The sequence below is a fragment of the Paenibacillus sp. FSL R5-0749 genome, from assembly GCF_038595085.1.
Lineage (GTDB): Bacteria > Bacillota > Bacilli > Paenibacillales > Paenibacillaceae > Paenibacillus.
Genome location: NZ_CP152005.1, coordinates 5533172 through 5590842 on the forward strand (window position 1 = coordinate 5533172; position 57671 = coordinate 5590842).

The 57671-nt window shown below is 46.2% G+C and carries 55 protein-coding genes, 1 riboswitch and 1 other annotated feature (2 of these 57 running past the window's edge); of the genes, 18 read left to right on the plus strand and 37 right to left on the minus strand.

Features of this window, described 5'->3' with window-relative positions; translation table 11 throughout:
- A protein-coding gene (locus MKY85_RS24660) for a carbohydrate binding domain-containing protein (protein WP_342571010.1) crosses the window boundary here: on the minus strand, positions 1-3819 show its 5' portion. Its footprint begins 81 nt before the window's first position; 3819 of the gene's 3900 nt are visible here — the first part of the coding sequence; its start codon is at positions 3817-3819; its stop codon lies beyond the left edge, outside the window.
- 488 nt (positions 3820-4307) lie between these two features.
- The gene (locus MKY85_RS24665; protein ID WP_062837974.1) at positions 4308-4664 is read right to left on the minus strand and encodes an iron-sulfur cluster assembly accessory protein; all 357 of its coding nucleotides are present in this window, start codon (positions 4662-4664) and stop codon (positions 4308-4310) included.
- 445 nt (positions 4665-5109) lie between these two features.
- Between MKY85_RS24665 and mqnE the strand changes: the two genes are divergently transcribed.
- Positions 5110-6216, plus strand: coding sequence for an aminofutalosine synthase MqnE (gene mqnE, locus MKY85_RS24670; protein WP_091020813.1), 1107 nt, complete (start codon positions 5110-5112; stop codon positions 6214-6216).
- 236 nt (positions 6217-6452) lie between these two features.
- On the plus strand, positions 6453-7514 hold the full coding sequence (locus MKY85_RS24675; RefSeq protein ID WP_253440680.1) for an NAD(P)/FAD-dependent oxidoreductase: 1062 nt from the start codon (positions 6453-6455) through the stop codon (positions 7512-7514).
- Here the strand turns inward: MKY85_RS24675 and MKY85_RS24680 are convergent.
- Positions 7511-7765, minus strand: coding sequence for a YuzB family protein (locus MKY85_RS24680; protein ID WP_036605750.1), 255 nt, complete (start codon positions 7763-7765; stop codon positions 7511-7513). The two genes, MKY85_RS24675 and MKY85_RS24680, sit on opposite strands and share 4 nt — an antisense overlap.
- 80 nt (positions 7766-7845) lie before the next feature.
- Between MKY85_RS24680 and MKY85_RS24685 the strand changes: the two genes are divergently transcribed.
- Positions 7846-8091: a NifU family protein gene (locus MKY85_RS24685; RefSeq protein ID WP_062837977.1), complete on the plus strand. Its 246-nt coding sequence runs from the start codon at positions 7846-7848 to the stop codon at positions 8089-8091.
- 144 nt (positions 8092-8235) lie between these two features.
- Here the strand turns inward: MKY85_RS24685 and MKY85_RS24690 are convergent, their stop codons facing one another.
- Positions 8236-9015 (minus strand): SDR family oxidoreductase, encoded by a 780-nt coding sequence (locus MKY85_RS24690; protein ID WP_342571011.1) that lies wholly within the window; start codon positions 9013-9015, stop codon positions 8236-8238.
- A 173-nt stretch (positions 9016-9188) separates the two neighbouring features.
- Between MKY85_RS24690 and MKY85_RS24695 the strand changes: the two genes are divergently transcribed.
- Positions 9189-10187, plus strand: coding sequence for a DUF2167 domain-containing protein (locus tag MKY85_RS24695; protein WP_342571012.1), 999 nt, complete (start codon positions 9189-9191; stop codon positions 10185-10187).
- Between the two features lie 175 nt (positions 10188-10362).
- On the opposite strand, the gene MKY85_RS24700 is transcribed toward MKY85_RS24695, so the two are convergent.
- The 6 genes from MKY85_RS24700 to MKY85_RS24725 all read right to left on the minus strand — a co-directional run bounded on the left by MKY85_RS24700 (position 10363) and on the right by MKY85_RS24725 (position 15951).
- A complete protein-coding gene (locus tag MKY85_RS24700; protein WP_342571013.1) occupies positions 10363-11202 on the minus strand; it encodes a MetQ/NlpA family ABC transporter substrate-binding protein in 840 nt (279 codons plus the stop codon).
- A gap of 74 nt (positions 11203-11276) precedes the next feature.
- Positions 11277-11936: a methionine ABC transporter permease gene (locus MKY85_RS24705; protein ID WP_047841298.1), complete on the minus strand. Its 660-nt coding sequence runs from the start codon at positions 11934-11936 to the stop codon at positions 11277-11279.
- The gene (locus MKY85_RS24710) at positions 11937-12971 is read right to left on the minus strand and encodes a methionine ABC transporter ATP-binding protein (protein ID WP_339237530.1); all 1035 of its coding nucleotides are present in this window, start codon (positions 12969-12971) and stop codon (positions 11937-11939) included.
- A 125-nt stretch (positions 12972-13096) separates the two neighbouring features.
- Positions 13097-13238: riboswitch (SAM riboswitch) on the minus strand.
- Positions 13239-13375: 137 nt separating this feature from the next.
- The gene (locus MKY85_RS24715) at positions 13376-14092 is read right to left on the minus strand and encodes a Cthe_2314 family HEPN domain-containing protein (RefSeq protein WP_342571014.1); all 717 of its coding nucleotides are present in this window, start codon (positions 14090-14092) and stop codon (positions 13376-13378) included.
- A 189-nt stretch (positions 14093-14281) separates the two neighbouring features.
- A complete protein-coding gene (locus MKY85_RS24720; RefSeq protein WP_339237535.1) occupies positions 14282-15220 on the minus strand; it encodes a heme A synthase in 939 nt (312 codons plus the stop codon).
- 386 nt (positions 15221-15606) lie between these two features.
- A complete protein-coding gene (locus MKY85_RS24725; RefSeq protein ID WP_017692403.1) occupies positions 15607-15951 on the minus strand; it encodes a thioredoxin family protein in 345 nt (114 codons plus the stop codon).
- Positions 15952-16093: 142 nt separating this feature from the next.
- Between MKY85_RS24725 and MKY85_RS24730 the strand changes: the two genes are divergently transcribed.
- A complete protein-coding gene (locus tag MKY85_RS24730; protein WP_342571015.1) occupies positions 16094-17380 on the plus strand; it encodes a DUF2515 family protein in 1287 nt (428 codons plus the stop codon).
- 222 nt (positions 17381-17602) lie between these two features.
- Here MKY85_RS24730 and MKY85_RS24735 read toward each other — a convergent pair whose 3' ends face one another.
- The 11 genes from MKY85_RS24735 to MKY85_RS24785 form a co-directional block, all read right to left on the minus strand.
- Positions 17603-19231: a polysaccharide biosynthesis protein gene (locus MKY85_RS24735; protein ID WP_342571016.1), complete on the minus strand. Its 1629-nt coding sequence runs from the start codon at positions 19229-19231 to the stop codon at positions 17603-17605.
- Positions 19232-19292: 61 nt separating this feature from the next.
- Positions 19293-19733 (minus strand): DUF456 domain-containing protein, encoded by a 441-nt coding sequence (locus MKY85_RS24740; protein ID WP_047841365.1) that lies wholly within the window; start codon positions 19731-19733, stop codon positions 19293-19295.
- Between the two features lie 54 nt (positions 19734-19787).
- Positions 19788-20537: a Cof-type HAD-IIB family hydrolase gene (locus MKY85_RS24745; protein WP_339237542.1), complete on the minus strand. Its 750-nt coding sequence runs from the start codon at positions 20535-20537 to the stop codon at positions 19788-19790.
- Between the two features lie 1003 nt (positions 20538-21540).
- Entirely contained in the window at positions 21541-22413 is an 873-nt protein-coding gene (locus tag MKY85_RS24750; protein ID WP_047841304.1) for a metal ABC transporter permease, read from the minus strand.
- On the minus strand, positions 22413-23372 hold the full coding sequence (locus MKY85_RS24755) for a metal ABC transporter permease (RefSeq protein WP_091037906.1): 960 nt from the start codon (positions 23370-23372) through the stop codon (positions 22413-22415). The genes MKY85_RS24750 and MKY85_RS24755 overlap by 1 nt, the downstream gene beginning before the upstream one ends.
- Before the next feature lie 3 nt (positions 23373-23375).
- Complete coding sequence (locus MKY85_RS24760; RefSeq protein WP_342571017.1) at positions 23376-24197, minus strand: metal ABC transporter ATP-binding protein; 822 nt, start codon at positions 24195-24197, stop codon at positions 23376-23378.
- A 31-nt stretch (positions 24198-24228) separates the two neighbouring features.
- The gene (locus MKY85_RS24765; protein WP_339308476.1) at positions 24229-25173 is read right to left on the minus strand and encodes a zinc ABC transporter substrate-binding protein; all 945 of its coding nucleotides are present in this window, start codon (positions 25171-25173) and stop codon (positions 24229-24231) included.
- Positions 25174-25410: 237 nt separating this feature from the next.
- Entirely contained in the window at positions 25411-27363 is a 1953-nt protein-coding gene (locus MKY85_RS24770; protein ID WP_342573477.1) for a penicillin-binding protein 2, read from the minus strand.
- Positions 27364-27759: 396 nt separating this feature from the next.
- Positions 27760-29796, minus strand: coding sequence for a penicillin-binding transpeptidase domain-containing protein (locus MKY85_RS24775; RefSeq protein WP_342571018.1), 2037 nt, complete (start codon positions 29794-29796; stop codon positions 27760-27762).
- A 105-nt stretch (positions 29797-29901) separates the two neighbouring features.
- Entirely contained in the window at positions 29902-31047 is a 1146-nt protein-coding gene (locus tag MKY85_RS24780; protein WP_342571019.1) for a transglutaminase domain-containing protein, read from the minus strand.
- 18 nt (positions 31048-31065) lie between these two features.
- Positions 31066-31548 carry an ATPase gene (locus tag MKY85_RS24785; RefSeq protein WP_342571020.1) on the minus strand — a complete coding sequence of 161 codons (483 nt, stop codon included), beginning with the start codon at positions 31546-31548 and terminating at the stop codon, positions 31066-31068.
- Positions 31549-31736: 188 nt separating this feature from the next.
- Here MKY85_RS24785 and MKY85_RS24790 point away from each other — a divergent pair, with 188 nt between their 5' ends.
- Together MKY85_RS24790 and MKY85_RS24795 are read left to right on the plus strand one after the other, a co-directional pair.
- On the plus strand, positions 31737-32912 hold the full coding sequence (locus MKY85_RS24790; protein WP_342571021.1) for an MFS transporter: 1176 nt from the start codon (positions 31737-31739) through the stop codon (positions 32910-32912).
- Positions 32913-33433: 521 nt separating this feature from the next.
- Positions 33434-33781, plus strand: a complete 348-nt coding sequence (locus MKY85_RS24795) for a toprim domain-containing protein (RefSeq protein ID WP_192135859.1) — start codon at positions 33434-33436, stop codon at positions 33779-33781.
- A 68-nt stretch (positions 33782-33849) separates the two neighbouring features.
- Here MKY85_RS24795 and MKY85_RS24800 read toward each other — a convergent pair whose 3' ends face one another.
- Positions 33850-34461 (minus strand): SCO family protein, encoded by a 612-nt coding sequence (locus tag MKY85_RS24800; RefSeq protein WP_339237563.1) that lies wholly within the window; start codon positions 34459-34461, stop codon positions 33850-33852.
- A 423-nt stretch (positions 34462-34884) separates the two neighbouring features.
- Here MKY85_RS24800 and MKY85_RS24805 point away from each other — a divergent pair, with 423 nt between their 5' ends.
- Entirely contained in the window at positions 34885-35865 is a 981-nt protein-coding gene (locus MKY85_RS24805) for a metal-dependent hydrolase (protein WP_342571022.1), read from the plus strand.
- Between the two features lie 114 nt (positions 35866-35979).
- Here the strand turns inward: MKY85_RS24805 and MKY85_RS24810 are convergent, their stop codons facing one another.
- Positions 35980-36198, minus strand: coding sequence for an alpha/beta-type small acid-soluble spore protein (locus MKY85_RS24810; RefSeq protein WP_024634589.1), 219 nt, complete (start codon positions 36196-36198; stop codon positions 35980-35982).
- A gap of 120 nt (positions 36199-36318) precedes the next feature.
- Here MKY85_RS24810 and MKY85_RS24815 point away from each other — a divergent pair, with 120 nt between their 5' ends.
- On the plus strand, positions 36319-36519 hold the full coding sequence (locus MKY85_RS24815; protein WP_253440716.1) for a hypothetical protein: 201 nt from the start codon (positions 36319-36321) through the stop codon (positions 36517-36519).
- Positions 36520-36634: 115 nt separating this feature from the next.
- On the opposite strand, the gene trpS is transcribed toward MKY85_RS24815, so the two are convergent.
- Positions 36635-37627 carry a tryptophan--tRNA ligase gene (gene trpS, locus MKY85_RS24820; protein WP_342571023.1) on the minus strand — a complete coding sequence of 331 codons (993 nt, stop codon included), beginning with the start codon at positions 37625-37627 and terminating at the stop codon, positions 36635-36637.
- Positions 37628-37701: 74 nt separating this feature from the next.
- Positions 37702-37969, minus strand: a binding site (T-box leader).
- Positions 37970-38213: 244 nt separating this feature from the next.
- Here trpS and MKY85_RS24825 point away from each other — a divergent pair.
- Positions 38214-39188, plus strand: coding sequence for an aldose 1-epimerase (locus MKY85_RS24825; RefSeq protein WP_342571024.1), 975 nt, complete (start codon positions 38214-38216; stop codon positions 39186-39188).
- 202 nt (positions 39189-39390) lie between these two features.
- Entirely contained in the window at positions 39391-39624 is a 234-nt protein-coding gene (locus MKY85_RS24830; RefSeq protein WP_105601328.1) for an alpha/beta-type small acid-soluble spore protein, read from the plus strand.
- Positions 39625-39702: 78 nt separating this feature from the next.
- Here MKY85_RS24830 and MKY85_RS24835 read toward each other — a convergent pair whose 3' ends face one another.
- Entirely contained in the window at positions 39703-40116 is a 414-nt protein-coding gene (locus MKY85_RS24835; RefSeq protein WP_339243206.1) for an O-methyltransferase, read from the minus strand.
- A 284-nt stretch (positions 40117-40400) separates the two neighbouring features.
- Positions 40401-42200, minus strand: coding sequence for a M3 family oligoendopeptidase (locus MKY85_RS24840; RefSeq protein WP_342571025.1), 1800 nt, complete (start codon positions 42198-42200; stop codon positions 40401-40403).
- 118 nt (positions 42201-42318) lie between these two features.
- Here MKY85_RS24840 and MKY85_RS24845 point away from each other — a divergent pair, with 118 nt between their 5' ends.
- Positions 42319-42489, plus strand: coding sequence for a YycC family protein (locus MKY85_RS24845; protein ID WP_017692379.1), 171 nt, complete (start codon positions 42319-42321; stop codon positions 42487-42489).
- A complete protein-coding gene (locus MKY85_RS24850) occupies positions 42486-42719 on the plus strand; it encodes a hypothetical protein (RefSeq protein WP_062324061.1) in 234 nt (77 codons plus the stop codon). The genes MKY85_RS24845 and MKY85_RS24850 overlap by 4 nt, the downstream gene beginning before the upstream one ends.
- 12 nt (positions 42720-42731) lie before the next feature.
- On the opposite strand, the gene MKY85_RS24855 is transcribed toward MKY85_RS24850, so the two are convergent.
- The 3 genes from MKY85_RS24855 to MKY85_RS24865 all read right to left on the minus strand — a co-directional run bounded on the left by MKY85_RS24855 (position 42732) and on the right by MKY85_RS24865 (position 44293).
- Positions 42732-43463, minus strand: coding sequence for a DUF2225 domain-containing protein (locus tag MKY85_RS24855; RefSeq protein WP_339237587.1), 732 nt, complete (start codon positions 43461-43463; stop codon positions 42732-42734).
- Positions 43464-43506: 43 nt separating this feature from the next.
- Positions 43507-43884, minus strand: coding sequence for a globin (locus MKY85_RS24860; protein ID WP_036605723.1), 378 nt, complete (start codon positions 43882-43884; stop codon positions 43507-43509).
- Positions 43885-44128: 244 nt separating this feature from the next.
- Positions 44129-44293: a hypothetical protein gene (locus tag MKY85_RS24865; protein WP_253440723.1), complete on the minus strand. Its 165-nt coding sequence runs from the start codon at positions 44291-44293 to the stop codon at positions 44129-44131.
- Between the two features lie 152 nt (positions 44294-44445).
- On the opposite strand from MKY85_RS24865, the gene ylbJ reads away from it, so the two are divergent.
- Positions 44446-45699 (plus strand): sporulation integral membrane protein YlbJ, encoded by a 1254-nt coding sequence (gene ylbJ, locus MKY85_RS24870; protein WP_339237590.1) that lies wholly within the window; start codon positions 44446-44448, stop codon positions 45697-45699.
- Positions 45700-45803: 104 nt separating this feature from the next.
- A complete protein-coding gene (locus tag MKY85_RS24875) occupies positions 45804-46607 on the plus strand; it encodes an NAD kinase (protein ID WP_036673293.1) in 804 nt (267 codons plus the stop codon).
- A 28-nt stretch (positions 46608-46635) separates the two neighbouring features.
- Here the strand turns inward: MKY85_RS24875 and MKY85_RS24880 are convergent, their stop codons facing one another.
- Together MKY85_RS24880 and lipA are read right to left on the minus strand one after the other, a co-directional pair.
- Complete coding sequence (locus tag MKY85_RS24880) at positions 46636-47055, minus strand: YutD family protein (RefSeq protein ID WP_339257266.1); 420 nt, start codon at positions 47053-47055, stop codon at positions 46636-46638.
- Positions 47056-47069: 14 nt separating this feature from the next.
- Positions 47070-47969: a lipoyl synthase gene (gene lipA, locus MKY85_RS24885; protein WP_253440726.1), complete on the minus strand. Its 900-nt coding sequence runs from the start codon at positions 47967-47969 to the stop codon at positions 47070-47072.
- Positions 47970-48210: 241 nt separating this feature from the next.
- Here lipA and MKY85_RS24890 point away from each other — a divergent pair, with 241 nt between their 5' ends.
- Complete coding sequence (locus MKY85_RS24890) at positions 48211-49281, plus strand: M23 family metallopeptidase (protein WP_342571026.1); 1071 nt, start codon at positions 48211-48213, stop codon at positions 49279-49281.
- Between the two features lie 126 nt (positions 49282-49407).
- Here the strand turns inward: MKY85_RS24890 and yunB are convergent, their stop codons facing one another.
- From yunB to zwf, 4 genes are all read right to left on the minus strand, one after another.
- On the minus strand, positions 49408-50289 hold the full coding sequence (yunB, locus tag MKY85_RS24895; protein ID WP_342571027.1) for a sporulation protein YunB: 882 nt from the start codon (positions 50287-50289) through the stop codon (positions 49408-49410).
- Positions 50290-50558: 269 nt separating this feature from the next.
- Positions 50559-51203: a fructose-6-phosphate aldolase gene (gene fsa, locus MKY85_RS24900; RefSeq protein ID WP_036605718.1), complete on the minus strand. Its 645-nt coding sequence runs from the start codon at positions 51201-51203 to the stop codon at positions 50559-50561.
- 86 nt (positions 51204-51289) lie between these two features.
- A complete protein-coding gene (gene gnd, locus MKY85_RS24905) occupies positions 51290-52183 on the minus strand; it encodes a phosphogluconate dehydrogenase (NAD(+)-dependent, decarboxylating) (RefSeq protein WP_339237600.1) in 894 nt (297 codons plus the stop codon).
- Positions 52184-52740: 557 nt separating this feature from the next.
- On the minus strand, positions 52741-54195 hold the full coding sequence (zwf, locus tag MKY85_RS24910; RefSeq protein WP_342571028.1) for a glucose-6-phosphate dehydrogenase: 1455 nt from the start codon (positions 54193-54195) through the stop codon (positions 52741-52743).
- Between the two features lie 415 nt (positions 54196-54610).
- Here zwf and MKY85_RS24915 point away from each other — a divergent pair, with 415 nt between their 5' ends.
- The gene (locus MKY85_RS24915) at positions 54611-54931 is read left to right on the plus strand and encodes a helix-turn-helix domain-containing protein (RefSeq protein ID WP_036605715.1); all 321 of its coding nucleotides are present in this window, start codon (positions 54611-54613) and stop codon (positions 54929-54931) included.
- 195 nt (positions 54932-55126) lie between these two features.
- On the opposite strand, the gene MKY85_RS24920 is transcribed toward MKY85_RS24915, so the two are convergent.
- Positions 55127-56284, minus strand: coding sequence for a Gfo/Idh/MocA family oxidoreductase (locus tag MKY85_RS24920; RefSeq protein ID WP_342571029.1), 1158 nt, complete (start codon positions 56282-56284; stop codon positions 55127-55129).
- A 107-nt stretch (positions 56285-56391) separates the two neighbouring features.
- On the opposite strand from MKY85_RS24920, the gene MKY85_RS24925 reads away from it, so the two are divergent.
- Entirely contained in the window at positions 56392-57270 is an 879-nt protein-coding gene (locus tag MKY85_RS24925; protein WP_342571030.1) for an AraC family transcriptional regulator, read from the plus strand.
- A gap of 82 nt (positions 57271-57352) precedes the next feature.
- On the opposite strand, the gene MKY85_RS24930 is transcribed toward MKY85_RS24925, so the two are convergent.
- Positions 57353-57671 carry the end of a DUF3600 domain-containing protein gene (locus MKY85_RS24930; RefSeq protein WP_342571031.1) on the minus strand. Its footprint extends 431 nt past the window's final position, so only the last 319 of its 750 coding nucleotides appear in the window; its start codon lies beyond the right edge, outside the window; it ends in the stop codon at positions 57353-57355.

Consider the following 57671-nt stretch of genomic DNA (forward strand, 5'->3'; position numbering starts at 1 on the left):
CGTACTCGTTGCATTTCCAGGTATTCCTGGAGTTATAACACCTGCATTGTATGTGCTTACCCCGAGAGGAAAGAGATAGTTCCTTCCCGCATTGTTATCCCATGTACCGCTACCGTTGTTAAATACCGCTTCTAGTCCCGTAGCAGTTCCTACATCAATGGTAATTTTGTTATATCCGGTGAGCTCGGATGCCGGAATGGCAACGCCTGGCGGTGTCGTCCAATTCCCTCCTGCAGGGCGGTAATGAATATTGGGCTGGGCAAACCCCTGCTTGTAGTAGATGGTTACACTGTTACTTTTCGGAGCATCATCGGTCGTTACGCTTAGCTCAGCACTTGCATCCGATTTGTTCTGTGCTGCATCAAAGGCCCTAACTGTATAAACATAACTCGTTGATGCCTTCAGGCTATTATCCGTATATGCAGTTGTCGTACTCGTGCCGATTTTGACACCATCACGCAACACTTCATACCCGGTTACGCCTACATGATCGGTTGACGGATTCCAAGCCAATGTTACACGATCAGCCGCTTTTGCAGTCACGGTCAGACCGGTTGGTACGCTTGGAGGTGTTATATCCACGTGAGGCGCTCCTTGTGTAATGACTCCGGAATTATAGGTGCTAACCCCTAATGGAAACTGATAATTTTTTCCTCCATTATTATCCCATGTGCCACTACCATTGTTAAACACAGCCTCCAGCCCCGTCGCTGTACCCACATTGACTGTCATCTTGGTGTATCCGGGCATCTCGGCTGCCATCATTTTCACACCCGGAGCAGTCGTCCATGTCCCCCCTGTTGGACGATAGTGAATATACGGGTTCGGATAGCCCAGTTTATAATATATCGTTACCGCATTACCTTCTTTGGTACGTACCGAAAGAGCCACACTAGCAGGTGAAACGTTGCCTGCTGCATCTATCGCTTTAACCGTATATACGTATTCTGTTGCCGGTGCAAGGGACTCATCCGTATAGTTTAGTTTGGTTGATTCCCCTACTTTTGAACCGTCTCGATAGATTTCATATTTTGCTACTCCGTAATTATCCTCGCTGGCTGACCAGTCAATTGTCACAGCGGATGAGGTAGCATTCTGTACAGCTACATTTGCAGGCGCTGTTGGCGGCTCTGTATCTGCTGCCAACGTTTGGATCTGTACAGTTGAACTGGCGGAAGAGACATTATTCGCCTTGTCTCTCGCCTTTATACTGTATGCATATGATTTCTTAGGCTCAAGACCGATATCCGTATATTCCGCTGTCAGCGAACTTCCAACTTTGACCCCATCCCGATAAATATCATAGCCCTCAACACCCACATTATCAGTGGATGCTTCCCATTGCAGTGTAATGCTGCGATCTGTCACACGTTTTGCATTGACTTCTGTTGGCACTGAAGGCGGTGTCCGATCGACCACCAGGAACGGATGTGTGCCCTGGATTGTTCCATTCGCATCTTCCACAATTTTGCCCGATGTGTCTTTTTTATATTTCCCCATACCCACATATACCGTCTGTATCTCACTGCGCGTAACATTGCCGTTCGCATCGACAGCTTCAATATAATAATCGACCAGTTGATCCTGGAAATCGTTGAAATACGTGTAATACATATCCCCGATCTCCTGAGCAGGTACACGCTTAAACATATCTGTGCTGCTTGGCTGCCAGGCCACACCGTTCATATCCGATTTAAGATCACGTTTCGTCATCGGATATTCTTGCCAGCTACTCACTTTCGTCGGATCGATGTTGGATACCCCTTTGGCCTTGAGCCCAGCAGGATCGTACACACGGAAGGTGTTGTCCTTGGCATCTGCCAGCTTATCCTGATGTGTCCGTACCTTCACCTTAATATCATTCACACCGTTAACATCATAAGCATAGGTATAAATGCCGAACGTATTGTCAAAATAATGAAGTGTCCACCCTTCTGCCTTGCTGACATTGGCGCTTCCAGGATTATATGGATAACGCTGCGGCCACCATATCGATGGTCCGGTACGGTCCTTCGCGAGTTGACTACTTACATAAGGCTTGGAAAAGAAGAGCGACTGATTGAAAGATAACGTCGGCTTTACCCCATCATCCACATTTTCATCATAATAACCAAACCCGGAATCCAGTGCAGGCAGGAGGAAATACCAGCTTAACTCTGCCGGGTTCGCACCTCCCTTATAATTATTAGCAGGATCTCCTTTTACCGGGTAAGCCATCATCCAAGGATTAAGCTGATTGCCCTCATAAGTGATCTCACGGTCTAGTGCCGTCGTTGGCTTCCAATGGTTCGGATTGCTGTCCAGCCAAATCTGTTCAGCTGTCTTGGCATAATTCAGTGCAGCTTGCTCAAGCGCAAAATTACGCTCCAGATAATGGTATCCATATTCAAACGATACGGTCATCCCTTCCTGTACACCATCCAAATTTTTCTTCGGCTCCAGATTAAGGCCTGTAGCCTTGTTGAACGCTTCAAACTGCCCTTTCCAGATTCCAAATGGAAGACGCCAATGATACCATGTCGGATCTGATGAGGAGTCCCGCGTATCGATCCACGAACCGTCTTGAACATGCACTACATCGTCGGCTTTTGGTGTGTTAGTCCGCAAGTATTCATTGATACTCTCTCCCTTCACACCCGGCTGAGCATAAGTCACATTTCCCGCATTGCGCCAAGTATCCTCTGATCCTGCACGTCCTGAAGAATTATCCCCATCATGAGCAATCACGAAGAACTGCTTCTGATCAACCATTCCTTCAAAAGGCTTCAGCGCATCTGCCTTGACTGAACCCTGATACCCTTCTTCCCACGACTCTGCCTGGGCCACAGGGATACCAACAATCTTTTTCTCAGCACCAGTTTCAGGATTCACATGACGCACCCAATGAGGCGTAGAAGCAAATGGATATTTGTTATGAACCACCTGTTTCTCATTGAACATGGGAGAAGATACCCACGAACCCACATTGCTCGTATTCTGCAAATCCGCTCGGTTTGGCGGTGACACCATCGTATCTTTGCCCGGATCGTTCAGTAGCGGATAGTCCTGGAGAGTTCGCGAAAAATGATTATTTCCAATTACGGACCACTCAATGCCGAGTTGATCCAAGACCGGGATAATCCGTTCCGAGAAACCCAGCTCGGTGGGGAAAAAACCTTTGGACGATTTAAAGCTGTCTCCCAGAAAAAAAGGTTGTGCCAGCACAGCATTCTGGTAGATCAAATCCTTTAGCAGATATTCGTTGCCAGCCAATGGCCCCATGGAATGGTGTCCGGAGAAGTGAATGAGATCCATCGTCCGTTCTCCATTCGTTGTTTTGAGGTTATTGTAAGCATTCTTCCATGGCGCACCCCAATCTTTATTGTTGTAACCGTTTACATTATTGGTATACATAAAACTGTTCACATTGTTCAATACCGACCCTGACATGGTTACCTGCATCCCTGCAGCAGGGTGATTGTTCCTCAGGTCACCAGCAACTTGCCACGGCCAGTTCAGATAAGCACCTGTCTTTGCATGGTGACTATAATACGCCACGAGATCATCATGTGGCATAGGCGCTCCCCCGGGTAAAAAGTATGGGTATCCTGCCGGTGGGTTATTTTTCAGATCGATGACTTGCCCATCATATGTGTAGCGGATTGGGGACCCCACAGGTGCAGAAGCATACTTGGATGTGTCGTAGTAGGCCCAGAAATTGGGCATATGGTTATGATACACATGAGAAGCCGAAATTTCGGCATAAGCTGCTGTATTTTGGGTAGAAATAATCATCGATAATACCAACAGGAATGCGCCGAGCTTGCGCTTAAGATCCATGTTCTTCCTCCCTTATTTGCTCCCCTATGGGAAACAAGAATTCTCGTTATTTGCCTAAGCTCTCTAACCCATTTAACGTTTTAGCATGTTCTGGAATCAAGACACTTTTTAATTCGTATCTCTACAACTCCTCCTCCTTCCCTCTACCCTGTTGTTTCGTGTTCTTCTGTGCTGTTTAAATTTGGTGACTTTTTGTGCAAACGTTTGTACAAAAGGGGATATCCTAGAGATTTTCTTAGAAGACCCGAACTGTAAAACCGCTTTTTTAGCATGAATACTGTGCCTTTATTATTGCAAACGTTTGCACAAATAATATACTTTCTATTGGAACAAAATGTCAATACTGAAGATACATGATTTTATACCATCTATATCTTGGAATCGGTAAATTAGAGAACGCAGCTCCCCCTGCCATGTCAAAAAAAAACACAATCCCAAGCGAATGTCCTTCGCTGGAACTGTGCCTTATCATTGCAATCAATTTTATATTAACAATCCTTATCCGGCACACCTGCATCTTCCTTCGTACGGAAAGAAGATCCGCAGCCACACGTAGCTACCGCGTTCGGATTATGAATGGTGAACCCGCCCGTCATACCGGATTCTTCAAAATCAATTTCAAGTCCATTCAGATATTTCAGGTTTTCCTTCTCGACTACAACCTTCATGTTCTGAATATCCATATACAGGTCCTCATCGGACTCTTTATCATCAAAGCCCATGGCGTACGAAAATCCGGTGCAACCGCCCGGTGCTACGCCAAGACGCAGGAACATACCAGGTGTCTCTTGCTGTGCAAGCATCTCTTTCAATCTGTCAGCAGCCGTTTCGCTGATGTTAATCATGCCAGGTCACTCTCCTTTTCATTAACTCTTCTTTAAATTATACTCCACCCCGTCAAGGGTCTCAAGTCATGTTTGCCTCTTTCCGCGTTCCCCCTGTACTCCTTTTTCTTCCCAGTGTATTGAACCCCCGGGACACGAGGTTTATAATGAATAGGTGGTCGCACTGAAATGTCGTTATTTTGTCATGACTTATTCAGACGATGGTCATAATTGGAGTTGTAATTTTTTTCACATTTCGAGACTGCAACGCAGTCCCCAATGCATATATGAGTCAGCAGACTCCATTTTTTGAAAAAATTTAGCTTTCATATGCAGCACACGCTGCACCGGGTAAATAAGAGTTAGTCCAACTAAGAAGGCGGCAGTTGACCGCATCTTTTCTATGTAGTTCTGTATGCAGATCCTACACACGACTCAAATCCGGTTAAGAACAGGAGGAAACAATATGTCTACATTGGTAACACCGTTCACAGACAAAAGAATGGCTGAAATCGTCGAGAAAGTGCAGAACGGCGTAAGGCTGAGCGTAGAAGACGGCGTATATCTGTATGAAACAGATGATCTGCTGACTTTGGGCCAGCTGGCCAATGAGGCCAACCTGCGGAAGAATGGCAAGAAAGTATATTTCATCGAGAACATGAGTCTTTACTTTACGAACGTATGCGAAGCCCACTGCGCTTTTTGTAATTTCCGCAAAGACCAGGGTGAAGAAGGCTCTTATACATTATCCGGTCAGGAAATGATCGATTATGTGGAACAGCATATTCATCCGGGCGTACGTGAGTTCCATATCGTAGGCGGACATAACAACCATGTTCCTTTTCAATATTATGTCGATTCCCTGCGCGCTTTAAACGAGAAATATCCGGATGTTACACTGAAAGCTTACACGGCAGCCGAGATTGATTTCTTCACCCGGATTAGCGGACTCAGCATCAGAGAAGTTCTGCAAGAGCTGCAAAAAGCAGGTCTGAAAACATTGACTGGTGGCGGCGCTGAGATTCTGTCCGATGAATATCGCAAAAAAATGCGTGTAGACAAAGCCAACGTGGACCGTTATCTTGAGGTGCACCGCACAGCTCATGAGCTCGGCATGCGTACACATACGACGATGTTGTATGGATCGATCGAATCCTATGAGGATCGCGTTAACCATATGGTGCAGATTCGTGAATTGCAAGACGAGACCAACGGATTTATGGTCTTTATCCCTCTTTCCATGCAGCCAAAAAGTAAAAACGCGAGCATTATGCGTCGTAACTCGGCTTATGAGGATCTCAAAACAATTGCGATTAGCCGTCTGATGCTGGATAACATCGATCATATCAAAGCATACTTCATTAACATCGGCCCACAGCTGACTCAAGTCGCTCTTGGTTTCGGTGCTTCGGATGCACACGGTACGATCGTTCGGGAACGGATTAGTCATGCGGCAGGTGCACTCACACCTGAAGGCCTTACACGTAAAGAGCTTATATGGCTCATTAAGGGTGCAGGACGTATTCCGGTAGAACGTGATACGTTCTACAATGAAATTCAAGTGTACGAATAAGATATAAATACAAAATACAATCAATATTGCACCCGCACCACTCCAGAACGCAGCTTTCATGATAGGGAGACGTTTGAATTCGAGTGGTGCAAACTGCTGAATAATATCTTTAATTTTCAATGCCTACTTTTCAACTAATCAAATCCTAACAAAAGGAGCAGCTATGTTTTTTGCATAGCTGCTCCACAGTTTACAGCCCCATTTCAGTGGGACTGATGCAGAAAGGAAGCCGAGTCATGAAAAATTTTGTCATTCTTGGAGGCGGTTATGGCGGCCTCACCATCATCAAGGAACTTCTGGAAGGTAAGATTCCATCCGATACACAGATTATTTTGGTGGACCGCAGCCCCTTTCAGGGATTAAAGACCGAATATTACGCACTCGCAGCAGGAACCGTATCCGATTATGACCTGCGTATCCAATTTCCAGTGAACGATAAAGTCACTTACCGTTATGGAGAAGTTACTTCAATTGACTTGGAACAGCGTCAGATTGAATTTGAAGGCCAAGACCCGCTTGAATACGATAAACTTGTTATTGGACTGGGTTGTACAGACCGGTTCCACAACACACCAGGCGCTGAAGACTACAGCTGTACCATTCAGAGCTTTAGCAAAACACGCGAGACTTACCTGCGACTTAATGAAGTCAAAGCCTATGGCAATGTGCACATTGTAGGCGGTGGATTAAGTGGTGTCGAGATGGCAGCCGAACTTCGTGAGAGCAGACCGGATCTGAACATCAGCATTTTGGATCGTGGTGAACGTGTATTATCCGCTTTCCCGCAACGTCTGTCCGTGTATGTACATGAATGGTTTAACGAACATCAGGTAGAGACACGTGGACATATCGCCATTTCACGTGTTGAGCCCAATGCCATCTATAACCGGGATGAACAGATTCTAACGGATGCTGTCGTCTGGACGGCAGGCATTCAGCCTGTAAAAGTGGTACAGGATCTGGACGTGACCAAAGACCCTCAAGGTCGTGTCGTCCTGAATGAATACTACCAAATCCCGGAATATACCGATGTATATGTGGTTGGTGACTGTGCCAGTGTACCTTATGCACCTAGCGGTCAAGCTGCGGAAGTACAGGGTGAGCAGATCGCCCATATTCAGCATGCCCTCTGGAAAGGCGAAAAGCCCAATCCACATCCACTCAAGCTTCGTGGCACACTGGGTGCACTCGGCAAGAAGTCCGGGTTTGGGCTAATGGGCAAAACGTCCATGATGGGACGTGTACCTCGTATTTTGAAAAGTGGTGTGCTCTGGATGTCCAAGCGCCATCTCGGTTAGTCGAGATCGAGCTCATCCCAGACATCGGCTTCGGCAATTTTGGCCAGAATGGCGTTATATAGATCTTCCACTTTGTCCGTGATGACCACTTCACCATTCACCAGTGCAAATGGAGTCATAGAACATTGGCCGCAGTTGGTGAGGCAGCCGTATTCAATCACGTCATAGTCTGGATTTTCTTCCAGTTGATCCATGACTTCATCTGTGCCAAAATGCATATTGTTGGCACAAAATTCAATAATCGGTCTCATGTAGGTTCACCTGCTTTGTTTGACCATTTTAATTTATGGCCATTTGTAATATAATATAATAAGGAAAGGAGTTGAAAAATATGAGCGAAAACGCACAAGACACCATGTATGATGAGGTATCTGATGTTCTTGACAAGCTTCGTCCGTTCCTGCAACGCGATGGCGGTGACGTGGAACTGGTTGACGTGGAAGACGGCATCATTAAGCTGAAACTGGTCGGTGCCTGCGGCAGTTGCCCAAGCTCCACCATTACCTTAAAAGCCGGGATTGAACGTGCCCTTCTCGAAGAAGTTGAGGGTGTACAAGAAGTCGTACAAGTATTCTAATCAATCCTTCACGAAATAAACCTCAAGAGCCTTTCGCTTCGCATGAAGCGGAGGGCTCTTTTTTTGTGCGCATATTCAGCCTGTCCATTTCATCTGTCCCTAGACCAGCATCAACGTCTTCAAAGTCCAGTCCTATAACTCACCTTAAGTATCCTCACGCTGTATGATCGGACGAATCGGATCAAGCCCTCCAGATACATCCATAATGTTACCTGTTATAAAATCGGAATGATCAAGGCATAGATACGTAATCACTCGTGCGATATCTTCACCGCTGCCAGGACGTCCTCTTGGCGTTTCCTCGTCGGTGATGCCCGCCATTTCATCAATCGTTTTCTCTTTGTTGGCACCACGAATATCTCCCGGGCATACCATGTTGACCGTAATTCCATAAGGAGCTTCCTCAACAGCGAGTGTCTTTGTAAAAGAGACCAGACCTACCTTGGCAGCCGCATATACGGCGCGATGTGGCCAAGATCTCGCTTCTCCAGCATGACTGAAGCCAAAATGGATAATACGTCCCCATTGCTTGCGTCTCATCTCTGGCAATACACGCTGATCCAGCAACATCGGTCCCAGCAGATTTCCCTGCACGAGCATCTGGACCTCGGCTTCAGAATAATCCGCAAATAATCGTCGTTCACGGACAAATGGACCCGCGTTATTCACCAAAATATCAATGCTGCCCAGGTTGTCTTCCACCTGTTCAACCAATGAAGAGATATCTTCTACCTTCGATATATCCGCCTGGATAGCAATGCACCGCACACCCTTGGCTGTAATCTGAGCCCTTAAAGCCTCAGCTTCTGCTCTGCTGTGTACATAGTTGAGGGCAATATGACACCCCTGATCTGCCAGACTGAGGGCCGTCATTTTACCAAGACCTTTGGCACTTCCCGTTATGAGGGCAATCTTTCCCTTCACGTTCATCCCCCTCTTCAAAGAGCAGTCACTATCCAGTATAAAAGATTTATCGTCCTCCTACAACTCGCTTATCCACAAGGGATTATCCACCTTTAATTCCAAATATATCTTGATTGGAATCGAATACCTATGGTACTGTCGAGGATATAACCCGAAAGGACCTCTACTTGAATATGAAGAACAAACGATGGATATCATTTCTTACACTTTTAATGGTGAGTTTATTCACAGTCTCTAGTGCTTCACAGGTATCAGCAGAAAGTGAGACGTATCAATCACCCGATGAGTATGATTGGATTATTGGCCCTGCATCTGTAACGCTCGATGGCAAAGCCACACTGAAAGTCCCTGAAAGTCATTCCTTTCTGGATAAGGCCAATACCCAACGCTCAATACTTAACAGCGGTGGAAAGCCTAACGGGAATGAAATCGGAAGCCTAACCAGCAATAGTGAATACGGCTCGTGGTATGTTGTATTTGAATACGTGAAGACAGGTCATATTCATGATGATGATCAAAATTTGAATGGCGAAGAACTGTTAAGCAGTTATATCCGAGGCACAGAAGAAGAGAACAGAGAGCTCGATCCCGAATACAGAACGTACATAACAGGTTGGGAAATCGAACCGGCATACGATAAGACCAAACATCAGTTGGTCTACTCCCTAGGTTTCAAGAATGCTGATCAGCAAGCCATGGTGAATTACAATGTAAAACTCCTGACACGCGAAGGGTACATCACAGCCATTCTGGTTATCGATACGGCCAACTTTCAACAGAGCCGCCAGGCATTCGAGGAAACCGTCCTTAATCAACTTCACATCAATGCAGGACATACCTACGAGGAATATAATGCATCGACTGACAAAACTTCGACCATAGGGCTCAACAGCCTTCTGATGGGGGGAATCGGGTATACGGCTTCCCAAAAATTTAGCGCTCTTCTTTTGCTCAAAAAAGGATGGGCCTTAATCTTGGTTGTCGTTCTTGGACTAATCGGCTGGATCAGATACAAAATCAAAAGTTCACACGGAGATGAAGAAAAACTCTCTCCCTCCGAGCGGACGTACCTGCAAGAAGCAGATGAACAGCAGCATGCTGATCAGAATGAATTATCCTACTACCGCCAATCTGGACATCACTCCAATGCTGATACATCAGAGAAACTTTAACCTATGTTGTGACTTATGTTGATCCATGCTTCAGCACAGACTTGGGGAGTGGCTATTCAAAAATTGCACCTCGCTACAAGCGCTAATAACGCAAAAAGAGGATGTCCTTCCGTCATATTCATGACTTATGGGACATCCTCTTCTTATCAGTTCACGTCAACTCATACATATTGAATTATTCAGTTGCAGGTTCAACTGAACCTTTATAACGCTCTTTGATGAATGTTTTTACTTCTTCGGAGTGCAGGGCAGCAGCCAACTTCTTAATTGCATCTGAATCCTTGTTGTCCTCACGGGAAACGAGGATGTTCGCGTATGGGTTACCTTGCAGATCTTCGATCAGCAAAGCATCATTCGCCGGATTCAGGTTCGCTTCAAGCGCATAGTTAGCGTTGATGAATACCAGATCCGCTTCATCCAATTGACGAGGCATCATGGCTGCATCCAGCTCGATGATATTCAGGTTCTTCGGATTGGCTGTGATATCTTGAATCGTAGAAGTGATATTTGTATTGTCTTTCAGCGTAATAATGCCTTCCTTCGCGAGCAACAACAGTGCACGTCCCCCATTGGATGGGTCATTTGGAATGGCTACTTTTGCGCCATCAGCCAATTCATCCAAAGATTTAATCTTTTTGGAGTATCCGCCAAAAGGTTCAACATGAACAGGTGTTACAGCAACGAGGTTGAAACCACGTTCTTTATTCTCTGTGTCCAAGTAAGGCTGGTGCTGGAAGAAGTTTGCATCCAATTTTTTATCAGCAAGCTGCTGGTTGGGTTGTACATAGTCATTGAACGTAACGACTTGCAAACGAATACCTTGTGCTTCCAGTTCAGGTTTGATGCTTTCCAGAATCTCTGCGTGTGGTGTAGGTGAAGCTCCCACTTTCAATTCAACCGTGCGTGGTGCACCTGCTGAATTGTCTGCGCCGCTATCGGCATCCTTGTTGTTTCCGCAAGCTGCGAGAACCGCGATCAGCATAAGACTAAGTAGAGCGAATGACCATTTTTTCATGTGTAAAACCCCTTCTCTAATCATATTTTCATGTGGCGTTTGAATGACTGCACAGCCAACATGTTATCTATGTGTTATTTCCTGGTGAAAAATGTAACTAAGCGATCTCCAGCCATCTGGAGAATTTGCACGAGAATAATCATCGACACTACGGATATGATCATGATTTCATTTTGATAACGATAATACCCATAGTTGATTGCCAGCGTTCCCAGTCCACCACCACCAACCATGCCCGCCATCGCCGTGTAGGAGACAAGCGTAACGATGGTAATGGTTATCCCAGCAACCAGACCAGGTAACGCCTCAGGCAGCAACACCCGTCTTACAATCTGTCCGGTGGATGCCCCCATTGACTGAGCCGCTTCAATTACACCACGGTCAACTTCTCGCAACGTTGTCTCCACCAATCGAGCAAAATAAGGAGCTGCTGAAATAACCAAAGGAGGTATAACACCTAACACACCTGTAGCTGTACCGACGAGTGAACGAGTAAATGGAATAAGAGCAACAATCAAAATGATAAATGGAACTGATCGCAAAATATTTACAATCAAGGACAAAATAATGTACACCGTCCGTGACTTGATCGAAGCAGATCGGGCTGTCATAAACAGCAGAACTCCGAGTGGTAAACCAAAGATAACGGTGAATAGGCCTGATACACCCAAAATTTGCAGTGTCTCTATGGAAGCTTTACCAACCTCTTCCCAACGAACTGTTGAAAAATCCATCTAACGTAGCACCTCCACATCAAGTCCCTCAGCGGTTAGTTCGGATATCGTCCGATCAATCGCATTGGAATCACCTTCGAACCGAACGGTCAGCTGACCATAAGGAACCTGTTTAATCGTAGAGATTGTCCCTTGCAGGATGGCAAAATCCACACCCGTCTTGCGAACCGTCCTGGACAAAATCGCTTCATACGTTTTGTTCCCCAGAAAGGATATCTTCACAAGTTTCGATGCAACACCTGCCTGCAATTCAATGCCTGCATTTGCCAGAGCAGTCTCTTCCAGAGCCAGTCCAGCTTCATGGTCACGCATCATGAAGTCCCGCGTAATCGCATGCTGCGGCTTCAGGAACACTTCGGTTACAGGTCCCTGTTCCACAATGCCACCTTGATGAATGACAGCCACCTTATCACAGATGTTCTGAATGACATGCATCTCATGTGTAATCAGCACAATGGTAAGGTTGTACTTTTCGTTAATGTCGAGCAATAACTTCAGAATTGAATTTGTCGTCTGCGGATCAAGCGCTGAAGTAGCCTCATCACAAAGAAGTACATTCGGATCACTCGCAAGTGCTCTCGCAATCCCCACACGTTGTTTCTGTCCACCTGATAATTGAGCTGGATATTTGTTGCTATGGTTCTCCAGACCAACGAGATTGAGCATCTCCTTCACTTTGCGATCAATGGCATCCTTGGGTGTATTCACAAGCTTTAGTGGAAAAGCCACATTATCATATACCGTTGCAGAGGATAACAGATTGAAGTGTTGGAAAATCATCCCGATTTTGCGTCTCTGTTGCTGCAATTCGGTTTTGCTCAGTTCAGTCAGATTGATCCCGTCAACCCATACTTCACCCTCCGTAGGCCGCTCCAGCAAATTAATACAGCGAATCAGTGTACTTTTACCCGCTCCGGAATGGCCAATAACGCCGTAGATTTCACCCTTTTGGATGTTCAAATTCAGCTCGGATAACGCTGTTGTAGACTTTTTTCCTTTGCCGTACGTTTTGGTTAATCCTTTTAATTCAATCAATCGCACTTGCCCCTTTCCAACCACCTACATGTATCTTTACCCGATCTAAAGGAAAACTCCCCTTAAAGTACAAAAAAGAGCCCTTTGCAGAAACAAAGAGGGCTCTTCACGTGAAAGAATATACCTTCTCATCTGCCAAAATCGTGCCTTGCACCATTTTGTAGGAATTAGCACCTAACATCTATAACGAATGATACATGTATCATGTCATTACAAATCGGTTGCCGGGCTTCATCGGGCCTGTCCCTCCGCCGCTCTCGATAAGAAATATGTTATTGTAGGATTTTATAAGTTCATGTAGTTCATGCTTTATAATGTGAATGTAAATTTTGAGATGATCTGTTCATTCTTTGTCATTGCAACACTCTAATTGAAACTCAGTATATTCCAAGTATTCCGATTTGTCAAAGGGAATTATTTCTTTGCCATATTTTATTGATATAACGATAAGAGGCTGTTAACGTTTCACAGACCATATCCACGCCCTGACGCATTTCCTGCACATGCTGATTCAGATCCTCCAGCTTCACCTTACCTTGCAAAGTCTGGTGTAACTGCCACAGGTCATCGTGCATTTCCGAGTTCATGTAGTGAATTTCCATATTACGTCGTTTGCGCAGCTTGCTCATCGGCTCCCGATATGAGTCCTTGATCTGAATTAATTTCAATGCAAGATCATGATGCTCCCTCGCAAAATCGAACTGCCTTAACACCGTAAAATAAGAAAAATGCGCTTTTGTATTTGAAGTATTCAGCTGGAATATTTCATTCAATACGGTCCCGACTTTATCCAAAATGGCAAAGCAGCGGATGAAGCCATCTTTGTAGAAATACACATATCGGGCATACTCAGCTTTTTCAGTCGGCGTCATGTCGTCCGTTGAGCCTGCAACGACCTTTTTGCGAAAATGAGCTGCAGCGAAGCTGCTTTGCTCCAGTTCATCCAGTGAGGAGATGAGTCCCTGAGTCCACACATACAGTTTCCGATAGTCATGCGTGGGATCATGATCCACATGCATTTGCCGCTGAAAGAGCTCAAGTGTATGCGCCATGGAGTCCATCGCATCCTTCAATTTACCTTCGTTTATACGCGGTTTTTCCCCCAACAACGTTCGCAGCATATTTAACCTCCTCTTTTCCGAATCAACATTTCATCACCGTAACACTTCATCCATTCCGTAATTGCTGCTTGCCATAGGTTGCCCTGATCCCCCTGACATCAAACAAAGTCCACCTGTCCAAAGATGTACATCACTGGATGGTGGACTTTCATATTAGGCCGAGTACCTTCAAGAGAACTGTATCTGTATCTAGAACCGATTAACCGGTCGATGTAGCTTGTACACCAGGAAACTCATATACGTTAAAACTCCGAACAATATGGCGATATCCAGCATATGAGCGAGAGCTACGAACATATATACTTCCGGGCGGTTCATTGTCACCATCATGAAAATACCAATCACGACTTGCATCAGGATGAGAACAACGGATACCACGCCAAGGGTACGCATTTCCTTGTTGTCTGGATGATTACGGTAAGCGAAATGACCCAGAATTGCAATAACAATGACGAGCGACGCTGCTGCTGCACGGTGAGCAAAAGCAACCGCTACCCCTCCTGAAAGCTCAGGGATAATCTGCCCGTTACAGAGCGGAAATCCGGAACATCCGCCAGCAGAATTCGTGTGGCTCACAAATGCACCCGTGTATACCACGAGATATGTGTAAATGGTAGAGAACCAGACCAGATTCCTGAATTTTTTGCTCACCCGAGGGTATTTATTCAGGCGCTCCAATCCGCCATCTTTTGCCTCCTGCCTTATGCCCAGCGCCATCATCAGGGAACTAGCAAAAGCAATCAGTGCAAAGCCGAAATGCAGTGCCATGACTGCTGAAGATTGGGAGAAGACAACGGCAAAAGCCCCCATGATCCCCTGCACGATAACAAATACCAGGGTTAAGAAAGAGAACAATTGCAGGTCACGACGTGACTTGCCAAACAGCAGAAAAGCAACAAACGAGGCAATGGACAACAATCCAGCCAGTGCGCTTACAGCGCGATGGGAATATTCAATAAGTGAAGCCACAGTATGTGCCGGAACGAGTTTCCCGTTACATAAAGGCCATTCCGTTCCGCAGCCAAGGCCCGATTCCGTTTTGGTTACGATGCCTCCACCAAAAGTGGCCAGAAACATGACAAGACAGGTTAATACGGTTAACCATTTAAATAAAGTTAAGTGTTTCAATTTTTTCTCACCCGCTGTTGGTTTAAGATGGCGAAGAATATCCTTCGCTTGTTTCGATACTTTGACACTTATTTCACAACTAAATTCATTATACCGGATAAAATGTTCATTGACGTCCGCGCTTTGTGACAAAATGTTAACGTCTGATGAAATAATGACCCATAGGTCACTGGGGATATGTACATCAAATTTCTAACATAGAAACATGTCGAACACACAAACGCCATTTCCCTATTTCAAGAGAAATGGCGTTTCATCTAGTATACCCTTTTACAACATGAACCTGTCATACTTTTATATAAGTTCAATGAAACATTTACACAATAACAGCGATCAAAAGGTTATTCTGTCATCGGAGTGTTTGTGTAAATATAACTTATATAACTTTATTTATGGATCGTGTTGTACACTTCAACTGCGCGATCCAGGAACTGCTCAATCTCTTCTCTCGACTTGCGCAGCTTGTTCACGTACCGTACGAGTTCGCGCCCATCTGTATACGCCACAAAGCTCGGAATGCCAAGAATATTCTGCTCTTCACTAACCGTTCCAACCTGATCCACGTCGACCTCAATCAAAGTCAGTTCACGTGCATATTTCTCTTCAACCTCAGGCATAAACGGATCGATGTATTTGCAGTCACCACACCAGTCTGCCTTGAATACGGCAATCGTCAAACGTGGGGATTGGATGGCTACATCAAAAGCCGGTTTGGAAGTAATCTGTTCCATTCGGTTCATCTCCCTTTCTGTACCTTGTCTTATCCTAAGTGAAGCAAATTGGCGAGTGGAAGTCAAATAATCAGCGCATACTTAGAATAAACCACATGGTCTGTGAATTTAAACCCAGAACATCATGAAAGGATGTCACATCATGACTTCCACCAGAACCGATTCTTCCAGCGAACAGCATCACGGATCCCTCTTGCAGATGGTCCGTTCCATTCCGGGTGCTGCCCGGGAAATCTGGCGTGGCAAACAGGCTGCATGGCAAGCCTCAGCACAGCTTCGTCATCCATTGCGTGACATGGAGTGGGATACCGATACGGCAGCCGCCCTACAGTCTGAGATAGAGCGTCTGTTACCTGCCAGCAGCAAGTCTTTTGCACGCGCGGACCAGGTTCAAAGCGCACTCGTCTGTGAAGAAGATTGCATCATTCTGGAAGAGATAAAGACACTGACCCAGGAGCATAACCGAAGTAATGTTACCCGCACGTCAGCCTATCTGGAATGTTATGAGCAATACCCTGAACTGCATTGGGCTCTGCTGGCCCATATGGTCTCTCGCAACGGCGGATATCACATGACAGATCTTCAGAGTGACTTAATGCATAATCTGCAGAATCAGAGCGATCGCGAGCATATGTATCGGCTGCTGGAGCGATGCAATGCACTCATTTTCCAGGATGCATATCCCCAGCTACAGCTGTATATGAACAGTCGCCGGATTGGACGAAGCTGTTTCCATCTCTTGTCACACTTTCACGTATCTGCGTTTATGACGCCGTTTTGGGAACGCTTTTGGCTGGAACGGTGCAGTTCACTGCTTAGTGTGGCATTAATTATTAATGAGCAGAATTATATCGAGAGCCGGGTGGTGCAACATCCTTATTTTCAAAAAGAAGTACTCTCCAAACCCGCATTCCATCTGCATAATTTGGCGGGGCTTAATCATATCGTCTTTCCTCTTGGTCGGGGAGCAGGCCTCGCGGGACGCGTCATTGAACATTTTGGCAAGTTGGATGAGCGGATCATGTTTGGCAAAGGCCTATATGCTCTGTTGTTTGGGGTGGAGCAAGTCCACACACAAGTGTTGGCGTTCGCACGTTCGGTTCCCCATCGTGGCTCACGGGCCGAATATTGGCCTGGCCTGTTTACCCATCGTGAAGAAGAGGCAGGTGACCATACATTATACGCGCAAGCGCTACTTGATGAAGAATGGCTTCCAGAAGGGCAACGATTATATAGTCCGGAACTGCTATCCGTATGGGGCGACACGCCTTATGAACCGATTACCAGACAAGACTGGCTTCAGACTCGGGATTGTCTCGGTTATCTAACAACACCGCGCCGGCCATGGCTGTTTGAGATGAGTCACGAACATCGGTATGGCATGTTGAAAACAGCACTGGCTCATGATGCGAAAGCCATCACACACTAATGCTGAAGATCATATGGAGCAGGTAAAGCCGGATGATGTGAATTTCCCAATGTACCGCTAATTCTCGCTTGCTGGGCTAATATTCAACGCAGTCACGCAGCTCGCCTTTGCGATACAAAAAGCCCTGTCCGCTTAACAGCAGACAGAGCTTTTATCCATGAACTTTTATCATTTATCCGATGTTCACAACATATTGGAGCTTGAATGATGCTCCGTGTATTCTTAACCTCTTTGACCAGCTCCACGTTGAAGACGCATAAGTGGACGGAGAATTTTTTGCAGAATACGGGGGTAACTGCCCAGCTCGTCCTTGCGTAATACACGCAGCACAACCATGAGAACCAGATACACCACCACAACAAGCACACCAACCACAAGGCAGGTAAGCAAGAAGGATACACGCGCTGGCAGGAACAGTCCAAAGATCGTATTCCCAATCCAGTTCGTTGCAAATCCTACACCTGCTGCAAGCAACACTGTAATGATAAAACCTTTCCAACGATCTCCCATGATGGAGAAATCAACGATTTTGCGAAGGACCCGCAGATTCAGGTACGTGATGACCAGGAAACAAAGGGCTGTTGCAATAATGATGCCGTAAATGCCAAAGATCGGCGCAAGAATCAGACTTGCGATCAGTTTGACTACAACACCTGCTGCCACGCTAATCATCGTAATCCGCGGTTTCCCTACCCCAAGCAAAATGGAGTTGGTGGTCATCATCGTAATCTGGAAAATAGTACCGAATGTCAGCAAGGCAATAATCGGCGTTCCATCCAGATTGGTAAACAGCAATCCGTTGACCGAATACGCTGCTGCACAAAGTGCAATGACAATCGGCATACCTGTTAGAATCGAAATACGCATCGCAAGTGTAACCTGACTCTTCAGATGCGCTTCATCCTTGCGGGCAAATGCTGCCGAGATAACAGGCACCAACGATTGACTTAAAGCGATCGCCAGAATCGGAGGGATACCCGCAATACTTTGGGCCTTAGCTCCCAAGATCGCAAGAACGCCTGTCGCTTCTTCGAGTCCAATCTGGCCACTGAGCAGCGGAACCACAAGGGATGAATCGATGAAGTTAATGGCTGGAACTGCAAGTGAGGACAGCACAATGGGAATAGACAGCTTGAAGATATCGCTGTAGATACCTCGCATCGGTAGCTGCTTTGCAGGCTCGTAATTCAATTGGGCCGCACGGTCGCTACGACGCAGCTTCAAGGTGAAGTACAGCATGACACTAAAGGCACCCACACTTCCTAATACCCCACCAAATGAGGCACCCGCAGCAATCGTTTGATCATCATAATTCCATTGCAGCATGACATAAGCCACGATAATAGCTGTACCTACACGGGCGAACTGTTCCACAATCTGCGAAATACCACCCGCTGTCATGTTCCCTCTTCCCTGGAAATATCCACGCATCATTGCAATGGCCGGGAACAGCAGCAAGGCTGGAGCCAAGGCGCGAATGGCGCTGACCGATGCCGGTACTTTAGAGATATACGTGGCATAATAAGGTGCAGCGAACCACAATAAAGCAGACATGACTACCCCGGCTACAGCCGCAAAGATCAGGGCTGCACGGTAGATCTGTTGGGCTTCACCCGCGCGTCCGAGTGCATAGCGTTCCGATACCATTTTGCTAAGTGTACTCGGTATGCCCGCCGTTGCTACAGTTAACAGCATTAAATATACCGTATTGGAGATGGTGAACGATGCGTTACCGACATCTCCGAGGATATGCTCCAGCGGCACCCGTTGAACCAACCCGAGTACTCTCGCGATTAGCGCAGCGGCTGCCAGAATGAGCGTACCCCTAATGAATGTTTCTTTCTTAGACAAACGAATTCCCCTTCTTTCCTCCACACCGGACGTGCATCCCGTTGAAGCTAATCCTGAACGTTTAGGCGAATCTTACCACCCAGATAATAAAGAGAACAATCATGACGATTTGCAAAATAATTTTCATCACAGTACTCGTAAATAGTCCCACGACGGAACCAAATCCAACTTTCGATGCTTTGGAAGGTGAAGACCCACCGATCAGTTCCCCAATAAAAGCACCGATAAATGGTCCCAGCACCAGTCCGAATGCCGGAATGACAAATGGGCCAATGATAACACCAATGGTACTCAGCGTGGTCGATAACTTGGAGCCACCGAACTTCTTCACACCCCATGCGCTGACGACATAATCAGCCACAAACAACACAACCACAATCAGAATCTGGATGATCCAGAACCATACACCGAACGGATCAAAACTGAAGAACCAGCCGTAGACCAGAAACGCGAAGAAAATCGCTACAGCACCAGGCAGTATGGGATATACCGTTCCGGCCATCCCCACTGCAAACAGCAGCACAATTAAAATCCAGGCAATGGTTGCGAGCAAAGGTTACTCCCCCTTCAAAATATGTTCACGAATCACTTCGACGATGCCGTCTTCATTATTACTCGCTACGATCAGATCAGCCGCTTCCTTCACCTGCTCTTGCGCATTACCCATAGCTACACCCAAACCTACCGCCTCAATGACAGCCAGATCGTTCAAGCTGTCTCCGACAGCAACAACTTCGGACATCTCGATGCCCAGTAGCTTGCAGACTTCCGCTACACCACTAGCTTTGGATATACCTGCAGGGTTGATCTCAATATTAACGGGTGAGGAATTCGTCATTTGCAGACCACCCATTTGTTGCAGTTCCATCATAATCTGGTGACGAACTTCATCCACTTCGGTATTGAAGCCGAATTTCAACCATTCCAGACCTTCAATATTGTCCGTCCAGCGATCACGGTTGAAAAGCTCTTCCACGGAGTATGCCCAGTACCAGCTGTTATATTTCTCACCGATCTCCTGCATTCTGCGAATCAATGCCGGGTCCATCAGATGACGCATATGCAGATCATGCGGAGCTTTCCAGACCTCACTGCCGTTAACGGTAACCATCGGTGTCTCCAGCCCAAGCTGCACCGCATAAGGCATCGCGTGGAATACCGCTCTTCCCGTGGATAGGCACACATGTACCCCCCGACGAATAGCAATCTGAATCCACTTGGCGGTCTCCTGCGTAATTTCATGATTATCATTAAGCAATGTTCCATCCATATCCAATGCAAGCAATTTGTATTTCAGTTCACTCATACAGTAGTTCCTCCTAGGTTGTCTCTCTCTCCAAGTTGAACTCATGGATATCCATTCAGGCACTACGCGGGCAGAATACCTTTCGAGTCGTAGTATCTTTGTTTTAGAATTACCTTTTTCTTTAGTGTATTGAGATTATACGAGGTAACCGTTACGTGTACGGATCGTCTTCCGATCGCTGTTGTCTCCAAATTTTCTAGATTCTCTCTTCTTAAGGGTTAGAAATTCGGAGACAGCGTATGCTTTCGAAGCAGCTTTCTTGCAGAAAGCTTTCAGGCGCACGCTATCGCTTCTTCAGATCGATTCCGCCCCCTTCACTACATCACCTTTGTATTTAGAGCTCATAACACCTACCATCAAGAAGGAAATTCATAAACAAATTTCCCTTCTCTAGATCCTTTCTGCCATCTCCGTTCCACATTGGTTCTCCAGTTCAACTTGAAGGTTCTCTTTATCTATTGGTCAACATTCTTTCACAATAAGATCGCCCGGCACCCGTAAAAACGGACGCTCCGGACGTCACAGCTAACGACATTTTACCACAGATCATCTGTATGCAACAAAATAACCCGTAATCGGCAGGATGACGCTACAATATCATTTTATATTGTATATCTTATATCCGGTTGCCCTTTTCGAAGTCATACGTCCAGACACGTAGAAAGGGGCTGTCTCAGAAGGAACGCCGCCTCGCTCCAAGTGCTAACGAACCTACCGCACCTTAAAAGGCGCATCATCAACGGTTGCAAGATTTAACGAACCTCACTAACGCTATTTCGTCATAACAGGGCTTCCCAACCTATAAAAACCAGTAAATCGACGAAATAGCTTCTCTATAGTTCGTTAGTTCTCTGATCTGGGCAAATGGGAGCGAATAGCGTGTATCAGGTTCATTAAAAGAAATAAAACTAAATGAGGATGTCCCTCGTCATATTCATGACTTATGGGACACCCTCATTGTTATAATTTTGTTTATTCACCTGTAATTCACTTTAAACTTCAATTACCGTGCTGCGAATTTGCGACGAGCGTAACGGAATACGATGCCATGTTTCGGGGACAGCAGCAGTGCGAGAACAAACAAAATCCCAGCTACTGCCACCATGCAGCCCGCGATGGAAGCATCCAGGGCGTATGCCATGATGTAACCTCCAACCGAGGAAGCTGCTCCGATCAAGACGGCATACAGAATCATTTTGCCCAGACGATCTGTGAGCAGGTACGCCGTCGCCGCAGGTACAATCAGCATGCCCACCACGAGAATTGAACCCACACTTTCAAATGAAGCTACGGATGTCATGGAAACGAGTCCCATGAGCAGATAGTGGAACAGCACTACTGGAATGCCACAGGCAGCAGCCAGCGCCGGATCGAAGGCACATAGCTTGAACTGTTTGTAGAACAGCCCAATGACGACGAGGATAACGAGTAACGTGATACCAAGCATCCAGACTGCCCTCGGCCCCACATCTGTGCCCCCAAGGGTTAGCGTATCCCACTGCACATAAGCGATCTCGCCGAACAAGACACAGTCAAGATCCAGATCGATGTGCTGAGCGTTTAGACTAATCAGAATGACGCCTACTGCGAAGAGTGCTGTGAACACAATTCCGATAGAGGCATCAGACGAGAGTCCACCCGCCTGCAAACTCTGTATGAAGAATACCGTCAGTAGTCCAAACACGGTGGCACCGAGCAGCATCCACAAAGAATCTCTGGAACCGCTCCACAGGAAAGCAATCGCAATACCGGGAAGAACCGCATGGCTGATCGCATCACCGACCAGAGCCATTCGCCGCAGGATCAGAAAACAACCGAGGATGGCGCAGGCAGAAGATACCAAAACAGCCGTCAAGATGATCCAAAATGTTGCCATTACATCTCCCCCCGTTCCTGCTGATTCCGCTGTGTGGCGAGAGTCTGAAGTGTAGCCCGCTCTTCACGCATATATGCGGACTTCGCCTGAATACTACGTAACCGCCTGGCTAATAATCCACGACGCGGTGCGAGCAAGGCTGATCCGGCAAACAACACCGTAGCCGCAAGAACGGTTACAGGTCCTGTCGGCAGATTAGGTACAAGCGTGCTGAAGATGGTTCCTGTTGCTCCACTCAATGCACCAAATATGCCTGCCAACACCACCATCAGTGCGAGTGAGTCGGTCCAGCAACGTGCCGCTGCTGCCGGAGTTACCAGCAAGGCTGCAACAAGCACCACACCAACGGCCTGAATCCCGGCCACCACCGCGATCACCGTCAAGAGCAGGATGAGCTGCTCTAACATGGCTACTGGCAGTCCCATACCTCGTGCAAATCCCGGGTCAAAACTCACCAGTTTGAATTCCTTGAACCAGGCCAGACAGGCAATCAGCAATACGAGACATACACCACCCATGACATACACATCCGTCATGACCATGGATGCCGCCTGCCCAAACAAATATTTATCAAGTCCGCTTTGACTTCCGCTCGCTCCATGCTGGATGCGCGTCAGCATCACTACACCAATCCCGAAAAATACGGTCAACACAATGCCCATCGCCGCATCCTGTTTGATCCGGGAGTAGCGTGTAATCCACGAAATTCCGAAGGTAGCAACGATACCTGCCACCAGAGCACCGAACAGGAATAATCCTACAGACTTCGTTTCCGTTAACATAAATGCAATACAGATCCCAGGCAGAGCAGCATGAGCAAGGGTGTCCCCCATCAGACTCTGCTTACGAAGGAAGGTGAAGGAGCCAATAATTCCACTACTGAATCCAAGCAACAAACAGCCTAGCAATATCCAACGTGTATTGGGGTCGGACAAGATGGCAACGATCCAGTTCCACATGCACTACACCTGGCCTTTCTCCGTCCGGCTTCCGATCATGGCAATCCGGCCTCCGTACGTCTCTTGCAGTGTATCTGGTACAAATACTTCGCTCGTCGGGCCACCTGCCACCAGTCGTCCATTGAGCAAAAGCACATGGTCGAAGTATTCCTCGACTGTGGCAAGATCATGGTGAACGACCAGCACCGTCTTGCCTTGTTTCTTCAATTGTTCCAACAGGGAAATGATCGCTTTCTCCGTGGTAGCATCCACACCTGCAAACGGCTCATCCATGAAATACAGATCTGCGTCTTGCACGAGTGCCCGCGCCAGAAAGACACGCTGCTGTTGTCCACCAGACAGCTGACTGATCTGACGGTACATGTAATCGCCCATGCCAACTTGTTCCAGGCAGTGTGCTGCCAGGTCTCTCTCCTTTTTCCCCGGACGACGGAACCAGCCCAGATGACCATACCGTCCCATCATCACTACATCGAGTGCATGCGTAGGGAAATCCCAGTCGACCGATTCCCGTTGGGGTACATATCCAATACGACGCCGTTGTTCCCGGTAAGATTGTCCGAAGATCCGTACCTCACCGTGCATCTTCGGTACCAGTCCCAGAACGGCTTTGATCAGGGTCGATTTCCCTGCACCATTCGGTCCGAGAATTCCGATAAGCTGCCCTTCCGGGATGTCGAAGGAAACGCTGCTAAGCACCGGCTTTTTGTGATACGCAACGGCCAAATCCCTCACACTAAGAGGAGCTGATGTAGGCAGCGTTCCCTGCAAGTGGCTGTTGTTCAGATTCGAAGGGGTTTGTTGCGATAAAATAGTATCATTCATAATCCTGTAACTCCTCTCTTCATAGGATTCATTATTTCAAGGCTTCTACAATCGTCTCAACATTGTGGCGAATCATACCGATATATGTGCCTTCTTCCGTTCCTTCAGCCCCCATGGCATCCGAGAACAGTTCTCCACCAATGCTGACCGTATGCCCTTTTTGAGCCGCTCCGGCAATAATGGCTTCCATCGCTTTGGCAGGCACACTCGATTCAACAAAAACGGCTTTGATCTGGTTATCCACGAGATAATCTCTCAGTTCGCTAACATCTTTTGCACCGTATTCGGCTGCTGTACTAATGCCCTGAAGCCCCATCACTTTCATGCCATAAGCCTGACCGAAATATCCAAATGCATCATGTGCCGTGACCAATACCCGGCTTGCTTCTGGAATCTCCAGAATCTTCTCACGTACCTCGGTATCCAGATCTTTGAGCTTCGCCAGGTATGTCTCTGCCTGAGCCTTGTATTCTTCCGCATGATCCGGGTCCGCCTCCACGAGCGTATCGCGCACGGCCTCTGCCGCATGCATCCAGTGGCTGACGTTAAACCAGACGTGTGGGTCATATTCCGTGCCGCCTGTGTCTTTGCCTGAGTGTAACTCCTCGACTGGAATGGTCTCTGTAACAGCTGTAACCAGCTTGCTTGAGGACATTTTCTCCAAAATGTCTGTCATTTTGCCTTCGAGATGCAGTCCATTATAGAAAATGACTTTTGCTTGTTCCAGCTTGCGAATATCACCTTGGGATGCCTTGTACAAGTGGGGGTCAACGCCCGGGCCCATGAGCCCGGTAACCTCAACATATGCTCCGCCTACCTCACGTGCTACGTCAGCGATCATGCCCGTTGTAGCGGTTACTTGCAGCTTGCCGTTGTTGCTCGTCTCCGCATCACTTGAACATGCTGAAAGTACGACAACCAGCACCAGAGCCGCTAGCGTGATGACTCCCCTCTGAATACTCCTCATCTTCACCATTAACAATTCAATCGTCCCCTTTCCCTCTCCTAAAAGTATTGTCCACATCTAATTTTGTTGTACAAGGTATTAATTTTTAATCAAGACTAATAATGTTTCCCTTGTGCAAATTTTATCCGAAGCCAAAAAAAAAGGCAAGGGATTATTTCCCCTGCCTGTCCAAATGTACATTTAATTCACTTCATGAACCGTTTGGTTACGATGTTAAAAGAGCTGATTCCCGCGATGTTCTTTGCGTTACTCTTTGTCTTTTGCTTCGTCTTTTTTCCCTTTTGGTGTTCCGTCAAGACCGTACACTTCATCGTATGCATCGAAGATTTTCCGTGCAATCGGCGACGCACTGACTGACCCGAACCCACCTTCAGGTACAACGACAGCTACAGCAAGCTTTGGATTATCTCGTGGTGCAAAGGCGATAAATACACCATTCTCTTTTTTGTTCGGTCCGGTCCCCTGCTCTGATGTTCCTGTTTTCCGTGCATAATCGTATGGGAAACCGTCAAATGAACTTACTTTAGTAACCATACCTTTATGAACTTCATTCCAGTGCGCATCGGCAAAATCAACTTCATTAAGAACCTTAGGTTTGATCTCCTTCACCACATTGCCATCCGCATCACGGATTTCCTTCACCAAGTGAGGCTCCATCCGTTTCCCTTTATTGGCAAGCATCGTCGTGTATTGTGCGAGTTGCATAGTAGTGTACTTCGCTTGTTGTCCAAACGAGGCAAACGCCAAACGTGTTAGAGCTGATTCCGTTTCATCATTATTATATTCTAAAGTGCCTAGGTATTCTTTGGGTAAATCGATACCCGTAGAGACACCCAATCCGAAATCTTTCATATGTTCATCCCACACCTTAACACCCTTAGTTGAGCCATATTTATTTAACAGGCGCTTACCCACCATATCGATCATGAAAGCATTGGAGGATTTCTCGATTGCTCTTCTGGCGGTAATGGAACCATTATAAGCGGAATGCGAGTTTCTCACTTGTCGTCCATCTTTTCCCAGAATGGCATATCCCTGATCATGATAGGTCTGTCCTGCTGTAAATAGTCCCTCTTTTAATCCAATCAGCACACTTAGCGGCTTGATTACTGATCCAAGAAGTACTACGGATTCAGCATGACTAGGCTTAGCATCATTTGGAGGGAACGACTCAGTGGTTCCGTTCCGGAATACAAACTTGATTTTGTTATAATCCCAATCGTTCGGATCATAATCCGGCATACTCGCCATCGCTACCACATTTCCCGTATCCACTTCCATGGCTACTGCGTATCCCGTAATTGCCTTCGGAAGTCTGCGCAATTCATCCGTAATCGCCTCTTGTGCAGCCATCTGAATTTCCTTGTTGATGGTGGAAACCAGACTGTAACCTTTCTCCGGTGGAGTCTGTAGCATCGTTCCATCCGGCAGATTACGTGCGTCAATATCAATGGACTGATATCCGCTTCGTCCACGGAGTTCTTCCTGATATTGCAGCTCGAGCCCATCAAAGCCAACCTTCTCCTCCTCATGGTACACAAGACCAGGATCACGTTGGTTACTTGCCCCCTCGCGGATGGCTTTATATTTGGCAATGGAATCTGGTGCCCGTTTAAACTCTCGTGTGTAACCCACAATCTGAACGGCTACACCATCCGGGTCATATTTCCGTATGTTTTCTTCCAGCACCATAACGCCCGGATACTCCGCTTTTTTCTCCATGAAAAAGGCAATCTCTTTGGTCGATAGATCCGACTTCACCAATCTTGGCACATACCCGAACGTTTTCTGATAATCCAGATCCAGTCGTTTGATGATCTCTTCCGCGTCCGGCTGCTCTTTGTCCCCTGGATTAAACTGCTTAAACACAGCCGCCAGATCATGAGCCAGTTCCTCTGCTTCCTGTCTACGTTCATCATTCCGATAATCCTCATATAACAGCACATACAGGGACTGTACAGGTTCGGAATAAGCGAGCGCGACTTCCCCTGTCGCATCATAGATGGGACCGCGAACAGGTGCAAGTGGAATATCTTTGGTATTACGACTTGTTTCCATATACGTCAGTTCAGGACCCTCCACAAACTGCACAAAGGCTAATCTGAAAATAAGGATACTGAATATGACAAATGCCGCGAAAAAAAACAGATTCAGCCTTGCGGTGGAAGGCTTGTTGACGGGTGTATCTTCCTCAGTCATGGGTTTCTTCCTCAATCGGTTAAACATGTTTTAAGCCTCTCCCGTTCCTCTATAAAAATAAAATATTTAATCCGTTTTGTGAACGTGTTCAATCCAAAATTTAATCCTTTCTCATACAAGTCTACCAAAGGTTAGCTGTCACGTCTTTCAATTTTTGGTTACATTTTCGTAAACAGAAACGTACACTACCCAATCTATTGATTTCAATGTAAACACTGACATATCAACGTTTGTCCCCTTCTCCGGAACGCGTTTACCCTTCCCTTATATAAACGTGGTACAGCTCATATGGTTACATATTAATGCAACTAAATAGTTCACTCTTACGATCCATTCTCCTTGTAAAAACAAAAAAGAGGACCCACGAAGGGTCCTCTCTGTAACCAATGCCTCACATCACTGTGTGCCTGATTCCGATTCTGAATCTTTATTTTTGTCCTTTTTCGGTACACCATCAAGACCGAATTCCTCGTCATAGGCATCGAAGATCGCACGTGCAACCGGAGCCGCACTGCTCGAACCAAAGCCCCCTTCGGGGATAACCACAGCGACAGCAAGCTTCGGATTATTACGTGGTGCATAGGCGATAAATACCCCGTTATCCACCAGTTTACCGCCGACGAGTTGCGTCGATGTACCTGTTTTTCTGGCAAAATCATACGGGAAGCCACTAAATGCCGAAACTTCGGTGGCCATGCCTCGTTGCACCTCGTTCCAGTAGGCGTCGTTAAAATCTACCGTGCTGAGTACCTTCGGTTTAACTTTCTCAACCACATTACCTTCCGAATCCCGGAACTCGTTAACCAATTGCGGTTCCATCCGTTTTCCTTTGTTCGCAAGCATCGTGGTGTACTGTGCCAACTGCATGGTTGTATATTTTCCTTGCTGACCAAAGGAGGCATACACAAGTTTAGTGAGGGAGCTCTCTTCACTTCGGATATACTCCAAATAACCAGGATATTCATTCGGCAGATCAACTTCCGTCTTCACGCCAAGCCCAAACTGCTTCATGTATTTATCCCATACGTTGATACCATCTGCACCATACTGCGAATACAGCTTCTTTCCGATCTCGTCGATCATGAACACGTTCGAGGAATGACGAATCGCATCATGCGGACGCATCGCACCGTACACATGCCCTGATGAGTTCTGCACTCTACGGTTGTCTCCACCAAAGGTCGTTGAACCTCTATCCTGATAAACGGTATTGGTCGTAAAGAAACCCTCTCTCAAACCAATCAATACACTCAGCGGTTTGATCGTGGAACCGAGCAAGACTACAGACTCAGCCCGCTTGCCTGTATCATCTGGCGGGAAGCCTCGGATCGTACCATTTTGATAGATATATTTTATTTTATCGTAATCTTCATTGCTTATACCGCCAGTTCTCCATACGTTAGTATCATAATCCGGCATACTGGCCGCAGAAACAATTTTCCCAGTATCCACTTCCATAGCAACCGCAAAGCCTGTTTTGGCGTTCGGGTGTAATTTACCCGACACTGGGTTCCGATGAAGCCAACTCAACTGATCCAGAATGGCCTGTTCTGTTTTCACCTGAACGTTCTTGTTAATGCTGGAAATCAGGTCGTAACCTTTCTCCGGCGGGGTAGAACCAGCCACACCTTCAGGCAAGTTACGCAAATCCACATCAACGGATGTATATCCGCTTTTGCCGCGGAGAGCATCCTGATATTGCAGCTCAAGTCCATCAAAGCCTACAAATTCATTTTCCGTATACACCAGGCCCGGGTCCGTTTGCGTTTTGTTGGCCTCGTCCACTTCTTTGTATTTATTCAAGGTTTTCGAACTTTTAAATTTCTTCAGATAACCGATCGTCTGAACTGCTACCGTATCCGGATCATAGAACCGTACACTCTCCTCGACGATCTGAATACCTTTGAACTCGTCCTTGTGCTGAAGGAAATAAGCGACTTCTCCCTCGGACAGATCACTCTTGATCAGGCGTGGCATAAAACCGTTCGCTTTGCGGGAGTTCAAGTCCATCTCTTCAATGATCTGTTCCACTGTAAGTGACTCTGAATCCTTCGATTTGTACTGTTCAAACACATCATGCAACCGGGTTGCAATATCCTGCACTTCCCCTATGTTAGGACTCGGTTTCCCATCAACATCCCCATAATTCTTATACAGCGTCAGGTATAGAGACTGAATGGGCTTGGAGTAAGCCAATTTCACCTCACCAGTAGAATCATAGATCGTACCTCTCACAGGAGGAAGCGGTACATCCTTCGTAATATTACTTGCTTCTTCCTGACTGAGTTCAGGCCCTTCGACAAATTGCAAAAATGCCAAACGTACAATAATAACGCTAAAAATAACAAAGGAAGCGAAGAAAAATACGTTCATTCGGTAACTGAATCGCCGTTTGTCTGTAAGTTCATCCTTCTCATTGGAATGCTTTTTCATCCATCCTACCTCTTTCATGACTTGATGCATACCGCTCAAACTGATTCTTTCCGGCATGATAACCTGGCAACGTCGTCATATTCCGGACCCATGTCCGTAGTAATGTTAAGCTGATTGATCCTTCAGATGGGTGTCGGCAAAATTCGGAGGATTGAACCAGTCTCCACTGATCGCCCATGTCGGGTCAAGCGGGACCCAGCTCTCGGAATCGCTCAAATACACTTCATTCCATGCATGCGGACCGTATCCGCCCTGACCGTTATACCCAAGTCCTGTAACCACTTTGACTTCAAGCCCTTGTGAACGGGCCATAACAGCATAGAGACGGGCATAATCAATACATACACCTTTGCGTGTATCAAATGTATTCTGCGGATTCTGTTCATGCCATATGCCCTTTTGTTCATAGTCATCCACTTTACCATAGTCATACTGAATACGTGAACCTACCCAGTCGTATAACGCTCTTGCTTTGGCTTCATCTGTCGATTGGCCTTTGACAATTTCTTTCGCGGCAGATTCAATATCCGTCGGAATATTGTGGTCAATGACTTCATATTTGCGTTGCAGGATGCCGCCCAGTTCCTTCTGCACAGCCTGCGTGAATACGGGCAGCTTGTCCTTGATAAACGTACCAGACAACGGTTCAATTACCGATTTGGCCCCTTGCATATAGATTGGAGATGCCTCCACATATCGGCTGAACATGCTCCCGGGGTAAAGACTGACAATCATGAACAAGACCGCAATGACAATCATTCCACGGACGGAGCCTATGATGGTGCCAATGATTGCACCCGTCAGCCGACTAAGCATACCTTTCGGCGCACTTTCCTCGGCTGACCCCTGCCTGCTGCTGAAAATAAATGAAGAGAGCAATCCGAGAACCAATCGGATGAGTCCATAACTCAGTACAAATAATACAGCGAACCGCATCAGTGGAAAATCTGCGATCGCCGTAACCAACGTATAATACATCTGTTCCCACCGGTTCAACTCACGATTAGGCATGGCTGAAGCATACTCAGACAACCACTGCTGTACATATGGTGCAAGCCATAACGTTAAACCGATCGATAACAGAATACCAATAACCGCCATAATGCCATCCATCAGGAACCCGAAGAGTCTGCCTGCTGAACGAGAAGCCCCTCTGGACCAACCCTGCAATAAAGAAGCAGCCACAATCAGCAGCAGCATAATCGTGATGCCATTCAATTCCTTCAGGCTGTCCAGCCAATTCTGCAGCACGTACCGATTCCCCCTTTACTACGATGCTGGTGCTGTTTTGTTCTCCTGTGCCTGTTCGACAAACGTACGTATCGTTTCATTGTCGAGTTTCCATTCCCCAAGTGAAATGCCGCGGAAGATCACATCGACTTTATCCGATTGTGTTCTGCCTTTAATCTCCACATTGGGACTTGTGATAGTGAACGCTCCATCCTGTCCTTTGACGTATGTCGCTTTGGAAGCTTCCTTAAGCATCATGCTGGTTGCTTCTTTCTTCAATGTGTCCATCGTACTGGATTGCACGTCTGTCACTGTTTGTTTGATCTGATCAATGGAGATGCCACTGTATATCAGTAGAGCCGCAATAATGATGATGGCAATCAACCATTTCAATACGGTTTTGACCACATTCAGAACAAAGAACAATATGATCAATGCAACCACGATCACCAACCAGTTCTGCATCAGAAACTCTTTGATTACTTCTATGTTCATGACTACACCTTCCGTATTTGAATTCATTCATAACACTCCCGAATATTATACATGATTTCCGAAGCCGCTGTCAGCTAAGCCCTCTCCCTAAAAAATAAACGGTCTAAGTTCGTCCTGCCAGGCGTACAAGTAGTACCATAAGGTTCTGCTGGCGAACGGGAACACGTTCAAGACCTGTAGTTTGCACATGCATCGCTTAACAAGGAGGGGCTTATGTGAAAACGGCCATCTGGCTATACCTGTTTTTGTTCCTTGCTGTATTCGATCTGCACGCCCAGTATCCCATTCTGACCCCTTTTGCCATCTCGCTGGGAGCCGCCCCTACTTTCATTGGCTGGATGATGGGTATCTATTCCTTAACGCATCTTCCTGGCAATCTCATTGCCGGAACACAAATCGATAAACATGGCAGTCGCCGCTACATTGTATTCAGTCTGCTTGGGGCAGGAGTCATCCTGCTCCTGCAAGCCTATGTCCATACCCCTTGGCAACTGCTGGCACTGCGTTCCATCAGCGGTTTTGTGCTGGCCTTCCTGTCTCCTGCATGTCTCGCCCTGCTTGCCCAGTTATCCAGTGATCCGGTGAAGCAGGGGAAGTATATGTCAGGACACGGGGTAGTACATACCCTCGCGTCTGTGGTATCTCCCGCAGCCGGGGCGATCATTGTGGGTTCCATGGGATTCTCTGCTACATTCTCAGGTTTGGGTTACTTGCTCATTCTCACAGGTGTGATTGCTTTCATGACCATGCCTCGTGGCATCGTTAAGCAGCATGAGAGAGTGACTGAACCTGCCAAACCTGACGTTTCACCAGTAGATACCAAAAGTGCATTCCTTCCGGTGTCCTGGCGCTATTTTGCCCTGCCTCTGGTTATTGCTTGTGCTCAAGGGATTCTCTTCTTCGAGCTACCCCTGCGGGGAGGAGGGCAATCGTCCATCATGTCTACCGGGTTGTTATTTTCCATTATCAGTATTGGAGCGCTCTTCACACTGAGCATGTTATTTCTTAACCGGTATTCCCCCAAGCTGCGTCTGGTTGCGGGTGTGCTGCTGATGTCCTTGTGCTTTTTTGCAATGGCCGCCATTCCGCAAATTCCGTTGTCTACCGTATTATTTGTACTCGGAATGTCCAAAGGCATTATCTTTCCAGCTATGGCTACCCTATTTATCCGTCTGAGCGGAGGAAGCAGGTTGGGCCGCATTTTCTCGCTGCAATCCATCGCAACTTCCATCGGCTCTTTTATCGGCCCAATCACAGCCGGGCAACTTCGTGTCGGGTTATCGCCCTATTTCATTGCCTTTGTTTTATTAATGATTGGTATGCTGCTGCTTCCATACTATACATCCAGACGCGAAGCTTCCCTTGCCGATCCCAAAAGTATATTAAATTAAATTTCGATCGCCTTTGTCTCCTTACCGTTATGACAGCAATTAGGCCAGTATTTTCATTAGCTTTGCATCATTCCCCCATTTACAGCTAAACTATATAAAATGGACTAACGTTTTACACACGAACGGAGCGGACTAGGGATCATAAGCACTATTTTAGTGATTTCATCTTTTTCTTAAATATCATCATTAGGTATGGGCGATCATTGGAAGTAGTGAAGGGGACGGAATCGATTTTGAAGAAGCGATAGCGTTCGCCTTTGTCTCCATATTTCAACCTATAAAAAATCAATCAGAAATTTGGAGACAACAGCGATCGAAGGAACGATCCGTAACCGTAACGGCCACTATTGATCTGATTTATTTCCTAATGTACGTGAAAAAGAATTTAGAAATCAAAGGTGCTTCTGTCCGCGTAGTGATCCGTGTAAAGAAAAGGAGTCCATTTTATATAATCAGTCGATTTTCGCTGTAACATTTCCCGGGGAATGTCGACATAAGCTCTCGAACAAGAGGTGAATATCATGCCTATTCATGTCATTGTGGAAGGTAAGAATGATCGAAGCAAACTGAAACGTCTGGTTGGACCCGAAATCAACATTTTATGCACGTTTGGAACGCTTAATTCACTTAAGCTGGAGACGTTACGCAAACAAGTCGGATATGATGAAGTTTATTTATTTATGGATAATGACAGTTCCGGCAAAAAAATTAGAGGTGTGCTTCGGGATGCATTCCCGGATGCAGTACAGATGTATACACGACGAGGATATGCGGGTGTGGAAGGAACACCTGATGAGTATATCATTGCCCAGCTGGAGAAAGCCGGGTTAGAGACATACATCCAATACCCTGAACATCCTTCCTTTTAAAAGAAATGCCAAAAGGCTGCCTTAGGTTGATATCCAACCTGAAGGCAGCCTTTACAGTTATCCAGTGATTATTCCTTGATCAGATTGCGAATATCCTCGGCAATGACAGCAGGTACAACGTCCTCTGTATTAAACGCATTATATACCTTGCGCAGCTGGTTATTCTGATCCACCAAGCCAATCATATTCATATGGGCAAAATCGTCCTTATTCTCGCCTTCAATCAGGATCTGGAATGAATCCCTGGCGAACTGCTTTGTTTTGTCCATATCCCCTCGCAAGAAGTACCATCCGGAATAATCCGCATGGAAGCGATCCGCAAACGTCTTAATCTTCTCTCTCGTATCGACTTTCGGGTCGAATGAAATGGATACAAACGAGACATCTTTACCGAAGGTGTCGTCCTCTTTCAACAGATCCTGCACTTGGGATAACGTGAACGTCGTAATAGGGCAGACATCCGGACAACTGGTGAAATAAAAGTAGAACAAACGGACTTTCCCTTGAGTATCCTCCAGTGATACCGTACTGCCATCTACATTTTCCATGGAAAAGGATTGGATCTCGCGAATCTCGGGTAATTTCTCCTTACTGACAAATAATGTGCCCCACATCAGATACACAACCATAATCAGTGCGAGCCCGAGTAGTATCCAGGTCCATATGTACTTTTTCAGCATCTTCCTCGTCCCTTCTGTATCTTCTCTTATGAATACGCATACATAAGTAAATCCAAAATCACAATTGTTTCGCTTTATCCATCTACTGTGACATATGTACTCCAAGAAACCTACTTTTTATGAGATTCTATATTATTGTAACGGTTTGTCGTAACAATGCCCATACATATTTATGGAACAAGCTGACCTCGTATACTCTGATGAAATTTCTCTCTGTTTCCGATATAAAGTTTATCATAAGAAATGCCAAAATAGTTTGACAAACTACGTACATTTATTGGGTATGGACCAAGTTATTATCATAACTTTGAAATTAGGGATGTTTTGCATCCGGACAGACGGATATTATACACTATATATGGGTATCACCTAGATAGAGAAGTAATATGCCTTAGAACGATACACCACACAAAGGAGACGTTTATGGATACCTCTACACATTTTGTCATGGGGATTGGTCTAGCTGGTCTGGCTTATGTCGATCCTATTGTCGCAACGAGTCCAATGCTTGCAGCTGCGGTAATGGTTGGCACGATTGCTGGCTCCCAGGCCCCTGACATCGATACTGCGTTACGTCTCAAAAGCAACTCACTTTACATTCGGAATCATCGGGGCTTGTCACACTCTCTGCCATTTCTCCTGTTATGGGTTCTGCTCATCACCGGCGTCATTGCCCTGATATTCCCTGGTGTCCCCATTGGACACGTTGCCATCTGGACCGCTGTAGCCGTAGGCTTTCACGTATTCACCGATCTGTTCAACACCTATGGAACCCAAGCCGCCCGGCCTTTTACGGAACGCTGGATCGCCTGGAACATCATTCATATTTTTGATCCGTTTCTATTCACTACGCATGTCGTAGCTATTCTGTTATGGGCCTTTGATCTGATCGCCCCTGCACCACTCTTCGTTACGCTGTATAGTTTGACCGGTATATATTATATATGGCGAACGATTGCTCGTGCACAAGCGGTCAGAAAAGTCAGACGTTTAGATAATAGCCCAGAACAGGCTAAATACATCGTCATTCCAACAATATCCTGGAATCGCTGGCATGTGGTTAAGCGAGTCGAGGACGGCAGTTATGTGATTGGTAAAATGGATGGTTCTAATCTGGTATGGAGTCTGCACGCCTCATCTTCTACTCATGCGGCCGTTGCTGCTTCACGCAAATCACCGGAAGTCAGTGCTTTCCTCTACTTCACCTCTTATGCGGTGGCAGAAGTGGAAGAACTGCCTGCCGGTTACAAGGTCCGCTGGGCAGATGTACGTTATCGACACCGAAAACAATATCCATTTGTCGCTGTAATTGTGATGGACCGGAATTTTGAAACGATTGATACGTATGTAGGCTGGTTAAGCGATGAGAAGATGGATAAAAAACTTTTATCCGCACGCCCTTGACGAAGTGAGCATGGCAAGGCACAATCAGTTATAGGAACTGATACGCGAGAAAGCCCGGAGCGTTTCCGCCCCGGGCTTTCTGTTTATTCTTTTATTGCTGTTGGTTAAGATAAATTATTTGCCAGACCCAGCCAGAGACTGCTCAGCGATTTGTACCAGACGTTTGGTGATATATCCACCCAAAGATCCTGTTTCACGGGAAGTGTAGTTACCATAGTAACCATCTTGCGGGATAGTTACACCCAGTTCCTGTGCAGCCTCCATTTTCAATTGTTGCAATGCAGAATTTGCTTGAGGTACCACCAAGTTGTTAGAACGAGATCCTTGAGCCATATTTATAATCTCCCTTCAATCTGTGTCTGTAATGTCATTGCAAGCTTGCAAGATTATTATGGCTCGTAGGCTTCAGGTTATACGGAATTTTACTAAATTTGTAGATGGAGGTTTTTCCCAATGAGCAAAGGTTTATCCTTATGGTTCGCGTTTTCATCCATTATCTTGTTAACGGTTACAGCAATCACAATCTCTTACTCCGGTTGGCTTGCTACGCTCCTGTTCGTCCTGTCCATTGCCAACATTGGCTGGGGCTTTGTCATTCGTGCCAAAAAAGAACGGCAGGAAGTTCGCTCGGCTACTTCAGAGCCCACTTCTTGAGCAGGTCATATTCTAACGCAAGTTTGAACGTATTAATAAAGAGGAGCCCTTAATAGGACTCCTCTTTATTTATGTTAACTATTCATTTCTTTAACTATAATTTTGTTCAGCAGCACTACAGTTTACGTCTAGGAACAAACCCCATACGTTCTTTCACGGCACTCAACGTTTGAGAAGCAACTTCTTCTGCACGACGAGCTGACGTCTCCAGAACATCGGCCAATTCGCCAGACTCGCGAATCTCATTATATCGTTGTTGCAGCGGTTCGATAACAGACACAACCACTTCAGCCAGTTCTTTTTTGAACGGACCGTACATCTTGCCTTCATAACGCTCAGCTACTTCCTTAAGCGTCATACCCGCACATTCCGCGTAGATACTCATCAGATTACTAACTTCCGGTTTGTTTGCCGGATCATAGACGACTTCACGTCCCGAATCTGTAGTGGCACGGCTGATCTTTTTGCGAATGACATCCGGCGGATCCAGCAGGGCAATATAGCTGCCGGCATTAGGATTACTTTTACTCATCTTCGAAGAGGCATCATCAAGTGACATTACCCGTGCACCTACCTGTGGGATATACGGATCTGGAATGGTGAAGTACTCCCCATAACGGTGGTTAAAACGCCCAGCCAGATCACGTGTCAGCTCCAGATGCTGCTTCTGGTCTTCACCTACAGGTACAAGATCAGCATTGTATAACAAAATATCAGCCGCCATTAATGATGGATACACGAACAGTCCGGCACCAACGGAATCTTTCCCGGATGATTTATCCTTAAACTGAGTCATGCGTTCAAGCTCACCCATGGAGGTCAGCGTCGTCATCAACCAGCCCAATTCGGCGTGCTGCGGTACATGGGATTGCAGAAATACGTTAGATTTCGAAGGATCAATACCTGCTGCAAGAAACAGCGCAGCTACCGCTTCCGATTGTTCACGCAATGCTGCTGGCTCTTGAGCCACGGTAATGGCATGAAGATCTACCACCATGAAATGACATTGATAGTCATGCTGGAGTTTTACAAAATTTTTGATTGCACCAATATAGTTGCCCAATGTGAGCTTTCCACTTGGTTGAATACCTGAAAGTACTGTTTTCATTGCACATAACGCCTCCCTGATTGTATATAAAAAGCTCCTGCCATTCTCTGCGAACGCAAAAAGGCCCCACATCCGCAAGGGACGTGAGACCGTGGTGCCACCCTTATTCGCTTTTCTTCCATTGCCCCTGACCCTCAATCAAGTCAAGCTGAAGAAACGCCTTCATTGTTCCGTAACGTGGATTATACGGCAGACTCTAGTGAGGCAAGCCCGTCTCTGGCTTAACCTGTTCAAATCCACACTCAAGGGTCCATTCAGTAAAGAGTTCACACCGGTTCGCATCAACCACCGGCTTTCTGAAGAGAATTCTCTTGGCCTACTTATCCCTGTCATCGATTTATATCATTCAATTTGAATACGTACCTTTAGAGTTCCATCTTAATGCGCACAGGCGCTAATGTCAAAATGAGTTGAACTTTTTTACCCGAGACACTGAAATCTGTTATGATGGAATTGCTTATTAACATGCCTGCTTCACAAGAAGCAGCGCAGGAAATAGCTGGCATGTACACAATGACACGCCTGCAGCAGTCCAATCATTACAACTGCTCGCAGACAGATTTCAAGTGGGAAAAGGAGCATCGATATGAAACAAGTGACCAAAGGCCAATGGAATGGTTACGACACGTATATCCTACATAGCCGTGAATTGGAAATCACCCTGCTGCCACGTCTTGGAAATAACATTATTTCTATTCGGGATTTAGTGCAGGACAGGGATATCGTCCGCCGTCCGGATGAAGACGATCTTGCCTTTTATCTGCAGAAGCCGTACCATTTTGGCGTTCCTCTCCTGATTCCACCAGGACGCATTCATCGGGGACAATTCGAATATGAAGGTGTCCGTTACCAGTTCAATCAGAACACGGCAAATGACAACCATATTCACGGTCTCCACCGTACCCAATCCTGGTGTGTCAGTGATATCGAGGAAGATGAAGACGGATGTGCAATTACGACCGAATTATTGACTGAAAATGAAGAACACTGGATGGCTCAATTCCCGATTCCTCTGAAACTTGAGATGACGTTCAGTCTGCAAAACGCTGTATTTAGCCAGCGTCTGCGAGTCACCAATCTGAGCTCAACGCCTGCTCCTTTTGGGATGGGCTATCATACATGGTTTTTGTTAGACGGCAAACCTGCCGATTGGACACTGCAACTTCCTGTTTCCGGAATATACGGTCAGAATGAAGAACAACTACCAACAGGTGAGCTGGAATCCCTGGGTGAATGGTTTGCTCTTAACGAAGGCATCAACTTGCAGGGACGTAACTGGGATACGCTGTTGAAAGCTACCGAAGGTGAACCGGCTGCGGCTTACTTACGGAGGCAAGATGGATATACGCTGAAATATTCAGCAGATGAAACATTTTTCAAACACTGGGTTCTCTTCACCAAAGGGGAATCCGATCAGTTTTTGTGCATTGAACCGTACACTTGGCTCCCGGATGCACCTAATTTGGATTTATCGGATGAACAGACGGGATTGATTCGCCTGGAACCGGAACAGCCTGTTGAGCTATTTACACGTATTGAGGTTATACCTCCTACAGACTAAGTGAGCTAATCATCATCTATACTGTTTACGCTGATCAACATATATTTCGATACCATGTACAACTTGCCGACCCACATTGGGTCGGCTTTTTTATGTGATCCGCGCACCAATAATTAACCATATATTTCCTTACGCCATATCATGTATATTTCCTTATTCTCTAACCATACTAACATCACCAACCCATAAGGAGGTGACACATATGTACGGAGGTCAAAACCAAGGTAGCGGTAGCCGCTCCAACAACCTGGTCGTTCCCCAAGCAACTGCAGCATTGCAACAATTGAAAATGGAAGCTGCACAAGAGCTGGGTGTAACTATTCCACAAGATGGTTACTACGGTAACTATACTTCCCGTGAGACAGGTTCTCTGGGTGGATACATCACTAAACGTCTGGTGCAAATCGCTGAGCAGCAATTATCGGGTCGTTCGTAAGCTCGTAATTATTGCTTGAGCTAAGCAGAATCCAAAAGCGGCCTTCTTCGGAAGTGCCGCTTTCTCTTGTGTAACGAATTATGAGGTCGACTCCATATCAGAATCCTTGTATGTATTCGTTCTAGGGTAACGAATCATGAGACTCGCCATATTGTAATTGGACTCCATTGTTGCATCTACCAGAATCATACCTTGTCTTACTGTGAAGTCGTACGATATTTCGCCATGTGTCCAATTGCGTTTGAATTTCAAAGTTTCCAGTGCCATCGCCCGGAAAGAAGTTCTCTGGGTTTCGTTTAGTCCCTTCTCTTCCAAATCCATCTGCCCATCCCGTCCAGTTATCGGATTATGTCGAATACCGAACTTCCCAATTACGTTGTTTCGTATTTGCACAAAAACTACTCCTGAATCTAACCCTGACAACTCATGATCAAGCTCTTTAAATACTAAATCTAACTGACGTGCTAATGAAAGCTGGTCGATTTTCATAATAACACTCCTCCTACATGCTTATAGTCCTATGTAACAAGGACTTACGACTCATTATATGACATCATTTGCGCATGTTCAACAAACAACGGCAAACTTGGGTATTTTTAACTATAAATTGCGCAATTAATTGCCATTCCCCTTCCTTAAAGTGAGTTTTTTCGTTCATTTGCGACAAAATATTTGAGAATCAAAAATAAGGATTCTGTACAAAAAAAGGCTGCAATCCTGTGTTTGTTAACACGGAATTGCAGCCTTTCATATATATTCAACCTATTACATTCAACCTATTTTTGGGGTGCTGTCATCTGCAAAAACTGCTCAATATCGGCAATAACCAAGTCCGCAGCATTTTGCCAGAATTCCGGTTGTTTCAGGTCTGTACCCAGATGTTTCTGCGCAAGTTCTTCGACCGTCATACGTCCTGTATCTCGTAACAAATCATCATATTTATCTGCAAATGCTGTGCCTTCTTGCTGTGCTCTCGCATAGATTCCCGCACTGAACATGTACCCAAACGTGTATGGGAAGTTATAGAATGGCACACCTGTCAGATAGAAATGCAGCTTGGATGCCCAGAAATGTGGATGATCTGATGCAAGTACACCACAGAATGCTTCCTGCTGTGCATCCACCATTAATTTGGATAGTTCATCCGCGTTAACCAAGCCTTTTTTGCGTTGTTCATAGAAACGATTCTCAAACAGGAACCGGGCATGGATATTCATAAAGAAAGCCACACTTCGCTGTATCTTGTCTTCCAACAAAGCCAGCTTCTCTTGTTCATCTGTTGCCGCCTGCACAAGGGCATCTGCTACAATCAATTCAGCAAACGTGGACGCTGTCTCAGCCACATTCATCGCGTAACGTTGATTCAACGCAGGCAACTCTTCCATAATGTGTTGATGATATCCATGACCAAGTTCATGCGCAAGAGTCGACACATTGGACGGTGTCCCGGAGAAGGTCATGAAAATTCGGGTTGCTTTGCTAAGTGGTAAAGATGTACAGAATCCTCCCGGACGCTTGCCGGGGCGGTCTTCAGCTTCAATCCAGCGTTTCTCAAAAGCCATCTCTGCAAAAGAAGAAAGTTTAGGACTGAACTTGGCAAACTGTTCAACGATATTGATAGCTGCCTCATCGTAAGTGATTTTGCCACTCGACTTACCTACAGGGGCGTCTACATCGCTCCAACTGAGCTTGTCTACCCCGAGCAGTTCTGCCTTGCGCTCCAGATATTGAACAAGTGCAGGTTTGGCACCATTAATTACATTCCACATCGTATCCAGTGTCTGACGGGACATCCGGTTGATGGCCAGAGGTTCCTTGAGGATATCATGCCAGCCACGTTTCTCATATAACTTCAGACGGAATCCCGCGAGGTGGTTCAGTGTGTCTGCGCAGAAATCTTCGACATCCGTCCAAGCCTGTTCCCAGTTTGCAAATACCGTCTCGCGTACATTCCGATCACTATCGCTCAGTTTGTTAGCAGCTTGCCCTGCCGACAGCATGACCGTTTCCCCATTTTGCTCAAATGGAATGTTCACCTTGCTGACAATCGTGTTATAGAATTTGCCCCAACCATGGTAACCATCCACACCCAGATCCAGTGCAAGACCTTCAAGTTCAGGCGACAGCTTCTCACGAGCCAGCGTGCGACTCTCGTTCAGTACAAATGCAAGCGGCTGAATATCCTCCCGAGCAATCCAGGCGTCCCACACCGAATCTGACGTCTGACTGAGTGTATTATCGAACTTCGATTTGCTGCCGTTCAGCATCGCAGCAATAGAACTGATGGCCCCCTGAAGCTGGGTTGCCTTCTTGTCCTTCTGGTTTTGCGATGAGAGGCAGGATACAAACGCAGAACCTTCCGATATGCGGACATAACAGCTTTGCAGCAGTTCCAAAATGGGATCAAAAGCTGTCGTCTCTTCTAATGAAGTCGGTGCAGGTGTTTCGTTCAATAGTTGTTGCAGTTTACGTACATCCTCTTCCAGTTCAATCAGATACGCAGCGAATGTCTCGGAGGAAGAACCTCCACTAAAAATGGACTCCAGATCCCATACGGGGTGTAATGGCGTTTTCATTTAATAAGGCACCTCTCTCTATAAATTGGATGGTTAGGATTGAATTAAAAACTGGTTTTCTGTTCACTGTATCTCTATACTAGAGAAATACTTATAGTAACTTTCAGGAGGTAAACGTATGAAACCTTTACAAGTATCGGCTGATACAGCCGTCAAATTAGCAGAATCCTTGGGCGTACCTTTGGAACATCTGATGCACATGCCCCAACATATCCTAATGCAGAAGATTGCGGAACTCGCCAAACAAGAAGCCTCCAAACCTTCCGCACCAGAAGGCGAACAAGAATGATTCCCTTTGAGAACAGCTGGCCTTACGATATTGTGATGGGAGACATCTATGTACAGCAATGTCCCTACTGTCATGCAAGCAACGTGCTGCTCCCCCTCAAACCGAAAGAGCTTGTGCGCATCCGCGAAGGCAAAAAGAAATTACTCGTCTTTCCCTGCTGTAATACCAGCATGACCGTGATCGACAATGACAGTGACTATTTGTTATCCAGCCGTCCTGTCCGTAACTAATGTAAGATCAACCTAGAGGGGGCTGCGCTTCGCAGCCTCTTTGTCTGCTTCAAGCATCTCTTCAGGCAGCTCCATCTTACCGGAGATCATCTGTTCACGCAGCACGGCCCATTGTTCCCTTGAAGCACGAATCATGGCCGCATCGGTGATCCGCTTGTCATGAATGACCTTGCTGAACCATTGCACTGCTTCATTAAACCGTCCTACCCTGCGGTTCAATTCCCCGAGTAAATACAACAGTTTGGCTTCATTGCCACCTGTTCCCTCCCGTTCGAACACCTTCACATAAGCTTCAAGGCTAAATTCGAGAAAGCGATGTTCCTGTGCATGGTCCTCCATATAACGATACAACCAAGCTATATGATGTAACAGACCAGCGACAACACGGTCTTTCTCCTGGATAACCTGTGCGCACAGCAAGGCAAGCTTGTACGTAGCCAGCGCCTGGTCCAGTGTCCGAGCTCCGCTATAGTCACGTTTTACCCAGCGATTACCGATCTGTTCCTTAAAAGCCTTGCGTTGAGCATCATTCAAATGCTCCGTTGCGTTCTCCGTGGAAGCAAACCCGCACTGTGGACAGATGCGAACCACATAAAAATCCGGATTCTCCAGCTTGTAGTAGGCACAAAAATCCGAATCTGTCCGGTAGGGCCTTTTCAAACTCGGTCTTACCCGTGAAGTGTCATACTCGGTTTCGCAATAATGACAAGTCACTTTCACCTTATATAGCGGCTCTAATTCCAATCTATTCCATCCCTCTCCCGTACGCTTATAATCATATTCGGAACTACGGTGTATTCACAAAATGATGTGCAGGCCCGGATAAACGCTGCAGGATAAACGAGTGCAAAGGCTCCTCCACACCGATCTGTGTTAAGGCTTGATCCATACATGCAAGCCAAGCCTCAGCGCGTTCAACGGTCACTTCAAAATGCATATGACGGGCACGCATCATCGGATGTCCGAACGCCTCGGAAAACAGCCCTGGTCCTCCAAAAAACTGAGACAAAAACATATACTGCTTGTCGATAACCGGCTGAATATCTTCCGGGAAAAGCGGAGCCAGTTGCTCGTTCTGCTGAACGATTGGATAGAAGGCCTCAACCAGTGCGCGAACACCTTTCTCACCGCCAAGATTGTCATAAATACTCAAACTGGGATTCATTCGTCTGATTCCCCTTTCTGATGTCGAATTTTGCCATATATTACACGTTCCGTGAACATTGTGAAAACAGTAACAATATCCAGGCCACAGAAGCCTTTATCTCCATTCTATCAAAAAAAACCAAAAAGTCCTATATAACATGAAATCATCAGGGCTCATTCCCTGCCATCTGTATATAGGACCTTCTTCGGAACCTAACACAAAAAAAGCGCCAACCACATAGGTTGGCGCACTAGATATTCCATTAATAACTCCGCCAGTCCTCTTCCTCAGAGCGTACTAGCGAGGCACGTATCACATATACAAAAGCACAGACCAGGATTCCGGTGACAAGACTCATGATCATCACTCCATCCGATTTGAATTCCACCTTGGAGACAATTAGGTGACGTTCAGGCGTTTTTCTCATTTTAGCACACATCACTCAAAAACACAGCCACTTTTGCAAGCGCTTTCTACGTATAATTTTGTACTGTTTGTCCACTTTTTTTCATATATTGATGGCAATAGCATCACAGATTTCCGCACACCGACCATTCCAAAAGTAAAGGAGAAGAATTCATGGCTGCTTCACAAAGACTCACCCATGTCCTGGTCACACTCGCTCTCCTGATCCTTTGTGTGTTAATGGTCTTGTATCCAGCGGAAACCTGGCATGCAGGTGTACGCGGACTGTCCATCTGGTGGGACGTATTGTTTCCCTCCCTTTTTCCTTTTTTGGTGCTGTCCGAGCTGCTGCTCGGCTTTGGCATTGTTCATTTTCTGGGTACCTTGCTGAATCCACTGATGCGTCCATTGTTTCGTGTTCCCGGAAGCGGTGGTTTTGTATTTGCCGTGAGCTGTGCATCCGGTTATCCTACAGGGGCGAAACTGACCGCACAGTTATGGGAACAAAAGCTGGTTACCCGGGAAGAAGGAGAACGGCTCGTTGCCTTCACCACATCCTCCGATCCAATCTTCATGATTGGAGCCGTATCGGTTGGGTTCTTCCATAATGTCGCCATTGCTCCGCTATTGGTTGCAAGTCATTACGCTGCAGCTTTTCTGGTGGGTATGCTCATGCGTTTTCACGGGGGTACAGCGAAAGGCTCACAGCCAGACATCTCTTCTGCATCTCCATCGGAGCAAATACCTAGAAACAGACTGGTCCGGGCCATCTATGCAATGCATGAGGCAAGAAAGGCTGACGGACGGGTATTCGGTGAACTGCTGCGCCACGCCGTCTCCTCATCCCTTCGACTTATTATTATCGTAGGAGGGCTGGTTGTATTCTTCTCGGTCATAATGGAGTTGCTTGTACAGACCGGTTGGCTTGGCGGATTATACGGCATAACCGAGCAACTGCTTCGATATAGCGGACTTCCTCCATCCTTATCTCCTAGCTTGGTCGGGGGGCTATTTGAAGTCACACTGGGGGCCAAAGAGGCCGGAGGTGTCAGCACTTCCATTCCACTGATATATAAAGTGGCGGCAGCAGCCTTTGTTCTCTCCTGGGGCGGATTATCCGTCCATGCACAGATTATGAGTATTCTTAGCAACACCCCCATGAGATATGGTCCCTTTTTATTTGCCAGAGCGATTCATGCGCTAATCGCACCTGTGCTGGTCCTGCTATTGTGGACCCCCATGATGGGGCGTTCCGCTTCACCCGTTCTCATGGAGCCTGGTGTAATCCCATCGTTATCGACATATACACCGGACTGGGGACTGATCGTCCTGACGGGGGTCATTGTTTTTGCGAGTATCATTATGTTGTTGTTATTGCTTACGATATTAAGTTATATCTTCAAGCCAAGACGACATGTCAAAAAATAAGTCGCTCATTCATCTATATTTAACTGAATATGCTTCCAAACGTTGTGTTCTTCCGCGGAATTGATTATCATCGGTAGTATAATGACCACAAAGGAGCTTTCATCTTGAGATACTATGTTCAAGACCGCGGAGACCAGTTATCGATTGATCTCAGTCAGCAGTTTCATGCGCTGGCGAAGGAAGAAGGGTTCAAGCTGGATGCAGAATCGCCGGAGATTGTCATCTCCATCGGGGGCGATGGTACGATGCTGCAAGCATTTCACAATTTCATCGACCGTATTCCGGATATTGCTTTTGTTGGGGTTCATACAGGCCATCTCGGCTTTTATGCCGATTGGAAGAAGGAAGAATTACGGGAATTAGTCAGGCTGATGAGTGGCAAGGGAGATCCGGAGCGTCTCAAACCACGCATTGTCCAATATCCGCTGTTGGAGCTTGAGATTCGGAAAAAGTCGGGGAATTCCTCTTACATCGCACTTAATGAATTTACGTTAAAAGGTGTGGACGGTACCGTCGTGGCCCAGGTCGATATTAACGACGTGACATTCGAGATGTTCCGTGGCGATGGAATCTGTGTATCCACGCCTTCAGGCAGCACGGCATACAACAAGGCCCTTGGCGGTGCAATGGTTCATCCGACCATCGAGGCTATTCAGATTGCGGAGATTGCTTCAATTAATAACCGGGTCTATCGGACACTTGGTTCACCGGTCATTTTGCCCAAGCACCATCATTGTGATATTTTCTCCCGCAAGGATCAGCGGTTATTGATGACGATTGATCATGTGAATGTGATGGTGGAGGATCTGATATCCGTCCGTTGTCAGGTATCCAGTCACAAGGTCAGTTTCGCGCGTTTCCGTCCTTATCCATTCTGGAACCGGGTTCGCACGGCATTTCTTGACTAAAATAAAGACACCAAAAAAGCGGTCCTTCTCAGGAACCGCTTTTTGCTTTGGCTTGAGGCTGATCTTTGCTCTTCTGGAGCACAAAATACGCACAACCAAAGTTACAATATTCATTGATATAGTCCACCATACTGGCGATCGTGGAATCCTTCGTCGCTTTCGGATGGTTATCACGGTAAAAACCTTTTAATCTTAACTGGCTATAACCCCAGTCTCCGATAATATAATCATAACGCTCCAGCACCTCACTGTAACGATCACGGAAGACCTCTGGATTCCAGCCCTCTTTGTGGTTCTGGACAATTTCATAGTTTTTGCCGCCGATCTGTACAATGACCGGTTCTTTGGGCTTTTCTTCAACCGATTCAACAACAGATTCTTGAACTGGCTCCTGGATCTGCTCCTGGAGTTGGTCCTGAATCTGTTCTGTGCTTTTTTCTTCTTCCAATCCGGTATCCTCCATCACGCGTGTGTTGCCGCCTGTTCAGCATGTTTGGTGGCCGATTTCACCTGTTCATGCGCATGGTAGGAGCTGCGTACCATCGGGCCGGACTCGACGTGGCTGAACCCACGTTTTAATCCTTCCTGTTTCAATGCAGCGAACTCCTCTGGCGGATAATACTTTTCAACATACAGATGTTTCTCGGATGGCTGCAAATATTGACCAATCGTCATAATATCACAGTCTACCGCACGAAGATCATCCATGGTTGATAAAATTTCATTATATTCCTCACCTACACCAAGCATAATGCTTGATTTCGTTGGGATGTTAGGTTGCATTTCTTTGGCACGAGCAAGCAATTCCAGTGAACGTTTATATTTTGCCTTGGCACGCACTTTGTCTGACAACCGCTCAACCGTCTCAATATTGTGATTCAGAATGTCCGGTTTGGCATCCATTACAATCTGCAAAGATTCCCGATCGCCCAGAAAGTCTGGAATGAGCACTTCAACGCTGCACAATGGCAACCGCCGCCGTACGGCCTTAACTGTCTCTGCAAAAATTGTAGCTCCTCCATCCTTCAGATCATCACGGGCTACACTTGTAATGACGCAGTGTTGCAGATTCATCTGCTCTGCTGCTTCCGCCACACGTTCTGGTTCCTGCAAATCAAGCTCCGTTGGCAAGCCTGTATTCACCGCGCAAAAACGGCATGCCCTTGTGCAAATATCGCCCAATATCATAAAAGTGGCCGTTCGATTGGCCCAGCATTCATAAATATTCGGACACCGCGCTTCCTCACATACCGTATGCAGCGTTTTGGAACGCATCATCGTTTTCATTTCCTGATAGTTATCGCCGGTTGTCAATTTGATCCGAATCCAATCCGGCTTCGGTTCTTTAACACGTTTTGCCAATGCATAAACCTTCTTTCTAACTGAAGTTAGGCTGTTGCTCGGAACATATTATACCATGAAAGCGTTGGAAAAACCCCCATTTGTCACATCTTGTGCATTCATACCCGATATGGACAATTTGGTTCATTCGATTCATCCCAAGTGCTTACATGGATAAAACGAGAACTTTTGAAGAACGCTAACCTTTAGCTTGGTTCATCGGGTACCTTGTATCATTCTATTGGAAAGGGGCTGCTTCCCAGTGCAACAACGCTTGACCTCCAGGCACACGTACCGATTTTGGATCAAAACCTTACTTACAGGTACGCTGCTTCTCCCATGTTTATCTGTTGACGTCTACAGTGAACCTGTCGGGGCTACTCCGAAACCACAGGCCAACGAGTTAAAACCCGCAGAAATTTTCGCTGCACGTCGCCATTTATATGAGACCATCGGTCAGATGACTCAGATTCCCTGGTATAGGCTAGCCGCAATTGATCAGTATGAACGAACAATTACTCGCGCACATCCAAAGGATCGCAAGCATCCGGAGCGACTTACAGGTATTTTCATGACTCCTCCGGCCTGGAGAGGATGGCTAAATCCTGATGAGACGGATCAACATCCGGAATCCATTCTTTTTTTCAAAGGATATGGACGTGACGGTTCAGGAGACGGTATAGCGGATGCTAACAATGATCAGGATGTGCTGTACAGCATGGCTTCGGTCATTCAGGGTTACGGAAACAAGCAAGAGGACTTCAACATCGCCCTGTGGGAATATTATCACAACTCCCGTGCTGTGCAACGGATACAGCAATTCGCGAAGTTATATGAACATTTTGACAATCTGGATCTGTTTGGACACGCCTTCCCGGTTCCGCTCGGAACCAATTACTCCTATCGCAGCACCTGGGGGACAAAACGAAGTTGGGGCGGTTATCGCATTCATGAGGGAACGGATATCTTCGCTCCACATGGTCTGCCGGTGCGCAGCACCTGTTACGGGGTCGTGGAGATTAAAGGCTGGAATCCGTTTGGAGGCTGGCGCATCGGTATCCGGGATTTGAACAATCATTATCACTATTACGCCCATCTCTCGGGTTTTGACAAAAGTGCTGGCATCGGTGAAGTTGTTATACCTGGTCAGGTTGTGGGTTGGGTTGGCAGTTCGGGTTACGGTAAACCTGGGACACAGGGCAAATTCCCTCCACATCTGCACTATGGGATCTATCGTGACAGTGGACTGCACGAATGGTCGTTCGACCCTTATCCACAGCTGAAACATTGGGAACAGGAAGAACGCAAACAAAAGAACAAGAAAAGCAAGTGAGACGAGCATATGTCAATATAAGCATTTCCGCTGGGAGTACGATGAACATTCGAAATAGGGACCTCTTCAATAGAGGCCCCTTTTCTCATTTTGTACTTAAAGTCTTTTTACAAGGAATTGTCTGTATTACGGGTGCGCGCTCTTGTTAGACTGTACGCCCCCATTCACATCAGGCAGATCATCCGGTTCAAATTGTTCAAGTTCGTTCCCTTGCAAAGGGTCTGACGGTGTCTGTTGCTGGTTCTGGCTAGGGGGATTCGCAGTCACTCCATTACCGCTTGATACACCCGTATGGCCTGATGGCAGCGCAATAGCTGGGGCATTACTTCCGTTACTGCCTACCGGCTTGCCCTGATTATCGTAATAATACATCGGCACATCCCCGACAACCAGAAGGTAGGAGATCGGGATTTCCGTATCGACCGTTTCGGGCTCCATGTCGAAGGGCACCACGACGGCGACCTCAGCAATGATGTGAATGTACACTTCCACCAAAATCATGTTAATCCCCGCATTTTGCTGACGGGTGTTGAGGTCCACTTTGACAGCGCCTTGGGGCTCAATACGAACCGGTATACTCGGGCCAAATGAAGCCATCACCGGACTTCCCAGCGCCTGCCCCAGCGGGATTTTTTCTTTTAACATGTGTACATTCTGCAGCGTGGATTGCACAATATTCATTGTACTTGCGGTGATTCGCATATGCTCATTGTAGTTCAGCATGAAACCGGACACTTTCCCGGCGGTATCCGTCTTCCAGTCAATCAATCCTTCGTTGGTTTTGCCATCTGCAACCTGTGCTGTAATCGCCTTGTTGATCGCTTCGGTCGCAATCTGCTTCACTCTGATCTTGGCCAAGTGCATGATGGGGGGCTTCATTTTCTTATCTACATAAGCAAAGCCCTGCATCAAACAAAACGCAGTGACCAATAAAATGATCAACCACATTTTGCGCTTGCCGCTTGGCGGCTTACGGCGTTTCCGGCTTCGCCATTTTCTTCTCATCATCGAAGTGTCCCTCCCCTGCGGGATGAGCTATAGGCTATAGTTAACCTTATGCACCGTTGTCCTGAAAAAGAAGGACAGTACGTGGACACTGGACCAGAAAGTAACAACGACATTAATGAGACAAGTACTGTACTTCTTATTGGCTAAATCTAACCGGAAATCGGAAACTACGTAAACCGAGTTAAAAAAAACCTTTCGCCCGCAGATTCCTCTGCAAAGCGAAAGGTTTTATGTTCAGACCGCCCAAAGACTTGGGCACTGGTAGCCATTTATTTCGGTACAGATTCCCAGTCTTTCAGGAAACGTTCAATCCCGCTGTCCGTCAGTGGGTGCTTCCAAAGTGTCGGCAGAAGCGAACCTGGAATGGTGGCAATGTGCGCACCGGAAAGGGCTGCATCTTCGACGTGTTTGATATTGCGAATGCTTGCTGCGATAATCTCGGAAGGCAGATCATACATGTCCAGAATAAGACGCAGATCACGAATCAGTTTCATGCCATCCACCGCAATATCATCCAGACGCCCAACGAATGGACTGATGTAGGTTGCACCAGCTTTCGCTGCCATCAGACCCTGTGCTGCGGAGAAGATCAGCGTGACATTGGTTTTAATCCCTTTTTGCGTTAACTCATGACAAGCATACAGCCCATCTTCGGTCATCGGCAGTTTAATAACTACATTCGGTGCCCATTCTGCAATTTCATAAGCTTCCTTCAACATATCCTCGGCTTTGAGACCGATAACTTCAGCACTGACCGGGCCTTTAACAACGCCACAGATCTCCTGAATGACTTCTTTAAATACGCGACCTTCTTTGGCAATCAAAGACGGGTTAGTCGTGACTCCATCCACCAGACCCAGACGTTCGATCCGTTTGATTTCTTCCACATTCCCTGTATCCAAGAAAAATTTCATGATATGTTCCCTCCACTTGATGAATTCGTAAACACGATATAAGTTATTACCCGATGTCCATCATATGTTAACAGTTATATATAAAATTATTTTTTCTCTACAGCGTGACCGCCAAATTCATTACGCAATGCCGCTACCACTTTACCTGTAAATGTGTCTGTCTCCAGGGAACGATAACGCATCAGCAAGGACAAAGCGATAACCGGTGTAGCCGTTTGAAGGTCAAATGCCGTTTCTACCGTCCAACGTCCTTCACCGGAAGAGTGCATTACGCCTTTAATTTCATCGAGGTTTGCATCTTTGGAGAAGGCACGTTCTGTCAGCTCCATCAACCAAGAGCGGATAACAGAACCGTTGTTCCATACTCGTGCTACTTGTTCGAAGTCGAAATCAAATCCACTTTTCTCCAATACGTCAAAACCTTCACCGATGGATGCCATCATACCGTACTCGATACCATTGTGGACCATTTTCAGGAAGTGGCCGCTGCCCGCTTTACCAGCATACAGGTAGCCGTTCTCTACGGAAGTATCTTTGAATGCCGGCTCAACGATAGCCCAAGCTTCAGGGTCTCCACCGATCATATAACATGCTCCATTACGTGCGCCTTCCATACCGCCAGATGTACCTGCATCCATGTAGTGAATGCCTTTGGTTTTCATCTCTTCGTAGCGACGGATGGATTCTTTGTAGTGGGAGTTACCCGCTTCAATAATGATGTCGCCTTTGGACAACAACGGGCTAACTTCAGCCAATACAGCATCTACCACGTTGTGAGGAACCATGATCCACAATACACGTGGGGATTCGAGCGAAGCCACCATCTCTGCGTATGAAGATACGCCTGTAGCGCCGTATTCTTTCATTTCATTTACTGCTTCAGCGTTCAGGTCAAAAGCAACTACTTCATGTTTGTGATCAATCAAGTTTCTGCCCAGGTTCAATCCCATTTTTCCTAATCCGACTAGTCCAAGTTTCATTTTAAAATCCTCCTGTTATGAACAATGTTTAAATTTCATCTTTGTTGCAGAGCGCCAGACTACATTCCCGTTTCGCAGCAATCGTTCCGGTTACGGATCGTTCTTTCGATCGCTGTTGTATCTAAATTTCTTTTCATCAAGCTTTAAATTGATGAAATTTGGATACAAAGGCGAACGCTTTGCTTCTACAGAATCGATTCCGTCCCCTACACTACGTCGCTACTTAGGCAAAAAAATCCAGTGCGTCCGCTAATCTATATTTAAAAATTTTCACGGCCTTCCGGTCACATAACCGGAAGGGCTTATGCAAAATTGGAACGGTATAATTCATAAAAAATGAGATCTGTATACATCATGAAAGTTACTTCATCTATATCAGCATTTTGCATCATTTCGATCAACTCGCTTCCGAATACAAGTTCTAGAAAACGAAAAGAACCATTTCGTTTCATATCCTGTTTACTTGAAAGACGGTCTTTGGATTTGTGCAAAATGTTCATTGGTGAACACAATGGATTGCACTATTGTGTTCTCAGATGATTACTCTGTTATTACACTTACCACCAACGGAAGCCATCTGCTGCTGTCAGGCGATCTGCTGACTCTGGTCCATGCGAACCTGCACTGTACGTATCCAGTGGCACGCTGCCGGCTTCGAATGCTTCTTGAATCGGTTGAACCCACTGCCATGCCAGCTCCACTTCGTTCCAGTGAGCGAAGAAGGTGGAATCACCACGCATAGCGTCAAAAATCAGATTCTCATACGCTTCAGGGATGTTACGTTTGCCGGAGTTGAAGGTCATATGCATCGGCTCCACTTCACCATGGTTCAATGGATTCTTCGCATTTAATTGAAGGGAAATACTTTCTCCCGGACCAATTTCAATCGTAAGCAGGTTAGGTTCCGTTGTGTTCTCGGATTCATGACCTGTTTTGAGTGGCGATTTGAATTCAACAACGATTCTCGTGGATTTCTCAGCCAGGCGTTTACCTGTACGAATATAAAATGGAACCTCGCTCCAGAATGGATCATCGATCCACAATCTTGCGGCAACATAGGTCTCGTTCTGAGATCCGGCAGGAATGCCAGGCTCGTCCAGATATCCAACTACCGATGTGCCTTGCAGCTCGCCTGCTGCATATTGCGCTCGAACAACTTCAGAGGCAATATTTTCTTTCGTCAAAGGACGAAGTGCTTCAGCAATTTTTTGCTTTTTGAATTGAATTTCTTCCGGTGTGCAACGTTTTGGCAGATGCAAACCAATCATCATCAGCAACTGGAGCATATGGTTTTGGAACATGTCACGAAGCGCACCACTTTGGTCGTAATACGCGGCACGTTCTTCAACGCCCACCGTCTCACTTGCCGTGATCTGTACATTGGCAATATAACGGTTGGACCACAACGCCTGAATTACCGGATTCGCATAGGTGAGCGTCTCAATATTTTGAACCATCGGTTTCCCAAGGAAATGGTCAATGCGATAGATCTCTTCTTCCGCAAAGGTATTGCTCAATTTCTCGTTCAGATCACGAGCCGATTGCAGATCGTGTCCGAAAGGTTTTTCAATAATCAGTTTCTTCCAGCCTTTGGTGTTACCCAAGCCACTTTCTTGAATATTCAATGCGATCGGCTCAAAGAATTCCGGTGCCACCGACATGTAGAACATGCGATTTTCGGGAATGTTAAGCTCTTGTTCACGCTGTTGAACGAGTTCCAACAATTTGGTGTAATCTTCAAGCTTCGTATTATTTAAAGAACAATAACGGAAAGCGCCAATGAAATCACGAACCTGAGATGCTTCTTCAGGGGTCTGACGAGAGAATTCATGAAGTGACTTTTCTACATTTGCCTGAAAGTCCGCATCCGACAATTCACGCCGTCCCAATCCGATAACGGAGAAGGATTTCGGCATTTTCTGATCCATGTACAAGTTATATAATGCAGGGTAAATCTTACGTTTGGCTAAATCGCCTGTTGCCCCGAACAGGACAAATGTCATTGCATCCATTGGAGTGCCTCCTGTGATCTGTGCAGTATAGTATATGATGTTGCAAAATGTTCAAATCCAAGCATGACAAAAGACGGAATAAGTGGGTGTCGTCCCCGCCTTGCCTCCGTTTATATAACACACCTGAATTTAACCATGGAACATTCCTTCTCTCCACAACCTGTATTTAGGTTATAAATTGTAACCTTTTGAATTAACGTTACCCATATTACACCTGTCGTCACAATTCGTCAATAATCGTGTCGAAACTGTGAACTCCAGTGTTTATAGGCTTTTTATTTGATGATAACGCTTTATGTGGTAAGATTAATAACAATTGGTATGTGACATTTTACACATATGGCCTGTGGACAAGTAGGTTACAATAAGTATACTAATGATATTACAGGCAATACTAAATCAAAGGAGTACAATCATGAGCGATGATGAGAATGCCAAGCAAATATGCACAAAAGTGGAACAATCTTATCAGATCATTGGTCGAAAATGGGTAGCCCTCATTATTCATGCATTGATGGAGGAGCCCAAACGCTTCAGTGAGATTCACGCTTATATCCCTGACTTGAGCAAACGTGTCTTAAATGAGCGAATGAAGGAATTGGAGGAAGAAGGACTTGTGGTTCGCCACGTAGTCACAGAACGTCCAGTTCGGACTGAATATATGTTGTCACGAAAAGGCACGGAACTGGGGAGAGCACTAAGCGCTGTGGAACGTTGGGCTGATAAGTGGCTATAACCTTTTGATGAAGCCTTATTATATTAATTTAAATTTTAAATAATAATGGTGCACAGTAAGATAACGTAATAACGTCATTTCAAAAATATGAATGGATAAAATTATTGTATTTTTAGAACAGGAAGATGTCTCAGACCTAAAAAAGATGCCCATCCTCACTTTTTTTGTGAGAAGGCATCTTTTTCACATAAAATACTACGAATCCATCTTGCTACCCAGCGTAATACTCGAATCCTCGAAGTTCTCCACCGTCGTCTTTTTTTCATAAAAGTGTACAGCATGTTGCATGATTCCTTCTCTTGTGTAAAATGCGTCTTCCGCCCCTAGTGGAAAAACAACCTTTTCTCCCGTACTAGCCGATTTGTAGATGCCTACAATCAGTTCAAGTGTATTCCGACCACTGTGACCATCCACCAGAAGGGGTGATCCTGTCTCAATCGCGTTTAACACATTCTCCACTTGCCCAGCGTGACCGACATGAGTCACATCCGGCAATTCGTCAACAAGCTTCTGAATCTGTTGTTCCAACTCTCGATTGGGTTCCGGAAATCCGTTATTCCGTGCGGTAGAAGCAACCACTTTCCAAGGTGCCGATACACGGGCTTCTTTACCCTGAAAAATTAACTGCTGTTCCTCTCCGTGATGTACAACGGAACTGGTAATCATGCCAAGCGCCCCTTCCTGAAAGCGCAGCATCGCCATGGATATATCCTCAACTTCGGCATTGTCATGTGCCGTATTCGCCATCATGGCCTGCAATTCCACCGGAGGTCCCATCATCCATAACATCGCATCAATATGATGTACCGCATGATTAAGGGTACAGCCTCCGCCTTCTTTTTCCCATGTCCCGCGCCACCACAGATCATAGTAATTGTGGCCCCGCCACCAGAATGAATCAACCTGCACATGTACAATAGGCCCCATCCGTTTACTGTCCAGCACACCTTTTAACTTCATCATCGGTGTCGTAAATCGATTCTGTGCTACTACGGATAGTGATTTGCCACTTTCTTGCGCTACTTTCAGCATCAGATCCGCTTCCTCCAGGGAAGAAGCCATCGGTTTTTCGACCAATGCATGTGCACCTGCTTGCATGAAATCACACGCAATTGAAGCATGCGTATACGGCGGCGTACAGACGGATACCAGATCAATATTTTGCGCAAATAGCTCTGTGTAATCCGTAAAAGCTTGTGCTCCTTCCAGTCCATATTCGTTAATTCGCTTCTGTGCCTTATCCACGTACATGTCCACCACCGCAACAATCTGACATCGCTCAGGGAATGCCAAATATGCTGAGATATGCGCTCCACTAATTGCTCCTGCTCCGATAATCGCCACTCTTAACATCGTTATATACCTCCCTTGTTCCCTTCACAATACACAATAATAAAGCGCTTTTATGTGTTCATCTTGTGGTAAAATATAACTATCTTGCGCATGATAGGGAGGTATTCATGATGTCCATCATTCTGGGAAACCAATTTGATCTGGCCTGTCGTCGTCTTACATCTAACACTACGTTTCGCGAAGTGTTCCATGCTCATTCCCAGATGGAGATAACCTATATCCACGAAGGTTACGGGCAGTTAATAACCGAAGGTCAGGTTTTTCCCCTTGAACCCGGTATGCTTTTGATTTTTCGACCTTTTCAATTGCACCACTTTCAGATTCAAATATCCAGTCAGCGGCCTTTCATCAGAAACGTGCTTATGTTTGAGCTTGAAATATTAAAGACACATTGGTCGCATTTTATGACGACTCAGCGTTTCATACATGACCTGCTAGGAGAGCAATCTCCGATTCAGCCGATCCGACTTCCTGCCACTTCCCCACTCATTCAACGAATGGAACAATTTGATAAGACCTATCCAGAACTAATGCCTCATGAAGCTGTGGAGGATACTTGTCTCTTTATACTTGATTCACTTACGCAACTTCGTTACTTATGGAAAGATGTTGTCATTCAAGATCTAAAGGCACATTCTGCATCCAGTTCAGTAATGCTACATCCTCATGCCGAAGCCATCATGCAGTGGATTGAACAGCATTACCACGAGCCTTTTCGTTTGGATCATATCGCAGATACACTTCACTTATCCCCCTATCATCTATCTCATGTATTCAAAAAAGCGACTGGCACCACAATCGTTGCTTATGCCCAAGCTACCCGCATTCGTCATGCGTGTGTGCTGCTCACCCGTTCCTCACTCACCGTTCCCGAAATCGGTCACCGTGTTGGTATGACGAGTCCGTCTTACTTTTGTAAAGTATTCCGTTCCGTCATAGGGTCCACACCGCATCAATATCGGCTGAAGGTGCAAGGGAGGAAGTAATGGATCACTGGATAACGAAAAGAAGCAAAGAATTCAAAAAATTCACTTCTCGGCCTCTCTCCTCTTTCACAGTTCGCGCGACTCAACGCACATCGAGCCCCAATCGTTTCAAATAGGGGATTAGACGTCTCTCAAGCTGCCTCAATTCATCCTTTTGCTCCGCTGACAATCGTTCCTCATGTATACTTCCATCCTTGTCCATCACCATAACTTTGTATTTCCTCATCTGATCATAGTCCGACTTGAACTCACGATATTGTTCCTTGGTAAATGTCTCCTCTGCCCGTTCCAACTGTTCTGTCCAAAATTGCTGCTCATCCATCAGTTTTTTGGAGGACTCCACACTCACAGCTTCCAGCTTCTCAAAAAACGGTTCCAACTCAGCTACAAGAAGGTTATAT

Coding starts and splice junctions, on each gene's coding strand:
- mqnE (WP_091020813.1), top strand. CDS start 5,110: ATGTCTACATTGGTAACACCGTTCACAGACAAAAGAATGGCTGAAATC.
- MKY85_RS24760 (WP_342571017.1), bottom strand. CDS start 24,197: ATGAATGATACTATTTTATCGCAACAAACCCCTTCGAATCTGAACAAC.
- MKY85_RS24775 (WP_342571018.1), bottom strand. CDS start 29,796: ATGAAAAAGCATTCCAATGAGAAGGATGAACTTACAGACAAACGGCGA.
- zwf (WP_342571028.1), bottom strand. CDS start 54,195: ATGGATGCAATGACATTTGTCCTGTTCGGGGCAACAGGCGATTTAGCC.
- MKY85_RS24770 (WP_342573477.1), bottom strand. CDS start 27,363: ATGACTGAGGAAGATACACCCGTCAACAAGCCTTCCACCGCAAGGCTG.
- MKY85_RS24845 (WP_017692379.1), top strand. CDS start 42,319: ATGAAACCTTTACAAGTATCGGCTGATACAGCCGTCAAATTAGCAGAA.
- MKY85_RS24675 (WP_253440680.1), top strand. CDS start 6,453: ATGAAAAATTTTGTCATTCTTGGAGGCGGTTATGGCGGCCTCACCATC.
- fsa (WP_036605718.1), bottom strand. CDS start 51,203: ATGAAATTTTTCTTGGATACAGGGAATGTGGAAGAAATCAAACGGATC.
- MKY85_RS24825 (WP_342571024.1), top strand. CDS start 38,214: ATGAAACAAGTGACCAAAGGCCAATGGAATGGTTACGACACGTATATC.
- MKY85_RS24840 (WP_342571025.1), bottom strand. CDS start 42,200: ATGAAAACGCCATTACACCCCGTATGGGATCTGGAGTCCATTTTTAGT.
- MKY85_RS24765 (WP_339308476.1), bottom strand. CDS start 25,173: ATGGTGAAGATGAGGAGTATTCAGAGGGGAGTCATCACGCTAGCGGCT.
- MKY85_RS24865 (WP_253440723.1), bottom strand. CDS start 44,293: ATGAGAAAAACGCCTGAACGTCACCTAATTGTCTCCAAGGTGGAATTC.
- MKY85_RS24665 (WP_062837974.1), bottom strand. CDS start 4,664: ATGATTAACATCAGCGAAACGGCTGCTGACAGATTGAAAGAGATGCTT.
- gnd (WP_339237600.1), bottom strand. CDS start 52,183: ATGAAACTTGGACTAGTCGGATTAGGAAAAATGGGATTGAACCTGGGC.
- MKY85_RS24795 (WP_192135859.1), top strand. CDS start 33,434: ATGCCTATTCATGTCATTGTGGAAGGTAAGAATGATCGAAGCAAACTG.
- MKY85_RS24830 (WP_105601328.1), top strand. CDS start 39,391: ATGTACGGAGGTCAAAACCAAGGTAGCGGTAGCCGCTCCAACAACCTG.
- MKY85_RS24925 (WP_342571030.1), top strand. CDS start 56,392: ATGATGTCCATCATTCTGGGAAACCAATTTGATCTGGCCTGTCGTCGT.
- MKY85_RS24695 (WP_342571012.1), top strand. CDS start 9,189: ATGAAGAACAAACGATGGATATCATTTCTTACACTTTTAATGGTGAGT.
- MKY85_RS24715 (WP_342571014.1), bottom strand. CDS start 14,092: ATGCTGCGAACGTTGTTGGGGGAAAAACCGCGTATAAACGAAGGTAAA.
- MKY85_RS24850 (WP_062324061.1), top strand. CDS start 42,486: ATGATTCCCTTTGAGAACAGCTGGCCTTACGATATTGTGATGGGAGAC.
- MKY85_RS24755 (WP_091037906.1), bottom strand. CDS start 23,372: ATGTGGAACTGGATCGTTGCCATCTTGTCCGACCCCAATACACGTTGG.
- MKY85_RS24860 (WP_036605723.1), bottom strand. CDS start 43,884: ATGAATCCCAGTTTGAGTATTTATGACAATCTTGGCGGTGAGAAAGGT.
- MKY85_RS24750 (WP_047841304.1), bottom strand. CDS start 22,413: ATGGCAACATTTTGGATCATCTTGACGGCTGTTTTGGTATCTTCTGCC.
- MKY85_RS24815 (WP_253440716.1), top strand. CDS start 36,319: ATGAGCAAAGGTTTATCCTTATGGTTCGCGTTTTCATCCATTATCTTG.
- trpS (WP_342571023.1), bottom strand. CDS start 37,627: ATGAAAACAGTACTTTCAGGTATTCAACCAAGTGGAAAGCTCACATTG.
- MKY85_RS24810 (WP_024634589.1), bottom strand. CDS start 36,198: ATGGCTCAAGGATCTCGTTCTAACAACTTGGTGGTACCTCAAGCAAAT.
- MKY85_RS24805 (WP_342571022.1), top strand. CDS start 34,885: ATGGATACCTCTACACATTTTGTCATGGGGATTGGTCTAGCTGGTCTG.
- MKY85_RS24700 (WP_342571013.1), bottom strand. CDS start 11,202: ATGAAAAAATGGTCATTCGCTCTACTTAGTCTTATGCTGATCGCGGTT.
- MKY85_RS24705 (WP_047841298.1), bottom strand. CDS start 11,936: ATGGATTTTTCAACAGTTCGTTGGGAAGAGGTTGGTAAAGCTTCCATA.
- MKY85_RS24680 (WP_036605750.1), bottom strand. CDS start 7,765: ATGAGACCGATTATTGAATTTTGTGCCAACAATATGCATTTTGGCACA.
- MKY85_RS24920 (WP_342571029.1), bottom strand. CDS start 56,284: ATGTTAAGAGTGGCGATTATCGGAGCAGGAGCAATTAGTGGAGCGCAT.
- ylbJ (WP_339237590.1), top strand. CDS start 44,446: ATGGCTGCTTCACAAAGACTCACCCATGTCCTGGTCACACTCGCTCTC.
- MKY85_RS24785 (WP_342571020.1), bottom strand. CDS start 31,548: ATGAATTCAAATACGGAAGGTGTAGTCATGAACATAGAAGTAATCAAA.
- MKY85_RS24800 (WP_339237563.1), bottom strand. CDS start 34,461: ATGCTGAAAAAGTACATATGGACCTGGATACTACTCGGGCTCGCACTG.
- MKY85_RS24725 (WP_017692403.1), bottom strand. CDS start 15,951: ATGGAACAGATTACTTCCAAACCGGCTTTTGATGTAGCCATCCAATCC.
- MKY85_RS24915 (WP_036605715.1), top strand. CDS start 54,611: ATGAGCGATGATGAGAATGCCAAGCAAATATGCACAAAAGTGGAACAA.
- MKY85_RS24685 (WP_062837977.1), top strand. CDS start 7,846: ATGAGCGAAAACGCACAAGACACCATGTATGATGAGGTATCTGATGTT.
- MKY85_RS24745 (WP_339237542.1), bottom strand. CDS start 20,537: ATGAGTGAACTGAAATACAAATTGCTTGCATTGGATATGGATGGAACA.
- yunB (WP_342571027.1), bottom strand. CDS start 50,289: ATGATGAGAAGAAAATGGCGAAGCCGGAAACGCCGTAAGCCGCCAAGC.
- MKY85_RS24740 (WP_047841365.1), bottom strand. CDS start 19,733: ATGGCCGGAACGGTATATCCCATACTGCCTGGTGCTGTAGCGATTTTC.
- MKY85_RS24730 (WP_342571015.1), top strand. CDS start 16,094: ATGACTTCCACCAGAACCGATTCTTCCAGCGAACAGCATCACGGATCC.